The following is a 40,436-nucleotide window of genomic DNA, read 5'->3' on the forward strand; positions in this document are numbered from 1 at the left end:
CATGGACAGCGGTGCTTCTCAGCCCTGTCTCACGCGACAGCTTGTATAATATAGCACAGTGGAAGCGGAATTGTCAATATTGTTTTTAATATTTATTTAATTTAGACAATTCAGATAATTCCATCGCCGCAATAGTGCTATTCTTATGCACATCCACAATTTCCATATACATTAAGAGCGGAGCACCTTTCGATGATCCGCTCTGTTTTTCTATAGATTATACATTTATTTACCGGCAAATACCAACATTGCCCTCTTAATGTCTTCTTTCATTGCATCCATTGCTTTCAGACGCAGTGCGGAATAGAAGTATGGCTGACCATCTTTTACCGATGCGATATATTCTGCTGCTGCATTACCTGCTGCCTTGTCCATATAAGTAAAGTAGTTGATCTTGCGCACACCTGCTGCAATTGCCTGATGGTAATCTTCTTCACTTACCCCTGATCCACCGTGCATGACTACCGGGATGCCATCTGCCTTTGCACGTACATCTTTTACAATATCAAAATTCAGCTTCGGCTCGGTCAGATAGATACCGTGTGTAGTTCCGAATGAACAAGCCAGTGCCGCGATGCCTGTTTTTGCCACAAAGTCTTTTGCCATATCAGGATCTGTGTAGATCTTAGCGTCATCTTCTTCACCTGGTGTACCTGCACCGAATTCACGTTTACCCATGCTTCCGATCTCAGCTTCTACATCTGCGCCGTAAGATGCTGCAAGTTTTACAGCTTCGCAGGTAGTCTTAACATTTTCCTCGTATGGAGTTGTAGATCCATCATACATGACTGCTGTGAATCCCATTTCCAGAGATCTCTTCAGATAATCCAGATCCTCGCCGTGATCCAGCATTACGCATACCGGAACTTTTGCTTTCTTAGCATGCTCTACCATGATAGGTCCGATCACATCAAGTGGACACAGACTCTCGTGACACTGTGCATGCATTATAATAGTAGGAAGTTCTACTTCCTCTGCTGCTGCAATTGCTGCGCAAAGGCTTTCAAGGTTCGGTGTATCAAATGCACCAATCGCAATCTTCTTGTCTTCTGCTGCCTGCAGTACTTCTTTTAATGTTGCTAACATTGTACACTTCCTCCTTATTTATCGTGATCTTCCATTTTCAGTACAACTTTGTATGTATCCGGACGCATCGCACATGCCATAGCTTCATCAAAGTCATTGTAATCATACACAGCTTCAATTAATGGTGTCGGATCAAATACGCCCTTGTTCATAATCTGTACTGCCTGCCAAAATGTCTTAACAGAACCATTCTGTGCACCCGTAATATTAACCTGTGTAGAGTGGATTGCTCCAAGATTAACTTCTACCGGCTTGTTCGGGTGCAGAGATGAGAACATTACTACGGTACCACATTTCGCTGTGCATTCAATTGCCTGAAGTGCAAGTGCAGGAACTGCTGTTGTATCGAATACAACCTTCGCACCCATTCCGCCTGTCAGCTTCTTAACCTCTGCCACAGCGTCTGTGTTCATTGGATCGATAACATCATTTGCGCCAAGCTCAAGTGCTTTATCTCTTCTTTCTTTCATTGGCTCAGACAGGATAACTCTTGCTCCTCTGAGATGTGCCAGCATTACATGCAACATACCCATTGTACCGCCGCCGATCACGAGTACGTCATCACCAAATTCAACATTGCTCTTGTTGATAGAGTTCAATACACAGGCAATCGGCTCTGTCAGTGCCAGCTTCTCATATGACACATGATCTTCGCAGATGTACAGATCAGATGCCTTTGCAGTGATATACTGTGCAAATCCACCGAATCCGGAGATTCCATCCGGGTTCTGATATGCTGTTGTATGAGAGAAGTCCGGACATACATTTTCATATCCGTTCTTGCAGTAATAGCATTCATTGCAGTTATCAATAATATATGTTACGACTTTCTGACCAACATGGAAACGATCTTTATTTACCGCACTTCCCATTTCGCAGATTTCTCCGGCATACTCATGTCCACCGATACGTGGATAGCTGAAGTTACAATCTCCTTTAAAATCACGGACATCGTTTACACAGATTCCTGATGCATGAATCTTAACCAACACCTCATCTTCCTTCGGTACCGGAGTCGGGATCTCTGTCATTTTTACGTGTCCTGGTTCGCTCATTACAAGTGCTTTCATAATTACATGCTCCTTTCAGCAAATGCAAATTTTCTGATATTTAAAAACAATTTTTATCACAAAATTACTATAGCATATTCTCGTTTTCGTACTTACAATCCTTTTGCAGAATATTGCGCAATATTTCTGCACGTTTTTAATGCCAGGAACATAACGCTCCTGGCATTCCAATCAAATATTCTTAATCTATCATAGAAAATGTCTTTATTGCCTCTTTTACATTTTCTTTCATTGCTGCAAAGGCGGCTGCTCTGGCTGATGAATAGAATATCGGTTTACCTTTTTCTACCGACTCTACATACTCTTCTGTCGCAGTTCCACCCGCTTTGTCCATGTATGTGAAATAGTTGATCTTACGCACACCTGCTTTGATTGCTTTGTGGAAGTCTTCTTTGCTCACACCCGATCCGCCGTGCATGACTACCGGCACTCCTTCTGTCTTCTCACGCACGCCGCTTACAATATCAAAATTCAGCTTTGGTTTCGTCAGATAAATACCGTGTGTAGTTCCAAATGAGCATGCCAGTGCGTCAATACCTGTCTGCTTTACAAATTCTTTCGCCATATCCGGATCTGTATAAATCTTCTGGTTATCTTCTTCGCCGGGTTTACCACTTCCAAATTCACGCTTGCCCATACTTCCAAGCTCAGCTTCTACATTTGCGCCATATTTTTCAGCAAGTTCTACTGCCCTTTTTGTAGTTGCAAGATTCTCTTCATAAGGATGTACGGAACCGTCATACATTACCGAAGTGAATCCCATATCCAATGCGCGTTTCAGATAATCCAGATCCTCGCCATGATCCAGATGTACACATACCGGAACAGATGCCCTTGCTGCATGATCCAGCATAATTGGTCCGATAATATCTAATGGAATCAGTTCCTCATGCATCTGACAATGCTGAACAATAACCGGTCTTTCCAGTTCCTCTGCACTTTCAATTGCCGCACGCAGTGCTTCCAGATTCGGCGTATTAAATGCTCCGATTGCAATTCCCTGTTGTTCAGCAATCATCATTACATCATTCAATGTTACTAACATAAATTTACCCTCCTACAAATTCAAGAATTAATCCGTAATCTTAAGTACTACCTTGTATGTATCCGGACGCATCGCACATGCCATAGCCTGATCGAAATCATGATAATCATACACATCCTCAATGATCGGCGTCGGATCAAACACGCCTCTGTTCAACATCTTCACCGCCTGCCAGAATGTCTTAACTGTTCCGTTCTGTGCGCCTGTAATATTTTTCTGTGTAGAATGGATTGCGCCAAGATTAATCTCTACCGGTTTGTTCGGATGCAGGGACGAGAACATTACCATCGTTCCACATTTCGCTGTGCAGTCCAGTGCCTGTAATGCAATTGCAGGAATAGCTGTCGTGTTAAATACGATCTTTGCTCCAAGTCCGTCTGTCAACCTCTTCACTTCTTCTGCCACATCAACCTTGGTCGGATCGATGACCGCATTTGCTCCCAGTTCCAGTGCTTTCTTTCTACGCTCTTCCACCGGCTCTGACAGAATAACATTCGCGCCCTTCATATGCGCCAGCATGACATGAAGCATGCCCATAGTTCCGCCACCGATAACCAGCACATCATCACCAAACTCTACATTTGCATTATTAATAGAATTGATAACGCATGCAACCGGTTCTACCACTGCCAGTTTTTCAAATGGTACATTATCATCTGCGATATACAGATCTTCTGCTTTAGCAACAACAAACTGGCCAAAACCACAGAAGCCAGAGATGCCATCCGGATTCTTATATGTAATACTGTTCAATGAATCCGGGCACACATTTTCGAATCCATTTTTGCAGTAGTAACACTCCTTACAGTTATCAACTACATAAGTAACAACTCTCTGTCCCACATGGAAACGGTTCTTATTCACTTCCGAACCAATTTCATAGATCTCACCCGCAAACTCATGTCCACCGATACGCGGATAAGAATAATCACATTCTCCCTTAAAATCCCTCACATCATTAATGCAGATTCCGGCTGCACGAACACGTACCAACACCTCATCCGGTTTCATCTCCGGCATCGGTAATTCTGTCATTTTCACATTGCCTGGTTCGCTCATCACAAGTGCTTTCATAATTGCATACTCCTTTCAGAAATGTATAATACCAGGGTCAAAAGGTCTAAGTCCGCAGGTATCATAGTCAATATCATATTCTCACTATAGCACAGGCACTAGCGAAATGCGTATCAGTTAATTTCCGAAAATAGCGCAATAATCCTGCACGTTTTTTCGTTTGCAATGCATGCTACCGAAAGTTATCGAGATGATAGCTGTTTATCAGTTGGCCATGATTTTCTGAGTGCTGCATAGGAAATCAGAAAATTTGCAAGCCAACCGGCCGGCACAGCAAGCCAGACAAATGTGATGCCAAAACGAGGGGCAAAAATCAAAGCAACTGACAGACGGATTGCCAGATTTACCATATTTGCAATGAGAAATGGCCGCATGATTCCAAGTCCACGAAGAACGCCATCCGTTGCCATCTTAATCCCCATGAAGATGAAAAAATAGCCGAGCCATCTCATATAACCTCCGGATACCTCATATGCTAAAGTGGTTCCGTCTTTACCCAGGAATAATGAGGAAATTTGAGTATGCAGTGTCTCAATGACTATAAAAGCAAAAACTGCAAAACATAGATCCAACACCAGCGCAGCGTGATATCCTTTTTTGATGCGTTCTATTTTCTTTGCGCCAAAATTCTGGGATACATACGGCGAGACTGCATTTCCAATGGATACAAAGATCAGTGAAAAAACATTTTCTACCCGCATCGTTGCTGAATAACCAGCGAGTGCCTGTGTACCGAATGGATTTACAACTGCTTGTACGATCATCATACCAATTGACACTGTGGACTGTTGAAGAACTGATGGTACGGCTATTCGAAGCATAGAATGTAATTCCCGCCCATCAAACCAGGCAAAATGACTTTTATATCGGCGCATCCGACCAAAGAAAATCAAAAGCGAAAACACTGCGGAAATCCCTTGTGCAATGAGAGTTGCAAGGGCTGCACCAAACACACCCAGGCCAAGTCCGGCCACCATCCAAAGATCCATAAATATATTCAAAACAGAAGAGAATATCAAAAGACCCAGTGGGATTTTTGACTCTCCGATAGAGGTGAACATCGTCGAAAGGATATTGTACATAAACAGAAACGGAAAACCTACAAAATAAACACGAAGATACAGTACTGCTTCCTTCAGTATATCAGCAGGTGTCCGTAACAAACTCATCATCGAATGGGAAAAGCAAAATCCAAAGACGCCCAGAAGTATACTTAGAATCAGGAAACTAATCAATGATGTTGATACGATTGTTTTCATTTTGCTATAATCTCTGGATCCAAAATAACGGCTCACAAGTACACCGGCACCAACGCCGGCCCCCAACGCGATACAAATGAAGACATTCGTAAGTGCAGCACATGCACCAACTGCCGCAAGTGCAGAAGAGCCAACAAACTGACCAACGATTATTGAATCAGCCATATTATATACTTGTTGAAAAAAACTGCCTAAAATCATAGGCATTGCAAAAACAGTCAGTGCTTTAAGTGGCTCATCTGTGATTAAATATTCATCTTTTGACATTGTCTTATTCCTCCACAAATTCCAGCTTTTTATCCGGAAGCTCTTTTATGTAAAAAATTTGAGCAATGTAATCATAACACACAGATGAAAAAAGGTCACCACAAAGGTGACCTTTCAAACTTATTGATTTGATACTTTCATGAGTAATATGCCTAGATTAGAATCCTGTCAATCTGAAGAACATCAATTCATTTGCCGACTCGTCATTTCGCTTCTGTGTCAGCAGAATTAAAAGAGAACCGTCATCTAACAGCTGCATATCTTCCAGCCATGGATAACCGACACCAAATATGTCCTCTGTAGAAATTGCGCCTATATGCTCAGCGGCATTATTTAATCCGGTCAGTATCCACGGTTCAGCCGTCAGATTGCCGCCCTGATTCGAGATCTTCTGCGTATCGCTGTTCACCCAGAAACTGATTCCCCATTCTCCGGACGGATGCATATTCAGATCGCCCGTTACTGTTGTCTGAAGCGCTTTTTTCCCATCTTTTACGCCAATCACTTCTTGAATTCCCGGTGAAAGATATAACATCCCACTGCTGTCTGCAGACATATATTCACAATCATTCTCCAGTTCCATCGACGAAACGAATTCAAGTCCGCTTTCTGAATATTTATAAGTATCCAGTTTATTCCCCAGCAAATGAAATACCTGATCGCCCTGTTTTACAAACTGGTGTTCCATGATCTGCATAACGCCCTGTGCTTCTTTAAACGGAATATATTCCGGGACGATCGTATAAGAACCTACCATCTGCTCTGCCAATACAGGTTCAAGAGGTTCTCCCTCCCATGGCCATGGTGCGTCTTTATTTCCTTCATCCTCTAATTTCAGCACAATCCCTTCCAACAATTCTTTGGTAGCATCATCCGTTTCCTGTCCTTTTACTCTGACATCATAAGATGTACCAGACTCTTCATGACGATACATATACGTGTTCCTTCCGGAATTATTTTCCGGCATTACCGCATATTCTGCACTTCCACGAGCTCGATTTTGAAATTCAGTTCTTTACCGGCCATTTCATGGTTCATATCTAAAGTGATTGTAGCATCATCTTTCGCAACTACTTTAACCGGGAATGGCTGTCCCATTTCATTATAAAGGTATACCTGCTGCCCCAGTTCCAGATTCTCAGATCCGGCAAGCTGCTCGATTTCAAATGTCAGAACTGCACTTGGATCCGGCATGCCATATGCTTCTTCTGGCATCAAGTGTATATCGAGTATCTCTCCCACTTCCATATTCACAACTGCCGCATCAAAACCCCTGATCATCATACCCGCACCACAGATAAACTCAAGAGGTTCTCCCCGGTCATATGAAGAATCAAATTTAGAACCGTCATTAAATGTACCTGTGTAATGAACTTTACAGGTCTTTCCCGCATTTTTCCCTTCTAAAATAATCTGAGGAGCTCCGCATCCACCACTGCAGCCACCGCAGCCACCACTACAGCCGCACCCATCTTCATCGTGCCCATGATCGTGATGATCACAATTAACTCCTGCTGAAGTAAGTTCTCCCCTTATATATGCTTCTGCAACCACATCGGCATTTCCCTTCGTTCCGGACACTACTTCAATCCCAGCTTCTGAAAGTGCATGATTTGCGCCATCTCCGATCCCGCCACAAAGAACAACATCAACTCCCAATCCTGCAATAAAAGCTGCTAGTGCATCATGTCCGGCTCCATTCGCTGCAACCACTTCCATGTTAACTACTTTTCCAGCTTCTACTTCGTATACTTTAAACTGTTCTGTGTGCCCAAAATGCTGAAATACTTCTCCATTATCATATGTTACTGCAATTTTCATGTTTATTCCCTCCAACTATTACTGTTTGCATAATTATATTGTTTTTTGTATGTATTACTTTTCTTGTTGTCTCATGATTTCCATTAACATCGACAGCAGCTTATCAATCTGGATTGGCTTTGCGATATGACCATTCATTCCAGCTGCAATAGCATCTCTCTTATCTTCTTCAAATGCATTTGCTGTCATTGCAATGATCGGTATACATGCTTTATCTCTATCTGGCAGGTGTCTGATTGCCTGCGTTGCTTTATAACCGTCCATTTTAGGCATCTGGATATCCATGAGGATCATATCATATGTTCCTGCCGGCATTTCCATTATCCTGTTTACACACTGAATGCCATCCTCCACACGATCTATCTTCAAGCCAGCATACTCAAGTATCGCCTCTGCAATCTCAGCATTCAAATCATTGTCCTCTGCCAGAAGGATATTCCTGCCTTCAAGGATTTTACTTCCTGTTTCTGAGCTTTCAACGTGTTTTTTTACATAATAGCTTTCATCTGCTATCCTGTGCTTTAATGTAACGGTAAAGGTGCTGCCTTTTCCAAGTTCACTCTCTACATTTATTGTTCCTCCCAACAGATCAACATATTTCTTGACGATTGACATTCCAAGTCCGGTTCCTGCGATTTTGCTCTTTGTGGTGTTCTGCTCACGTGTAAATGCTTCGAAAATCTTTGTCAGATAATCCGGACTCATACCGATTCCAGTATCGCTGACTCTCATCCTCACCATCATGTATCCAGCCTCATCACAAGGTAATTCATCTACATTTACCATAACAGAACCATCGGCTGGAGTATATTTCATGGCATTGCTTAGGATGTTGACAAATATTTCTTTTACTTTTGTAGTATCTGTCAGTACATGCTCATGTTCTACATTCATCGCGTAATGAAGCGCAATATTCTTTTTCCTTGCTTTCTCATCAAACACAACAAGCAATGACTTCCAGACATCTTCAAGCTGGCAGTAATTCTCATCAAGCTCCATCCTTCCGCTCTCAATCTGGGCCATATCCAGTACATTATTTATGATTGACAGAAGAAGATCTCCAGACTGTTGCAGTTTTTCCAAATGTTCTAAAGTTTCAGGCATTTCTTTTCCATTTAGTTCATTCTCCATAAGCTGTGCATAGCCCAGAATTACATTCATAGGAGTACGGATGTCATGGGACATATTATTAAGGAAACAGGTCTTTGCGAGACTGGCATCCTCAGCTTCTTTCAGAGCAATCTCCAGCTTGTCATTAAGCTTTTGTGTATCATTTGCTGCAAGCTTTGCGGCAGCTTCCGCTTTCCTTGCCTTCCGTAAAAGTACGAGGATAATACCAATGATGCTGAGTACAAAGAATCCTGCCGTGACAAAAAAAGCAAGCATATTGTCTTTTACAAAGTCCAAAAATGTTACCTTATCTGCAGTACTGTCATAGATAGCAAGTGCACTTGTAAGCATGTCCGATGGCATGGCCTTTAAGGTTTTATTCAATATCGATAAAAGAGTTCCCTCTCCACCGCTTACTGCAAAGCATGCTTCCATTGTTTTTGTAAGTGGAACACTCTTGAAATCTCGATTGTTATCATATATCATCGCCTGACTGGTTCCCATAAGAAAACAGTCTGCTGTTTCATTCATGACCATATCTGCCGCATCAGCAAGCGAATCGTACTCTACCAGTTCCCATTGGGGATAACTGAAAGCAATATGCTGTTTTAAAGCTTCTTGTTCTTTTGGCACAGCTACTGTATACGACTCGTCCTCATTGAAATATTTCTCATCAGTTACTGCCATCAGACTGTAGGTCCAGGCTGTGTTTGTAAGTGTATATCCTTTCTTTTCTGCAAGATCAGGATTTCTGCCGGCATAAAAAATCATATCAATTTCATGTTCCTGCAGTGCCTGAAGCATTTCGCTATAATCATCATATTCCTGGATATTAAATTTCAGTGTCTGATCCCCCAGACAGTCTTTGGCATAGGAGACATATTCCGATAACATACCCGTAAGTTCTCCAGTTTCTTCGTCCATGGAAAAGATTGCCGAATCATTGTTCAAAAATCCTATCCGAATGTCACCATGTTCTTCCAGCCAGGATTTTTCTCCGCCTGTAAGACTCTGATTATAATCAAGCGTAAAATATTTCTTATACAGGTCTGCCTTAAAAAAAGGACTATCTTGTTCCAGCTGGCGCATAGCATAATCCAGTTCCGTCTTGATGTCACTGCGCTCCTTATTTATTGCAAAATATATGCCTGACTTACCAATGGTAGTAACAGATGATATTCCCTGTTCAGACCAGATAGATTCCTCCAGAGATACAAAACAGTCGATCTCATGATTCGCTAATTTCTTTTCGACATCCTCATTATTATCCACATTTACATGTTCTGTATGTATGCCATTCTTATTTTCCCATTCTGTCAGCATGATTTCAGGTTCTGTGCCCATGAGCACACCTACACGTTTCCCGTCCATAAACTTGAAATCAGACGTTCCAATATCTATATTTGACAAATCAGCATAAAGAATATATTTTTCCTCACCCATCGGTTCATCCGAAAAAAAACATCTTTTGAGCACGTTCATCAGTATAAGAGATGTCTCCCATGACATCAATCTCACCGTTTTCAAGCTTATCAAAGCAGTTGGACCAGTCACATTTCACGTACTCAAATTCCCATCCGGTATAGCCTGCCAAAGCCTGCATGAGTTCGTAACCATATCCTCGTCTTACACCGTTTTTATCGGCATAATTGAAGGTATCCTCAAATGAACCGACACGGATAATCTTCTGTTCCGTTGTCTGCGCTTCATCATTATTCTTTTCAGCAGCCAGGCAGTGTACTGACAACATCATCCATATTCCAAAAACTACCAATATACATACAAATAGTACGGCTGATTTTTTTCTGCTTTTGTCCATTTTTCTTTTCTCCACAAATTACCAGGTTACTACACGACACAAATCTAAAGAAAAAATGCACTGCCTTTTCAGACAATGCATCTTAAGCATTGCAGCTGGCTGTCATTTTACAGACCCTATAGCTTTGCGTCTCAGCCTTTCGACTGATTTGCCGATGAATCCTTTCTTTGTATCATATTATAGATATTTCATCATTGTTGGCACAAGAATGTTCATATCAACAGGTTTTGCAACATGAGCATTCATTCCAACAGAAAGAACCTTTTGTGTATCTTCTGCGAAAGCATTGGCAGTTATCGCAATAATTGGGATACTGGCTTTTTTCGTATCCTTCATCTTTCGGATGATCGATGTAGCGTCATATCCATTCATAACCGGCATCTGAATATCCATAAGAATCATCTTGTAATAATCAGCATCAGCCTTTTCAATCATATCAATGCATGCAACACCATCATTTGCAGTCTCAACAATACATCCTTCTTCCGTCAATAGTTCTCTTGCAATTTCCGTATTGATCTCATTATCTTCGACTAATAAGATCCGAACACCCTTCAAACAATTCTTATTACTCAAATTACTATTTTTCTTCACCATAGAGTCTTCTTTTGACGCTTTCCTGCAAGGAATAGTCACCGTAAATGTGGAACCCTTCCCCTGCTTACTTTTCACTTCTATTGTGCCATCCATGAGTTCTACAAGCTTTTTCGTAATGCCCATTCCGATGCCGCTGCCCTCAATATGACTGTATGTGGAGTTACGTTCTCTTTCAAAGTCTTCAAAAATGTGCTTTTGGAATTCTTCTGACATACCAATTCCATTATCGGTAATGGTGATGATCATATTACACCAATCTTCTTTTTCACAGGATTCCTGTACAACGTTACAGATAATCTTGCCTCCTGTATTTGTATACTTTACAGCATTACTTATAATGTTGAAACAGATCTCTGACAGGTGCGGTGCATCCATATATACATACGGATACTTGATTTGTTCTGTCAAAGCGAGCGTCTGATTTTTACTTTCTGTCTGTTGTTGGAACATAATGACACAATTTTCAACGCACTCATGGACATTTGAAACCGTGTATTCCATTTCAACCTTATTATTTTCAATTCTTGCAAGATCCAAAACATTACCAAGCATCGACAAAAGTTCTTTTCCGCATATTTGAATTTCTTCAAGATATTTGCCAAGTTTATCTGTTTCCTGCAAATGTCTGGACGCCAGTTCTGCATAACCAATGATCGCATTCATAGGAGTTCTGATATCATGAGACATATTATACAGAAATGATGATTTTGCTTTATTTGCACATTCTGCTTTTAATTTAGCTTCCCTCAATTCTTCCTCTTGCTTTAATTCCCGCATTTTTTCATCTGTCACATCTCGATTCGCAAACAGCACGGATGTAACATTTCCGTTTTTATCATAGCTCTGAGGAACAACCATGGAAAGAAACCATGAGCCATCCTTCTTTTTGAACTCAGAAGACATAGATTCTTTATTATGAAGACGTGCCGCCATGGTTTCTATATCAAAAAAATCTATATACTTCTGTACAAACGGCTCTGCTATAATATCTTCGATAATCTTGAACTGAGGATCCCAATCTGCGCTATTATCTTTAATATCCAAATCTCTCTTCCTGGATCTTTTGACAAGTTCGATCTTCTTTGTTTTTAAATTCAGCCTTGAGATATGATAATAGGCAGTGCCTAATGCCTGAAGCGCCTGCCGAGTTTTCTTCACCTGTTTTCCTAATGTGACAGGGAACTCTTCACCGTCCATCTGTTCCAGATCCGGTATTGACTGATGCAGATGCTGAACTAACCATTTCCCATTCGTCCACTTATAGATAATCGTAAATCTTGTTGCCATTTTAAAACAGCTTGAACCATCTTTAAACAGACCAGTAAAATCTACTGTTCCATGTGCAAGAACATGGTCATCATCAAGCCGTTCTTCTTCCTGATATAAATTTTGTACTTCAATTCTGATTTTGCCTCTTCGTTTTACATCAAATTCAAATGATTCTAAAAACTCATGCAGATTCCTGTAAATCTCGTGTTTTCCAGTTCCAATCAGACTGATATTTTCATCAAAGTAATTCTCTATACCAAAATCATTTACTGATTCGGCATTAATATATATTTTCAAAAGTTGCTCTGTGAGTTTTTTGAAATCATCCATACGGTTCCCTCATGCTTAAATGACTTTAAGTTTTTTGTTTTATCATATCATAGCACCATATTGTTCCACAATCATTTTTTCAAGACATATGTCCATGACCATATTTCCAAAGAAGAAAAATAATATATTTGATGGCTTGCTATCCCTGATACCTTATTCTTTCAACCAGCGTTTCCTTTTTCAGATTACTGCTTAAAACGAGGGAAAGCACAATCTGCAACAGACCGACCAAAAAAATCATAATAAAAATTGGTACGATTGGAACATGATAGATATTCATTCCAAATATTCCATTATGTTTTGCATAGAAAAAAAGTGCATAGCCGAGCGGCAGACCAATGATCAAAGCTACGCATATGGTACCAACCGTAAACATCAGTCCCTGTAACTGCAGGCATAAATTTAATTGTTTGTTTGTCATACCCACAGCCTGTAATATACCATATTCCTGCTTTTTTGTCGTAATATTCATGATCATGGTATTCGCCATATTCATAAACCCGATGAGTCCTACAATGGCCATAAACAGATAACAGCCAAGCTTCATCATGCTGCTTGCAAATTCGGCAGATTGTAACTGCGCATGATAAGTATCCATTTTTATATGCGAAGTATTAGAAATCAAAGTATTCAGACTTTGTTCTACAGATGCCGCATCTTTTTTATCACAGTCCACCCACAGATAGCCATAGGCTGTTCCTCTCGGATTCATGGAGCGATATACACCTTCCGGAATGACAAGATAAGTGTCCGCACTTACAAAAGATCCTGCAATCTTTCCCTGATAGGTATAGGTTCCACTTCCATTCTCAAAGTCAAATGCAATGGATTCACCCGGCGCATATCCATCTTGTTCCATCCACGTTGACCAGCCAAAGAAAATATCACCATTCTTTACCGCCTGATCATAGTCCATAGAGCCAATATCCCCTTCTTGGCGCATAAAATCAAAATCCTTTTTACTCACAATATCAGCCGGAAATCTTGTTCCGTTCAGATTTACAGAGACAATCTCTCTCGTCATGACATCTGTTACTCCCGGAATGCTTTTGATTTCTTCAATCAGCGAATCATTCAATGGATCATCCGTCAGAATCGTATCCAGATTATTCTCCGGATATCTTTCATCATACTCAGCAGAATAGTCAAGCTGCAGTTCAAATTGTCCATGATTAACGGAAAGACGTGCTTCATGCTCCGTGTCAATATTTCCCAGATAATTAGAGATAATCACAAACAATACACAAGAAAAACCCATTGTGAGGATAGTACCAATAGTTCTTTTGGGATTACCCGTTACATTTGCCATTGCCATAGAAAACACGGTGACATTTTTTCTGCCATTTCGTTTTCCTTTTTTTTGTGTTTCTGCATTTTCTAAATACCGTGTTGCTTCGATAGGTGAAATCCGTGAAACAATTTTCATTGGTTTACGCAGTGCCAAAGCAACGGTAAGAAATGATACGAAAATACAGAGAAGCATAACAGGCAGGGAAAACAGAGGCACCTGCTGATTTTGAACTCCCATAGAGCCAGTTCCGGTTGATACAAGGTTCCCCTGTTCTACCAGCCAGTTAAAACCGCATTTTGCAATCAGAAAGCCAAAAAGCAATCCAACTGGTATTGAAAAAAATGTCAAAAAAATGCCCTCTCTGAAGATCAGTTGTTTCATCTGCTTTTTTGTCGCTCCCAGAGCCTTGATTTTTCCATACTCCTGTATCTTGTTGGCAATACCGACCTGAAAAATATTATAAATGACCACAACAGAGAAAAGTACAATTGCAAGAATCAAAACCCCGCATACCGCAATCGTTTCATAACTCGGCTGCAAGACCCATTGCAAATAGAGATCATTGACTATAACGTTTTTTTCTTCGATCCCACAAGCTGCTGCAATCTGCTTTATAACCGAATCAATATTATTCATAGATACATTTGCAGAATCATTTAAAGTAAAATAAATATTATACTGTCTGTCATTCTCTGCGACGTGCTCATCATAAAACTCCTGTGACCCGAAAGCAACATAAGATGCCTCGATGGTATACTCATCCCGATCATATAGGATTCCGCTGACAACAAATTCTTCCGGCTTATATTCTGACTGCATCCCTGCGCGGTAATCCAGTGTAACCGTATCTCCGATCTTTACATCACCATACCCCATTGCACGAAAAAATGCTCTTCCTGCGGCAATTTCCTGCATTTTTTCCGGATACTTTCCTTCCTTCAACTCATATTCTTTATTATAAGGAAGCATTTTTCTTGCAGTCTCATCCATGCAGACAAACCCGCCTTTTTCATTGCCTTTTATGATACCTTCGGTGCATATAGTGCCTGTAGCATCTATTTCCGCACGGCGGTTTACTTCTTTTAACTGCGATCCGTCTGCTGCGACAAACAAACCATAATTGCTTCCATATGAGCCTGCCGCCTGACTTTTCTGTAAACGGATCATTCCATTTCCCACAGTACTGATAATCACAAGCAGCATCGTAGTCAGACAGATTGCCATCATGATCAGTATACTTCTTGTCTTGTTCTTTTTGTCATTGCTATATGCAATCCTGCTTATTGTCTTCATCTGAAATCCACCACCTGTCCATCCTCAATTACCAGAATACGATCAGCGACCTGTGCAATTTCGTCATCATGGGTAATCATTACAATTGTCTGTCCATATTTTTTTGCTGTCATCTTAAGCAGGGCGATTACCTCATCACTGGTCTTAGAATCAAGATTTCCTGTCGGCTCATCTGCAAATATAATTTCCGGACGATTCACCAGTGCTCTTGCAATTGCAACTCTCTGCTGCTGTCCTCCGGATAACTGATTTGGCAGATTATAAATCCGGTTTTCAATCCCCAGAGTTGCAATAATATCATTTACATACGCTTCATCCACTTTTCTTCCATCCAGCCCCAGTGGCAGTACAATATTTTCCCAGACATTAACAGATGAAACCAGATTAAATGCCTGAAAAACAAATCCGATTTTTCTTCTGCGGAAAACAGCAAGGGCATCTTCCTTCATCCTGTATAAATCTTTCCCTGCTAAAGTAACACTGCCTTTTGTCGGGGTGTCTAGCCCTCCAAGCATATGAAGTAATGTACTTTTACCGGAACCTGACTTTCCGACAATTGCGACAAATTCTCCCTGCTCAATCTGAATGTCCACCTGATTGACCGCTTTGACCTGATTCTCACCCGCGCCATAAAATTTACAAAGCTGCTTGGTTTCTAATATCACACTCATGTGTTGCCTCCTTTTTAATTCTGTAAAATGTACCTTTTCAACCCACATCCAAATTGTATCAGGACAATCTTTCATTTCACTTTCAAAAAACGAGCAGAAGTCTTACAGAATTGTAAGATTTCTGCCCACTTAAAATTTAACCAACATATGGTAATTGAATCACAAACGTGCTTCCTTTTTTCTTTTTGCCGGAGGTTACCATGATTGTACCTCCGTGTTTTTCGATAATTTCTCTCGATAGAAAAAGTCCGATTCCTGTACCACTCTTTTCCATGACCTTCCTGGAACTTCCTCTGTAAAATCGTTGAAAAACTTTGTGATACTCATTCTGCGGAATACCAATTCCTTGATCCTCAATTTCCATTCTTACAAGATCGTTTCTTTTTTGTAACCGGATAAATATTTTTGAACCATCCGGGCTGTACTTGATTGCATTATCCAGAACGTTGATCACAGCTTCACCAAGCCATCTTTTATCCTGCATAACCATGCATGTTTCCAGCTCTTTTGCATAGTCAAAAACGAATTCAATTTCTTTCTCATCCGCTTTTGGATAAGTACAGTTCACAGCAGATATGACAGTATCCATAAGCGGAAGTTTTTTCTTATTAATCTGAATCAGTCCAGTTTCCATCTTGGATATTTCAAGAAGCGACTGCAATAATGTCTCCAGTCCATCCAGAGCACTCCGACAACGGATACGAAACTCCTCCTGTTCTGTGGCACTTAAGTCATTCTGCATCAGCACACTAAAACATGTATCCAAAGCTGCAACCGGTGTCTTTAACTGGTGAGAGATATCAGAAACCATTTCTTTCGTACTCTCTTTTTCTTCCCGTGCTTCTTCCTTTAGCAGCTGAATATGATGTCCGATTGCTTCAAGCTGGTCATTCAATTTTTCCAGTTCTGCTGGATTTTCCGTTTTCAGTAAAGCATCAAATTTATTTTCACGGAATCTGATCAGAATTTCTTCCAACTGGTCTAAAATTTTCTGATGACACGCATCTTCTTTTTTCTTCCAATAAAGTAAAAAAGTCAAAAGAAGCACGCATATCACAGTGCTTACAGCACCGGTCACCATAACCTGATGCCGGAATTGCATATAAAATGCATTCCCTTTATTTCCCCAGTATCCATATTGCTCCAATAATCGCCTTCCCTGTTCGTTGGTTTCAATATCCTTATCCTTAAGCAATTCCGAAACAGCATCCAGCCCGGAAAATTCTTCCTTTGTAGCAATCTCTGTCATAAGATTCATTTTATATTTATAATCTTCATAAAACACATATGTGGTAAAGCAATTTAATATTGCAAACAATACTATGACAGGAAAAACCAAGGAGAGCGCTACTGTGATCTTCTTGCGATATCTCTTTGTCACTGCCTTACCTCCTGATTCCATATATACCCAAGACCTCTGATATTCTTTATATAGACCGGTGCAGCCGGATTGTCTTCAATTTTCTAACGGAGTCTTCTGATATTGACAGCGATTGTATTTTCATCCACAAAATCCCCTTCCAGATCAAACACATTTTCCAATATTTGTGTTTTCGAAAGAATCTTTTTCGGATTCTGAAGAAAAAAAGTCAGCATTTTCAACTCCGTTTTTGTCAGACTGATTTCACGACTCTTTATCAGGACTTTCATTTCTCCTGCGATAAATACGATATCTCCCGAAATCATCTTTCCGGCTTCCGTTTTCTCCTGTCTGCGGCGGAAATGTGCTTCTATTTTCAAAAGAAGTACCGAAAGACTAAACGGCTTTGTAATATAATCATCTGCCCCTGCTTCATATCCCATGACCTGATCCATCTCCTGATCTAGTGCTGTAAGACAAATAATGTATGTATTATAATTGCATCTCATCCACCTTACAAATTCCAGTCCATTCCCATCCGGAAGATTCACATCACAAATGGTAACATCCACATTATTATCACTTGCAATTCTTTTCGCTTTTTTCACTGATTCTGCTGAAAAAACCTCATATCCGGATTTTTTCAGTGAGAATGTAATTCCACGATTTAAATTTTCATCATCTTCAACCACGAGTATATCTGGCATAGCATATGCACCTCTCTTTATTCTATAATCAACATTTTCTTTCACAAATTATATCCAAAAACATACCTTGAGCAATAATTTGTACTATCCTCGTAACCATCTACAGATATCAACCACTTGCACTCCTTTGTAATCATAAGTTTCATGGTGTGTTCTTGCAATTATCATCTTAGGATATGCGTCTCTTATTGCAAGCAAAGGCGAATATTCTCTTTCAAATGTTTTTTCATCTGAAATATTATCGCTTACCTGAATATATATTTGAGCTTCACGTTTTTTAGCTACAAAATCCACTTCCTTTTTATAGAGTTTTCCCACATATACCTCATATCCTCTCCTACGCAACTCCAGATAAACAATATTTTCGTAAACTCTTCCAAAGTCCATGTTTCGTGTACCATTGATTGCATAACGAAATGATGTATCACAAAGATAATATTTACTATTATTTGCCAGATATTTTTTCCCTTTTAAATCATACCGTTTTGCCTCATAGAACAAAAATGCATTTTCTAAATAACCAATGTATTTTGACACCGTCTTTCTGGTTATCTCGCTCTGGTCATTTTTTAAAGTTTTGCTGATATTATTAGGCGAAAGTAAATTACCGATGTTATCCATCATGAATTCCGATATGTTGGTGAACTCTGATTTATTTCTTATCTTATACTTTTCAACCAAATCTCTGATAAGAATGGTTGAATACACATCTCTAACGTAATCATACTGTCTGTCCTCAGTCTTATATACATAAGATCCCGGCATACCACCGGTGCGTACATACTGATCAAATGCTTCATCATACCTGTCTGTAATACCATAATAAGTTAGATATTCCGCAAAAGAAAATGGATATACTTTTATTTCCATTGTTCTTCCGGTAAAAAGTGTTGCCAAATCTGAACTTAACAAAAATGCGTTTGAACCGGTAATATAAATATCATAAATTCCTTTTGTATAAATACTATTAATTGCAAGTTCAAACTGCGGGCACAACTGAACCTCATCAATCAGTAAAACATTAGTCATTCCCTCTTTGTACTGATCCAGGATATACTTATGCAATGCATGATATTCCAATAAATGATCAAACTCTAATTCCTGAAGGTTTATCATAACAATATTTACCGCTTCCTCTAATGACTTCAGGTAAGAGACAAACTCTTGCAGCAATACCGATTTGCCGCTTCGTCTGATGCCCGTAATTACTTTTATATCCGGTGTCCCATACAATTCAGTCAATTCATTTAAATACTCTTTTCTTACAATAAGCTGCATGCGACCATCTCCTATTCCCACTTTTTAAATAATTTTTATTTTTCGGTAATATATTTAATAAACTGATATTATCACACTCTATGCCTTCTGTCATTATTCTATTCCCACTTTTTTAAAATTATTCATTTTTTGGTATTAGTTTTTTAATTTTGATCCCCTACACATTTCCCACACTTAAAATCAGCTTTTTTGTAAACACTTTTCCAATAGAAAAAGCGGAAACTATTGCTTCCACCTTTACCATCAGACGTCGTTGTTGTAAAATTTGCAACAACTGAATTTCTGTTCAATTCTGATTGAACCTCTTGGTGTCAGGCACTATTAAGTTTCTGGAATTTACTTTTTCAAGTCAGCTTTTATTTCAAATACCCTAAAATTTTTTATTCGTATTTTTTGCCTACTCATTTCTTTTTTTGTTCTTACCGGATCATATAAATGCAATCTCCAATAATTCCGCTGCAACCTGATGATTCCTGATCCGCATTAAATTATCCCAAACATCCACTTTCCCAAGAAGATGCATACCACCATGCCACACGATTTCATCGTCAATAACAGCAAAGTATTTCGATAAATATTTCCATCGCAGTCCTTCCTTAACTATAAATATTTTATAAATTGATAATTTTTATTTTGCACCCGATTTCACAGCGACTTAATCAATTGATTTTTTTGCAACCAAAACACATTCCGAAAGCGGTTTACCTTTTACCAAGGTTACCCCTACAACACAAAAGCCTTTGTTACCGACATATTCTTTCAGTTCCTCTCTTTGCCACTTATGATAGGTCTTGAACCCGGCTTTTTCCATAAGCCATATCGGCAATTTGGGATAGCCCCTTTCATAAACAAAGGTAGGAGCAAACAAAATTCCGTCCTTTTTCAAAACTCTGTGAATTTCTTTTAATGCTTTCTCTGGCTGTGGCATAATATGTAAAGCATTTGCAATCACGACAACACTAAATTTTTCATCTTCATAAATCAAATTCGTTGCGTCCTGCACACAAAATCGGAGCTGTTCGCATTTGTGTTCGCCTTGATTGCGTTTTTCAGCTTCTTTTATCATATTTTCCGAGTAATCTGTTGCTTCCCACGAGCCGGATTTTCCTGCCATTAAAAAGGTAATCTGTCCCGTTCCGCAAGCCAATTCCAAGACAGACTTCTCACTGTCTATATACTGTTCTGACAGTTTGCAGATTTGCCCATAAGCGGTATCGTTTTTCGACATAAATGCAGTATATATTCTTGCCATTCTTTCCCAAAATCCTTTATTTGTGTTATCTGTCATAGAATTGTCCTCCGTTTCCCTGATTACTTTTCGCAAAGCGGACTCATATTACTCTAATCCATGTTCCTCATTTCCCTTTTGTTGCAGATAAAACATCGCTTTCTGCGTTTCAATCTCTGCTTTGTTGCATATCCTCATCAACTTTTAAACTTGTATTTTCCTTTTCCGTATCCGGATACCGGTTCAATAATATCCGCCTGCACTAAATTTGAAAGAAGTTTTGACGCACTCAAATTTTTTAAACCCAGCAATTCAGTAACTGCACTTCTTCCGAATACTTCATCATATCCAAATTTTTCAAACATTCTACGGATATGAACTGCTGTTTTAATAGCGAAATCTTTTCCCTTTTCTAAAAGCACACTTTCAATGTCTACTTTTGTCCATCTGTTGCAGCACCTCCTTTACTCGACAAAATGGAATTTGTTATTATCTTATATATCCTTTATTTATATTTAAAATTAGTATTGATACTATTATTGTTACAATTAAAGTTATACAACAACTTAACAAACTATAATTAAATACAAATATTGCAGATAGCCCATTTATTAAACAGTGAGTTAATATACAAGGAAATACACCTTTCGATACCTTTCTTATTGTTGCCAAAGCATAGCATAAGGTTAAACACATTATTCCAAAAAGAAAATAGTTCATATTTGCATTTGCTGTTCCTATTATAAAAAATATTGGTAAATGCCATAACCACCAAATAATAGAAGTAAAGATTGTTGCTATATGAAATCCAAATTTCTTTTCCAATTCAGGTTGTAAAATCATTCTCCATCCAACTTCTTCATTTCCACCACCAAATAACATCATTGGTAAAATTACTATAAGCATAAATATAGGAGCACCAAATTCAAATCCATTTATTGCACACCCCAAAACATAATAAATCAATACAAATAAAATTACTAAAACATAAGTCCAAATATTATGTTTTATATCAAATATCTTTTTTAACCATTCTTTTAAATTCTTAACTTTGTTATTTCTCTTTAGTGATATATAAGAGGCAATAGTTGGAGAGAATCCCCCAATAATGTGCATAATCCTTAAAAATATATTATTTATTGTCAAGATAAATATTTGACTAATTAAAGCACAACCACCCCAAAATATTAGCATTATAACAAATGTTATTATTAAAAATTCTTTCACTAATTTTTTATTCATAAATACTCCTATCATCTCTACAAATTGATAATTTACTTAATAATATGTGCTGTAATAATTGTATAACTATATGAATTGATAGTGATTTTGACATTTTCAATTTCGCAATACCAATTTTTTCCTTGTTTGTATATATGGCAATTTTCATCCAACACCTTATTTTTGCAATACTCAACAACATCTACTATATCTATTTTTAGATTTCTTTTAATTCTATCAACTCCCAGTTCAGTTGTATGAATTTTGTTAATATTATCGAGTAATACTTTTCTATCTTCCATTCTTCTTTTCCTCAAATTTCGATTGAACAAAATCGCTGCGCGATGGCCTGCCAAGGCTGTGGCGCAGTTTTATTTTTATTAAAAAAGCAGTGGAATTACTTTTCATAATCCGTTATTGTTAAGTTACCACACGAAACAACTGAACTAAGAAAGCTCCACTGCCTATAATAAGAATAACATTTTCCAGTCTCTTCCGCAATCGGAATTATGACGCTAATGCACCTCCGGATAAGTAGATGTAATTATTAACACTACTTATTCTGGAGGTTTTATTATGTATGCAAGATGATACATTCTATAACATGACAGATAACACTGAATACCAGGCCAATCTATTCGCTGCCGATCTTCTGATTGATGATGAGGAGATCGAAGATATGGTTCAGAACGAAGACCTGGATTATTTCGGACTCTGCAGTTCTCTGAATGCAACTCCGGAACTCATGAGCTTTAAACTATACAGCCTAACAAAACGAGGCCAGGCTTATCATATGCCAATGGAGATACAGAGTAATTTCCTGGCAAAATAAATACACAAAGATCCTGTTCTTTATAGCATAGTTTGAACAGGATCTTTTTATAATGCTTTATTTTCTATCTAAAATTTTATTAAACCGACTAAAGAACGTTGAAGTTGTTATTATCGCTGCCAAAATATCACTGATTGGCTCAGCCAAAAATACCGCAAATACTTTATTCTGGATAAAATGCGGCAAGATAAAAATCAACGGAATCAACAGAATCAATTTTCTTAAGCAGGCAAGTAATAAACTAACTTTTGCCTGGCCCAATGCCATGAAACTCTGCTGACAAGCAACTTGGAATCCAAGAGAAAAAATACCTGCCATGTAAATTCTTAACGCCCATGCCGTATACGTGATTAATTCTGTATTATTCGAAAAAATACCTGCAAACATCTTCGGAAATAGAAGCATAATCAACCAGAAGCATCCCGTAAAAATTGTACAAACTGTAAATTGAGTAAAAAATGCTTTTTTTACTCGATTTCTATTTCCTGCACCATAGTTATAGCTCATGATTGGCTGTCCACCCTGACAAATTCCCTGTAATGGTAATGTTGCAAGCTGGCTAACACTGGTAATAATTGTCATAGCCCCTACTGCGAGATCTCCGCCATATCTTGACAAACTGGAAGTAAAACTGATAGACAAAATACTTTCCGTAGATAACATGACAAATGTAGATATACCAAGAGCAAGGCATGGTAAGATGATTTCTTTTTTCAGTTTAAAGTTTTCTTTTTTAAGATGCAGAATCGTCTTCTTTCCTGACAAGAAACGAAGGATCCATATTGCCCCTACAGCCTGACTCAAAACAGTTGCGAGTGCAGCTCCCTTTACTCCAAGATGAAATACGAAGATAAAAATCGGATCAAGAATGATATTGATTACAGCACCAATCACTGTTGTCATCATGCTGATCTTTGCAAATCCCTGTGTCGTAATAAATGGATTCATTCCCATCACGATCAAAACAAAAATACTTCCAAGAATATAAATCCTTGCATAATCCACGCCATAAGGAAGTGTCTTATCGCTAGCACCAAACATCGTCAGTAACTGTGGCGCAAAAGTAAAGAATATCACCGTCAAAGCTGCGGCCATAAGCATGAGAATTGCAAAACAATTTCCAAGAATCTTTTCAGCTGTCTTATTATCTTTCTTTCCCATAGAAATCGCTGCACGCGGTGCACCTCCGGATCCTGCCAGCATGGCGAAGGCATTGATCAGCATGAGAATTGGCGTAAACAATCCAACACCTGTTAATGCTGCGGCACCGACACCTGGAATATGTCCGATATAAATACGGTCAACAATATTATATAAAAGGTTGATGATTTGAGCCACAACAGCAGGTATTGCAAGCTGGGCCAAAAGACGTGGTATTTTTTCTGTTTCCATAGCTTGTGCGTTTGACTTACTGTTCATATCTGTGTTCTCCTAAATATTATCTAGTCATCTCAATATAATCAAATTGCTTATGCAGTCTCTCCCCTAAGTGTTCTGGTATTCTTGATAATGTACAAAACAACTGATACAACCATCATTATAGCACACAAACCAATTAACAGATCTGACACCATTGGTGTAATGTGGAACCATATAATATGCACAGCCACAGTTCCATATAATAAAAAGGTTACTATTTTTCCATGCCAGTCTGCACCATGCACTTTTCCTGTTTTTCGTATCACAAGGCATCCACTAACCGCCATATAAAGTTCCTTAACTGCCATTATAACGATCAACGGGAGCATATGTGGAAAGCGAGTAAACAAGCAAATCAACATTGCTGCCTGTGTCAGCTTATCGGCAACCGGATCGAGAATCTTTCCTAGAGTGCTAATCATATGAAATCTTCTTGCAATATATCCATCAGCGAGATCCGTAAGACCGGATAGCAATAAGATTTCTCCTGCTAACAAAGGATTTTCCTTTACACAATAACTCCATATAATTACTGGAATCAGACAAAACCGAAAAAAAGAAAGCAAATTGGGTACTGTAATAATTCTATTCAAATTTTCTTTCTGACTTCCTTCACTCTGCATGTACGGTCACATCACTTTCCTTTTGTTTCGACATAAACCAATAAAATACAGCACAAAATGCCAATGCAAATACAACACCAAAAACATTCTGAATCACTCTAAGACTAACTGCTCCTTTTAATCCATAACTTTCCGCAGCAATTGCGAGAGCGCCAAAGGTATTAAATACAGCCTGCCAGCCGTATTGCGCTGAAAATCCTACACCAATTCCACCAAGAATTCCTATATAAGCATAGATGGATGATGGAAGCAGAAAATATAATACGGTGAAGCATATAACACCTACAATATTTCCGACAATCCTTTTACGGACTCTGTATTGCATGTCTTCCACAAACGGCAAAATTGCTGACATAGCCGCAATACCAGCCCACATTGCACGTGGCATATTGCAAAGTTCTGCAATGCAAAGGACAATTGGTACACATATAATCTGGCATAACTGCCATTTTGTTCTCGATGAAGTGATATCAAATTCCTGGATTAGATCTTTCAAATTTCTTTTAAAAGTTCTATTTTTATGATTTCGATAAAATACAAAACAGGTAAGAACTGCGCCTAAAATCATTCCGGCCAGTCGCATCTGATAGCTTGTTCCTGTAACATCATATCCATATAATAGCAGATAGCCAAGAACCAATGTAGATTGGTTAAACATGAATGGATTATGACATCCAAAAAATATCAACACTGCCAGTGCAGCAATATTTAACAGCATTCCCAGTACCGGTGAAAGCTGATTTGCAAAATGCGGACATACGGCCATTATTACAAAAAACATAGCCAAAAGCATCGTAGATTGTCCAGTGTGGATTCCCAAATCCGCATTTCGAAATACCATAAGACATAATAAAACTACCACACCAACAATACTGTTTTCATTTCCAAACAGGATGCTGAAAACAGTAACAAATAAAAAACAAAAAACCATTGTAACAGCTATCTTAATCAGATATACCAGTATATGATACATTTTTTCTTTCGTGGTTTCACTCTTTTTCAACAGGTTTTTCGATCCTGCCTGATTTAACTGTAATTCCTGATAAAATGTCATATAAATCCTCCCATCTTCTACTTTTATATTATATTCTCATTTGTCTGTATCGGAAGTTCTACAACAAATCTACATCCGCCATATTCCCGATTTTCTGCTTTAATCGTTCCTCCCGCACTATCTACAATCCGCTTTACAAGTGCAAGACCAAGACCGTTTCCTTCTGCCTTATGAGAACCATCTACCTGATAAAACTTGTCGAATATTCTAGCCTTTACATCCTCCTCGATTCCTGGTCCTTCATCCTCCACAATGAACTTCACAGAATTCTTTTCCTGTTTCAGAAACATCGTAATTGTTCCCTTTGCCGGACTAAACTTGATTGCATTATCTAAAAGATTCATCCAGATATGCATAAGAAGTCCTTCATTTCCAGTATATTTGACTTCCTCCAATTCTACCTGGAAGCCAATTTCTTTTTCTGTCCATTTTGATTCCAAAGAAAGAAATGCCTGACGAATCTGTTCGTCCAGTCGATATTTCGTTTTTTTCATTGGTATATTCTGATTCTCCAATTTAGACAACAACAAAATATTTCCAACCAACCCAGAAAGCCTCTTCGTGTTAAATAAGATTTTTTCTACATATCCCTCTTGCTCCTGCGATAATTCTTCTCCCTGAAGAAGCATTGTATAACCTTCAATGGCATTGATAGGGGTCTTAAACTCATGAGAAACATTAGATACGAAATCCATCTGCAGCACTTCTGTTGCACGAAGCTCTTTTGTCATCACGTTGAAACTTTGATAGGATTCACCAACCTCTGCTATACGACTGTTCGTTTCCAAATGCTGTTCAAAATCTCCTTGAGAAACTTCCTTCATTGCTTTACTGAGTCTGGTAATTGGCTCCAGTAACTTTGCATTAATAAAAGAAGTAATGAGCCCTGCGATCAGTGTATTAAAAATCAAAAGCCAGCCAAGCACAGGTATACTCCCCGGTAGCTTAAAGAAATGATTTAAAAATGCAAATAATAAAGCAGATATCACTGTTGAAAATACGAGAGACAGCCAGATTGCACCAGTCAGACAGGACCGAATCTTCAATCTTTTTTCTTTCTTCTGACTCATTATTTTTTCACCACCTTATATCCAATTCCACGCATGGTTACAATTTCGAAATTTGGATTATCTTTAAAACGCTCCCTAATTCTTCCTATATGCACCTCTATCGTATGTGGGTCTGCCTCTGTCTCATATCCCCAAACTTCATCCATTAACTGCTGTTTTGTAAATGTTCTTCCCGGCGAAGCTGCCAGCTTATATAAAAGCAGAAATTCTTTTTTCGGTAAAACAAGGCTTTCCTTATCCGTTGTAACGGTCATTGCATCATAATCAAACTCTGTTGAACCAATCACAATTTTATGTTCATTCAGGATCTGTGCACGACGGAGCAATGCGCCTACTCTTAAAACCATTTCATTCACATTTACCGGTTTTACCATATAATCATCACTTCCAGAAAGAAATCCCTGGCGCATGTCATCAAAGTTTCCTTTTGCAGTGATCATAAGTACCGGTATCTGGTATCCTGCTGAACGAAGTTCCGACACCAGCTCATAACCATCCATAACCGGCATCATGATATCGGAAATAATCAGATCAATATATTCCTTATCCAATACTTCTAATGCCTGAGCTCCATCCGGTGCACTTTTAACCTGATAACCATTCTTCTCGAGCACTTTCTGAAATAGCTGGCTTAATTCTTTATCATCTTCTACAATTAATATCTGAAACACGTTTTCCTTCCTCCCTGTTATCTATTAAAACAGATATCTTGCCCATCCAAGCAGATGCTGTACCAAAAACACATTTCTCTGACGTTTTTTTGTTAATTCAATCGGTTTTACATGATACGGATCATGATACGTGCCATCTTCTAATGCCTGTCGGGATACTTTTTCATATTCCATCATTCCTTCTTCCAACTGTTTATTGATTTCTTTGCTACGTATTACAAGCATCAATTCCGTATCCAGATACGTACTTCTCATATCCATGTTAAAGGAACCAATCACAGATAAATCATCATCGATCAGGATGCTTTTTCCATGGTAAGAATAACCGCCTTCATATTCCCAGATGTCAATTCCTGTATTTAAAATCTTATTTCTATTTTTTGCATAATCAGCAGACCCGAATGGATTGCCATTATTTGCAACCGAATTTGTCATGATTGAAAAATTTGGAACATTCTCTGCAATCTCCTCCCATGTATTGTACATCATATCATTACAGATAATATATGGTGTATGAATCTTTACACGATTCTTCGCACTTTTCATCAATTCTCCCAGCTGATACCAGACTACTGGTTCCTTGGAACCTGTGTGAATAGGATTTGATACTAATGCAATCTTTTCTGTCTCAAACGTTTCGTCTGTATAATTCGTATCGAAAATCATTCCCTTGTTTTCATTATAATATTGCTGATATCCTTCCTGCAGTTCTAATACTGCCTTCTTTACAGATTTTCTATTTGCAAGTTTCTTATCATTATGAAAATAGCCACTATCTTCTTGTTCCCATATCGTTTCAAAATAATCTAACAACTGGTTGACTGAATTTTCTTTCCTTGGCTCATCGCAAATAACCAACACATCTCTGTCATAGTTCTTGTGTCCTGGAAAATCGCCCAGAAAATAATTATATGTATTTCTTCCTCCAAGAATATAGTTCTTACCATCTGCAATCAAATATTTATCATGCATTCTTCCCATCATTTTCCATGGTTTCAACGGATTGGCCTTATTGTATAATTTGATTTCAACATTCTCATGGGAAGATAATCCATAAAAATACGGATTACCTTCCATATCAATCCAACTCTCCATTCCATCTACCAGCAAGCGAACATGTACACCTCTGTCTGCCGCATCACGAAGAGCTCCTAAGATCAATTTCCCACTTTCATCGGATTTGAATGCAAACGTAGAAAGAATAATTTCCTCTTTTGCATTCTTAATCAATCGCACTCTTTGTAAAAGAGCTTCCGAATTCTTTTCTATGATCACTGCCCGTTCTGGATTCTCACTGCATTCGTTCCACGACTCATTATGTATTTCTTTTATGGTTTTTTCGGACATTTCTGGCTGTTTTTTATATGCAATGCAGATTCCAAGTAATTCATAACAAGCCATAAACAGAAGAACTGCCAGTATAACAAGAAGAATTTTACATATTTCATGCTTTTTCATTGTATATCACCTGATTCCTTTTTTCCATGCTTATATAATACAATGTCAATCTCAACTCAACCTCAACAAAATTTATTTTTTTCAACTAAACGGAAATTCTGTACAAATCATTCGATATAACAAAACGACCTCTCAAAAACAGTCGACTTTTAAATTAACTGTTCTTTGAGAGATCGTTACATCAGATTCTTATAGCAATCCAGCAAATAATCTCATAAATAATTGTCCTAATCGTAAATACGCACTGCGTCCGGTACAATATTGTTCTGTCACATCACGACATTCACCCATGGTTTTTATCAAATCACTCTTTATATCTAAAACAGACTGACAATCTATCATAAAACATCCATTTTCAAAATGATGGTATAAACTTCGATAATCCAGATTAATTGTTCCACAAGTTGCCATACAGTCATCCACCACACTCATTTTTGCATGGCAGAAACCAGGAGTCCATTCATAAACACGCACACCATGTTTAACCAATCCATGATAAAAAGAACGAGTGATATTATAAATAAATTTTTTGTCTGGGATACCCGGTGTAATAATTCTGACATCCACTCCTCGCTTAGCAGCCAAACATAACGCATGTGTCATTTCGTCTGTTATAATCAGATATGGAGTCATGAACCAACAGTATTTTTCAGCTTTATTTATCATACTGATATAAACTTCTTCTCCAACCTGTTCATTATCCATAGGACTGTCTGCATAAGGCTGAATAAACCCCGTTTGCTGTGCCTTGTAATCATAATGAAAAATATATTTACCAAAATCAGGATCATTCGCATCTTTATCACTAACCGCATTCCACATTTCCAAAAATGTCACTGTGAGTGACTGAACAGCATCTCCTTCTAAACGAATACCTGTATCTTTCCATTGTCCATAAGGATGTGTATAATTAAAATATTCATTTGCGAGGTTGTATCCACCGGTAAATCCAACCTTCCCGTCAATAACCGTTATTTTTCTATGATCACGATTGTTCAAGAACAAATTTAAACCTGGTACAAACGGATTGAATACACGGCAATGAATTCCTACGCACTCCATTTTTTTCACAAAATCAGTATTAATAAATCCTATAGAACCCATATCATCATAAAATATGCGTACTTCCACTCCAACTTTTACTCGTTCTTCCAGAATCTTTTGGATCTTATGCCACGCCTCTGCATCTTCTATAGCATGATACTCCATAAAGATAAACTTCTGTGCCTTTGCGAGATCTTCAAGCTGGGTCTCTAATCCCTTTACTGCTTCATCGAAATACATCACATCCGTATTCTGATAGATTGGATACTGCGAATTTCTTTGTATATAACTTGCAATATTTCCTGCCTTCGGAATCGTTTCGTTTATTCTGTTTAAACACTCCTGATTATCGGAAAGCATTGGTAACAATTTGCTATCAATTTCTGCATATCGCTCACGCATTTTATGTGTGCCGCCATTCAAACCAATCAATAAATATAGGCCTACACCCATAATTGGGAAAATTAAAATTAATATAACCCAAGGCATTTTCATGGAAGATGTCTTATCTGATGCATACAATCCCAAAACTAAAATTCCACTTAAAATCCTTGTAAATAGATTTATAATTTCTGCATATTCATTTAAGCGTGTTACAATAGTAATAATAAAAACTACTTCTAGAAGAATGCAGATTATGGAAAAACACAATCGTTTTACTCCGTTTTTTGTTTTCGCTTTTCCTTCTAAAGTATCTTGTTTCATATATATTCCAACCTTTCTACTCGATCAAATTTCTGCTTAAATTTCGTGGAACATACCAATTTTGTCTTTTATTCTCTGCATTTCATTATCTGCTTCAATGACAACTCTTGCAGAATGAAGTAATTCTTCACTGATCTCTTCATATCCAGGCATTTCTTCAATGCCTTTTTTATAACGAAGCTGATGTTCCAACGTTGCCCAAAAATCCATCCCATTAGTTCGTATTTGAAGTTCTACACGCATAGGTGTTTTACCCTTAGCAAAAAATACAGGAATCTCAACAATCATGTGATAGCTTCGATAGCCATTTGGTTTGGGATTTTTTATATAATCCTTTACTTCAATAACTTTGATATCATCTTGTTGTGTGATCAAATCAGATATCATATAAATATCATCAATAAACGCACAAACTATTCGAACACCCGCTACATCATTTAGATATGTTTGTATATTCTCTGTTGTAAAATCATGTCCCATTTTCTGCAGTTTATTATAAATACTATTGGGTTTCTTAATTCTTGTCTTTATAAATGAAATAGGATTTCGATTGTTCTCAACTGAAAATTCATCATCTAAAACCTCAAGTTTGGTTCGAATTTCCCGGATAGCACAACGGTACATCATCATTAAATTATAAAACTTTGTAGCATTCTTTAAAAACTGCATTGATTCCGGATTATCCATCCAGAGTTTTTCTACCTCTTCCTTTGTCATGGTAATTTCCTTTCTACTTCTTATTTATAAATACTATTTATTTTGATAATTGATTTGTTCTCCTTGAATTACAGGATAACAGATCAAGTTATTACCATCCAAATCTTCCGCATACATATCTACCGCACTTATCTGATGATTTTCATAAGTATTGTAATAATAAATGCCTTTTGTAACATTACAACAAGATGTATATAATGTAATTTCATATTTTCCATCAGCCACCTCGCAACATCCACGTTGCTGATCCACGGATCCGAGAATGTGAAAGAACTGGCTAACACTCTCTTTCTCTGATTCACCTGAAATTGCATGTATCTTTGTAAAAGCAACACGCACAAATCAAGAGGAAGATGAGAGATCTCCCGGAAGACCTATTCCTCCCATACCTCTACTATATGCATCAAGAGCCAAATTTTCGCCAAAAGTGTTCTCTGGCTGTTTTGGGGACAAATGCATATAGTTGTTTAATTGAAACATCTGCTGTGGAAATGGCGGATTATTCGTAAGCACTCCTACCGGGTTATCGTAAATATGCAAACCATGTGACATAGATTCTACCGTAATTGATTCGTTTTCATCAGAAATTATCCAATGTAATTGCGCTAATGGCAATTGCTCACTAAAGGGAGTATTCACAATATTAATTCGATCAAGAAGCTCCCGAGCTTCTGCCAAAGAAGCACACTGGCTCAATATCCAAGGAATGAATTCAAACTGTGCAATATTTTCTACATCTGACTGAACCTCGGAATAAACAGCATTTCCGACAAAATTCAGTCCAGCAATCGCCACTCCTTTTTCATTCATCGCATCATAATACAACGGATAGTTTTCTGCAACATGAGCCATTCCAATCATTGCATAATGCTTTTTTTATCTCCAATATAACGAAAATGAAACGAATAATTACGTGGTGTAATTACAATCTGATCACCATAAGAGAATTCATAATCGAGGGTTCTTCCAAAGTAAAAATCTTTTGATTTATAAGTTGCTGCTGTACACATGATTGTTTATCCTCCTAAATATTTTGAAATATGTCAGTAAATTTTTGTCGAACAATAGTATAGCACAATTCTGTTATTTTGTTTCAAATTCACTAATAATCGAATTAAAAAAGAGTTTGAATGCCTTCAAAAGATTACACTCAAATACTTTGTAAAATCATATTATTCCGCCATCAGTCTTTCAAACCTATCCATAGCAAGGATGAACTTGCTTGCTCCCGACCATTCTTGCAACATCTCATCCAAAGTCTTATGCTTCACATATTTCTGCACATATACCCAGCAGGCAACACCACTGGCTTCTGATACAATGTCAGCTATAGTTTTACGCATGACCTCTTCAAATTCAGCAATTTCTTCTTTTTGAACAACATCATACAGTTTTGGTTCTTTATAATCTAATTTCACGCCATTTTCATGTACGTCTTTGATCAGATCCTTAACTTTTTCTCTTGAGTTCTCCAGTATTTTCATGTACTCCCAGATGAATGCTACCACATCGGATGATGTATCTTTTTTGATCAGCGGTAACTGAATAAAATCGTTTTTTTCGCTCATTTTCATATCCTCCTCAAGATAAAATAAAATCAATAATAGATTCTCTTGTCATGTCCAGTACAGTGTCTACAAACACTCCTGCAAACAGGATCAGATACAGAATAACACTCAGCACAAACAGGAATGCAACCTGTAACCAGTCATGATAACAATATGCAGTTGCTATAATCAACAAAGTGAATATAAATCCAAGGATCCCTCTGACAACCGCATAAGTCTGTACTGTCATCTTCACTGCCAGGCCGATCACAAAAAGGATCAGCCATACCGGCAGTAATAATATCTTTCCAGCAAGTTTTAAAATAAACATGTGCACCTCCTATCTTACCAGTCCTGGCATATCATGGTTCACTTCTGCCTGATAATACCCGTTCATCGTAGACGGTGCATTAAACAGAGCTGCCAGTAAATATTTCTTGATATTCTTCACTTTACTTGTATTCCCTCTCATACAGTGCAGGACATACTCTATATGTGAATAAGTCAGCATCAAAAACTTTTTCTTCACCAGTGAGGCCGGATACCAGTTGCTGGCAATCAATATTTTGTCGTTTTTACACATCACAGTTTCTACGATCAGGTTTACGATTTCATCAACCTGTCGCATATCGTCATGATGGGTTACTTCCAGTGACTCATAATCAACGGTCTCTTTGACCAGATTTTCAAAAGCCTGATATTCCTCAGTAGAATTATCGCCATCGGATCTATTCTCATCTGCAGATACGATTTGATTAGATTTATTATAATTCATTTCAGTATCACTAAGATTAGGTAAACAATCGATCAAAATATAATCATATCGGAATCGTATCGTATCGATGTATTCCTTCATGATCATTTCCCTGCTCATTACATTCCCCATCGTCACTTCCAAAGTTGACAATTCAATATTGGCTGGAAGCAGATCCACGTTTTCCTGATGATGCAGAATACCGTCTTTCTCTGATATTTCATCTTCATTAATCACTTTCGTCATGATGGTTGCCAAAGTAACTCCCAGTTCATCCGGCTCTACATATCCAAGACTTGCCGTCAGACTTCCCTGTGGATCTGCATCGATCAATAACACTTTTTTACCTTCTCTTGCCAGTCCAATCCCTAAATTAACGGTTGTGGTGGTCTTTCCGACTCCGCCTTTCTGGTTAGTAATGGATATCACTTTACACATATGTCGTTCCTCCTGTATTCTTTCATCAAAATTCTTCATCACGGAATGCTTCCAGATATTCATCAATAAGGTCCAGATTAACTAGCACAATTCGTTTGACATCGGGCATTTTTCTCCATTGGAACGAGCCTTAACGCTTGTCTGCCATTCGTGACCGCAAGCACCTTTCCACCATACTTTTTTATTTGAACCGAAAGTAATGTCATCAGGTGTAAGCGGTAAGTTCTTCTCCGACCACTCCGAAACAAGCTCCGGATGTACTTCTGTTAAACTGTTGTTCATAGCCTCACCCTCCTTGTGCTTAGAGTATATGAAGTTTTGGCTTTATCTTGTAGTTTGCGAATATCTGTATAAATAGAAAAAGCCCTTTGAGAAAAGGATTTCTCCTCTCTCAAAGGGCAAATTAAAAAGCTTGAATTTGTAATCACATTCCATACATATTGGCATTTTTTACAATTACTTTATCGCCTTTTTCTAATTGTTCCTTGGAAATTCCTCGTAACCCAAGTCCAACATGCTCTGTTTTATATCCACAACCATTTGCTTTTCGTTCTTTTGTATGTACATCGACAGTAGTAATTCTGGTTTCTAAGATATCTCCATTTGCTTTATAAATACACGCATTTTCCCCTTCTCTGCACATCCCTATTAATATGTTTCCTGTGGCAACTGTTCCAACCCCCATAATTGTAAATGCATCATCAACAATCAATTCAAAATCTTCTTTTAAACATGATGGAACATCTAATCTGTTCATATACTCTTTTTCTCGCTCTTTTTTGCTTTTACCAAATAATCCCATAGTGTTTCTCCTTTATAACTCCCGATTGAGATTTCACCTGTTTTAAGAGATTTAATAACTGTTATATTTTGTTATTAAATTCTCTGTAAATCCTTGAAAACACTGGATTTGTCGCAGATGAGCTTTCCCTTATTGCTTCCCTTGTGTTATATCTTCCCATATAAGTTTACGAACTCTGATAAGGGAAAATACAAGGGCAAGAAAAATCTATAAAACAGTATAACACAAAATAAAACTGACATGGTGAACTGATTGAAATGCTTCTGATTTTTGTAACTGATGATTGATTGATCGATAAGGAGATAAGATACGATGAGAACAATATTTGCAGAATACAATCCACAGTGTAACAGTATTGATGTTTATACCAGTGCAGGCTATATGCTTCGCATTGACTGTTGGGAAGCAGAAAAGAATTTAAGAACCACACCCGGATCAGATTGTGCTTTAACATCGCTTGTGTGTTACCTCTTGGTGTCAGGCACTATTAAGTTTTTTACTCGCACCTTTTTCAAGGTTACTTTATCCACTCGCTTAGCACCCTGTATTACTACAACGCACCGAGTTTAACTACACGGCTCACCGGCGATTACCGTGACCGGACTTACCCCGGCAAGTGTAGTCCAGCTTTGCTGGACACACGTAAAAGAAAAGAGGTGTCGCAAATTGCTAACACCTCAAAATTCCTTTGCTTGCACTAAAATTATGAACTCCAATGGTTTGCTATTTTCTCTATTCTTATCTTTTCTTATACAATACAAGTTCCGGATTTTTACCATCTTCTTCATAAGTACAAATAAGAATAAAATCCATATCTGCAACAACGCCGAAACATCTATCGCCGCCGTATTCACATTCAAGCTGATTGCCCAGATATGTCTTTGCCTCATTCAAAAACTTAGCCGCTTGCCCATTCGGAAGCCGGTACTCAAGATTCACATACTTTCCCACAAGGGCATTCAGTTTTTCCACCTTTGGCATTCCGTCAACATTCAATTCGTTAATTTCATTGATTAACTTTTTCTTGAATTCTTCAAACTGACCGTTATCACTAAGCTCATCATATTTCTTCCAGTAATCCAAAGTAGGAAGCAGCTCTTTCATATAAGAACGGGCTTGTTCCTCCGTGAAATTCCCGCTTACCATATTCTTAACACAAACTTCAATCAAATCGTCCATATCATTGTAAGTATATGTTCCATCGGCATAACACCACTTACAATAGTCCTCGTTGAAAGAACCATCGTGATTGTGTCCAATAATATCATCATCTTCAAGCGGCATTCCGCAGCATTGACAAATAAGCTTTCTCGGTGAGCCTAAAAGTGTATTTATGGAAACATCGAATACTTTTGACAGCAATTTCAATGTTTCCGTATTCGGAACTGTTTCTCCGTTTTCCCAACGTGAAACTGCCTGACGACTTACAAAAACTTTTTCTGCAAGCTCATCCTGCGACATTCCCTTTTGAGTACGAAGTTCAAGTATAACCTGTTTTGTATCCATTATGCAGTACCTCCCTTACACCTTTATTATAGTCTCACGCATTATCTCAAACAAGCAACTCGCAGTTGCTGTGATTTTTCGATTTAAAAAAAGCTCCGAGGGAATGAACTTCTCACTATTAATAACTATCCTGAATTATTCACGGAACAGTATCTGAAGTAATAACTGTGCCATGAATCTAAAAATTGGTCCATGTAGCCATAACATCACTCAATTAACCCGTCAAAAGGGTATAAAATCCCTGTGGCGGAGTTCAGAGGGCAATTGTTAAGCTATCAAGGTTCGTTAATAGTTGCTATTCCAGCTGTGCACATACCTCTTGGTGTTAGGCACTATTAAGTTTCTATGGTAGAAGATGTTGAGGTTATCCGGACAATTGTGGATGAAATTCAAACGAAAAAATAAGATGATGAAAAATCTATGGAAACCACATTTGTGTGGCACCATTAAGTTCCTACTAATTATTTTAACACACAGTGGATATCAGGCACAAATAGAAAGCTCGTTGTATTTCTTCCTGCCACGCTCATCAAGAAAGAACGCCCAAAACCGTTTCCCGCTGTATAGTTTCGGGGCGATTTTAGGCGTTTTCTTTCGATATGAGTGGCTTTGTTTTGACGGCGGTATCCTTTACCGTCCGTCATTCAAAAACCACTGTTTGTCGCTTCCGGGTAACAAAAAAGCGCCGTATTGCTACGACGCTTTTGTCTTGCCCGGAAGATGGAGCAAGGGAACGCTATTCAATTATCTGTTGTGCTTTTTCTTTCTGCTTACAGCTGTTGTTCCAATAACTGCACCGCCACTGACGAACAGCAGGGCAAACCACAAAGCAAGATTACTTGTGTCGCCGGTCCGTGGACCTTTATCGGATGCTCCTGCTTTGGTACTGGCTGGCTTTTTCTCAAGAGCTGCAATGGCATCTTCGATATCCTTTGCCATCTTATCCACTTCGGATTGCTCAGTAATGTTCTTGCCGCGCACGACAGCCTTGACAGCGGCTTCCACACCAGAGAAATCCTTGTAGTCATTCTTGTTCAGGGCATTTGCTTTGGCAATGGCTGCATCAACCTTAGTGTAGTCAGCACCCTTGTATTGCAGGGCAGCAATGGCATCTTCAATAGCCTTCGCCATTGCGTCAACTTCGCTCTGTTCAGTGATGTTCTTGTCACGGACAACAGCTTTGACGGCAGCTTCCACGGCGGTGAAGTCCTTGTAGTTGTCCTTGTTCAGGGCATTTGCCTTGGCAATGGCTTCGTCGACCTTAGTGTAGTCAGCAGGTAAATAAGTCATTGCAACCGTCTGCGTATGCGTTGCCGCATCGGCAGTGATCGTTATATTGCCGGTGTATGCTTTGCAGTTATCGGCTGTTACTTCAACAGGGTAAGTTCCTGCTTCCAAACTGACAGAGCCGGTAACCTCCTGACCATTCACTTTAACAACAACATTGGTCAGACCGTCTGGCGTTACAACGAAAGAAACCGGATAGACAGCCTTTGTGATAAAATGAACATTTTTATAAAGTGCAAAGTACTGAGTACCGCTGGAAAGTAGGTCAATTTCTGTTCCTTCCGAGTCTACAGCTTTTGCATAGTTCAGGTGATAGCCATCGGCAATCACAGGCACACATTCATCGAAAATTGCAGGGATATTATTCTCATTCGTATTCTTTGCATCAATCTCTGCTTCTTCTACGGTAAAAGTACCGTTACCGCCCATCGGGAATTTACCGTCAGTGGTTACTTTGGCTCCTCCTTTGATCAGAATATTGCCTTTTGCCCATATTGCACCGTCCGCAGTAGAGGTACAGTTTACCTCGCCTCCGTTAACCGTCAGATCGCCTGCAGCATACAGACCGGGATAATAGCTTGTTGCTTTAACTTTAGATGCAGCAAGTTCAATATCGCCGCCGTTTCCTTCGTTATCTTTCCTGATAAATGCTCCGTTGCGTCCGTCCTGAGTCGCCTTAAGCGTAACATCGGCGCCGTTTACAATCTTCAGCCTATGGGCATCGATTCCGGCATACAAGCCGGTGGAATCCACTTTTGCCCCGTCAATTTCGACCGATCTTCCGGCTATGCCCAATCCGCCTTCAGCGCTTATTGTGACCTTTGCTTTATCGGAAATCTTGACGTCAGCCCCTGTGCTAATTCCATCGTAGTTTTCCCCGATAACGTTGATTACCAGTGTTCCGTCGCCGGTAATCTCGACAGAATTGCTGTAATTGAGGTATATTCCCACTCCTCCGTAGGGATCGGTTCGGGTAATGCTATTTGTCCCGGTCAACCGTATCTTCAACGTACTGGGGATAGTCGTTTTAATACCGTAGTCTGACATGGTGTCGTTGTCAAGGGTAGCATTGTTCAAAGACAAGGTGTGAGTGGTCGGGTCATAGCTTACTGTTCCGCTGCAAAGATTATCCTTATTCTCAGACGTGACCTGTACGCCGTCTACCCAGATGTCGTAGACTGTGGGTTCCGCTGCCAGTGCTGTGGCAGGCAGGAGTCCAGCTACCATTACAATGCTGAATAGGATTGCAAATAGTTTTTTCTTCATAACAGTTCCTCCATTTTTTAATTGTCCGCTATTTACTTCCTCCGACAGCGGACACGCCGGAGATGACAGAAGATTTAACCGGAAAAGATTGATTTGCCGGTCGTGGTTAGGACTTCAATATCAAACCACCATCCTTCCGACAAACGCAAAAAGCCGAAGCCAAGGCATAATGCGCCCTGTCTCCGGCAACTGGTTCGTTATAAATTGTATGAAATAAGACTTGACACGCTGAAAAAACAGCGCTATGCTCCTGCTGAGCCGAGCCGGCAATAATTGTCGCATTTCCGTTTTCCATAGTCAAGTCCTCCTTCCATAATTTCTAAGACAAAAAGGATACAAATCCCCCTACCCCATAAATATACAGAAATATTATAGCAGATTTTTTCAGAAATCTCAAGCAGTTTTCAGAATATTACTCTCATCTTTTTCTCAAAGCATTGCCTTCTTCCATTATTCACGGAACTTTATGACTTCTTGAATACTACCCGAAAAAGAAAAGCCGCCGTCTGTGACAGCGACTTTTCTTACTTAGTATTAACAGTATATAAGCTCACTCGAAACGATTTCCATAGCAGCGCTACGGATGTTGTTCATCCTCTGCACCCACAGCATTTAATTTCCGCTTTGAGGGCTTCCGTTACGCCCTCTTTTTTCGAAAAGCTGCTTTACCAGCCGAGAAAACATTGCTTCTGCCTGCTCGTTGAGGTCTGCAAGGTAAGCCTTGCCAAGCAAAATGCTTATGGGAAGTCACTAAGGAACAGACTGCTTATCTGTATCATAGGATTCTAACCTCTGCCGGGTACTCCGCCAGCTCCGTAGAGAAGTATCATTATCATTCTGACTGTCATCGCCATATCAGGGGCAACCTGATACTCATAGCCGGAGTTCTCGCTATTCTGAAATACAGAAATCACGGCGTACCTGCTAAAGTGGCTATCATCAGAAATAAAGTCTTAGTGAATGACTTATTCAATTTTCAAGTGAAAAGGCTTCCGGTTTTGCTATCCGTAATGAACCCCTTCACTCATTTGGACAAAGGTGTATGAAATGCACACCCAAAATCGCTACTTTTGAAAAAATTTCTTGAAAAAATTTTTTCTGAACGAAAAAAAGCCGCCTATTTTCCTCAAAATTGAGGTCAATAGACGGCGGGTAGAAATATTCACAATTTTGGTGTATAATATGAAATCCAGAGAAAAACAAATCGAAAGTTGGAGGATACACGCATGAAAATTGTAATCATTAATGGAAGTGCCAGAAAAGGAAATACGCTGGCAGCAATCAATGCATTTATAAAAGGAGCGTCAGAAAAGAATAAAATTGAAATCATTGAACCCGACAAACTCAACATTGCACCATGCAAGGGATGTGGTGTCTGTCAATGCTCCAAGGGATGCGTCGATAAGGATGATACAAATTCTACAATTGATAAAATTGCTGCCGCAGA

General features: G+C 38.7%; 37 protein-coding genes, 3 pseudogenes and 1 riboswitch. Of the genes and pseudogenes, 3 read left to right on the forward strand and 37 right to left on the reverse strand.

Annotated features, from left to right (window positions below):
* Window positions 1-225: 225 nt before the first annotated feature.
* The 19 genes and pseudogenes from DWZ93_RS13600 to DWZ93_RS13690 all read right to left on the reverse strand — a co-directional run bounded on the left by DWZ93_RS13600 (window position 226) and on the right by DWZ93_RS13690 (window position 22,098).
* Window positions 226-1,086: a class II fructose-bisphosphate aldolase gene (locus DWZ93_RS13600; RefSeq protein WP_118453270.1), complete on the reverse strand. Its 861-nt coding sequence runs from the start codon at window positions 1,084-1,086 to the stop codon at window positions 226-228.
* Window positions 1,087-1,100: 14 nt separating this feature from the next.
* On the reverse strand, window positions 1,101-2,156 hold the full coding sequence (locus DWZ93_RS13605) for a zinc-dependent alcohol dehydrogenase (RefSeq protein ID WP_118384469.1): 1,056 nt from the start codon (window positions 2,154-2,156) through the stop codon (window positions 1,101-1,103).
* Window positions 2,157-2,337: 181 nt separating this feature from the next.
* The gene (locus tag DWZ93_RS13610) at window positions 2,338-3,201 is read right to left on the reverse strand and encodes a class II fructose-bisphosphate aldolase (RefSeq protein WP_118453271.1); all 864 of its coding nucleotides are present in this window, start codon (window positions 3,199-3,201) and stop codon (window positions 2,338-2,340) included.
* Window positions 3,202-3,228: 27 nt separating this feature from the next.
* Window positions 3,229-4,275 carry a zinc-dependent alcohol dehydrogenase gene (locus tag DWZ93_RS13615; protein WP_118453272.1) on the reverse strand — a complete coding sequence of 349 codons (1,047 nt, stop codon included), beginning with the start codon at window positions 4,273-4,275 and terminating at the stop codon, window positions 3,229-3,231.
* A gap of 182 nt (window positions 4,276-4,457) precedes the next feature.
* The gene (locus DWZ93_RS13620) at window positions 4,458-5,801 is read right to left on the reverse strand and encodes an MATE family efflux transporter (protein WP_118453273.1); all 1,344 of its coding nucleotides are present in this window, start codon (window positions 5,799-5,801) and stop codon (window positions 4,458-4,460) included.
* A 157-nt stretch (window positions 5,802-5,958) separates the two neighbouring features.
* On the reverse strand, window positions 5,959-6,735 hold the full coding sequence (locus DWZ93_RS13625) for a hypothetical protein (protein WP_199665972.1): 777 nt from the start codon (window positions 6,733-6,735) through the stop codon (window positions 5,959-5,961).
* A gap of 32 nt (window positions 6,736-6,767) precedes the next feature.
* Window positions 6,768-7,622, reverse strand: coding sequence for an FKBP-type peptidyl-prolyl cis-trans isomerase (locus DWZ93_RS13630; RefSeq protein ID WP_118453274.1), 855 nt, complete (start codon window positions 7,620-7,622; stop codon window positions 6,768-6,770).
* A 54-nt stretch (window positions 7,623-7,676) separates the two neighbouring features.
* Window positions 7,677-10,175, reverse strand: a complete 2,499-nt coding sequence (locus tag DWZ93_RS13635; protein WP_243061303.1) for an ATP-binding protein — start codon at window positions 10,173-10,175, stop codon at window positions 7,677-7,679.
* Between the two features lie 4 nt (window positions 10,176-10,179).
* The gene (locus DWZ93_RS15060; protein ID WP_243061304.1) at window positions 10,180-10,551 is read right to left on the reverse strand and encodes a transporter substrate-binding domain-containing protein; all 372 of its coding nucleotides are present in this window, start codon (window positions 10,549-10,551) and stop codon (window positions 10,180-10,182) included.
* Between the two features lie 87 nt (window positions 10,552-10,638).
* A riboswitch (cyclic di-GMP riboswitch) is annotated at window positions 10,639-10,714 on the reverse strand.
* Window positions 10,715-10,728: 14 nt separating this feature from the next.
* The gene (locus DWZ93_RS13640) at window positions 10,729-12,747 is read right to left on the reverse strand and encodes an ATP-binding protein (RefSeq protein WP_118453275.1); all 2,019 of its coding nucleotides are present in this window, start codon (window positions 12,745-12,747) and stop codon (window positions 10,729-10,731) included.
* Window positions 12,748-12,886: 139 nt separating this feature from the next.
* Window positions 12,887-15,331: an ABC transporter permease gene (locus DWZ93_RS13645; RefSeq protein ID WP_118453276.1), complete on the reverse strand. Its 2,445-nt coding sequence runs from the start codon at window positions 15,329-15,331 to the stop codon at window positions 12,887-12,889.
* Window positions 15,328-16,002, reverse strand: a complete 675-nt coding sequence (locus DWZ93_RS13650; protein WP_006426335.1) for an ABC transporter ATP-binding protein — start codon at window positions 16,000-16,002, stop codon at window positions 15,328-15,330. The genes DWZ93_RS13645 and DWZ93_RS13650 overlap by 4 nt, the downstream gene beginning before the upstream one ends.
* Window positions 16,003-16,138: 136 nt before the next feature.
* Window positions 16,139-17,404, reverse strand: coding sequence for a sensor histidine kinase (locus tag DWZ93_RS13655; RefSeq protein ID WP_118453277.1), 1,266 nt, complete (start codon window positions 17,402-17,404; stop codon window positions 16,139-16,141).
* Window positions 17,380-18,069, reverse strand: a pseudogene (locus DWZ93_RS13660) (response regulator transcription factor). The gene DWZ93_RS13655 and the pseudogene DWZ93_RS13660 overlap by 25 nt, the downstream one beginning before the upstream one ends.
* An 84-nt stretch (window positions 18,070-18,153) precedes the next feature.
* The gene (locus DWZ93_RS13665; RefSeq protein WP_118453278.1) at window positions 18,154-19,347 is read right to left on the reverse strand and encodes an ATP-binding protein; all 1,194 of its coding nucleotides are present in this window, start codon (window positions 19,345-19,347) and stop codon (window positions 18,154-18,156) included.
* 655 nt (window positions 19,348-20,002) lie between these two features.
* Complete coding sequence (locus DWZ93_RS13675) at window positions 20,003-20,635, reverse strand: class I SAM-dependent methyltransferase (RefSeq protein WP_118453279.1); 633 nt, start codon at window positions 20,633-20,635, stop codon at window positions 20,003-20,005.
* A 137-nt stretch (window positions 20,636-20,772) separates the two neighbouring features.
* The gene (locus DWZ93_RS13680) at window positions 20,773-20,997 is read right to left on the reverse strand and encodes a hypothetical protein (protein WP_243061305.1); all 225 of its coding nucleotides are present in this window, start codon (window positions 20,995-20,997) and stop codon (window positions 20,773-20,775) included.
* A gap of 67 nt (window positions 20,998-21,064) precedes the next feature.
* Window positions 21,065-21,817 carry a type II CAAX endopeptidase family protein gene (locus tag DWZ93_RS13685; RefSeq protein WP_158574327.1) on the reverse strand — a complete coding sequence of 251 codons (753 nt, stop codon included), beginning with the start codon at window positions 21,815-21,817 and terminating at the stop codon, window positions 21,065-21,067.
* A 32-nt stretch (window positions 21,818-21,849) separates the two neighbouring features.
* Complete coding sequence (locus DWZ93_RS13690) at window positions 21,850-22,098, reverse strand: DUF3781 domain-containing protein (protein WP_118384496.1); 249 nt, start codon at window positions 22,096-22,098, stop codon at window positions 21,850-21,852.
* Window positions 22,099-22,358: 260 nt separating this feature from the next.
* Here DWZ93_RS13690 and DWZ93_RS13695 point away from each other — a divergent pair, with 260 nt between their 5' ends.
* Entirely contained in the window at window positions 22,359-22,628 is a 270-nt protein-coding gene (locus tag DWZ93_RS13695; protein ID WP_330421793.1) for an ImmA/IrrE family metallo-endopeptidase, read from the forward strand.
* A 57-nt stretch (window positions 22,629-22,685) separates the two neighbouring features.
* Here DWZ93_RS13695 and DWZ93_RS13700 read toward each other — a convergent pair whose 3' ends face one another.
* The 14 genes and pseudogenes from DWZ93_RS13700 to DWZ93_RS13765 form a co-directional block, all read right to left on the reverse strand.
* On the reverse strand, window positions 22,686-24,047 hold the full coding sequence (locus tag DWZ93_RS13700) for an MATE family efflux transporter (RefSeq protein ID WP_118384497.1): 1,362 nt from the start codon (window positions 24,045-24,047) through the stop codon (window positions 22,686-22,688).
* Window positions 24,048-24,097: 50 nt separating this feature from the next.
* Window positions 24,098-24,670 (reverse strand): CDP-alcohol phosphatidyltransferase family protein, encoded by a 573-nt coding sequence (locus tag DWZ93_RS13705; protein ID WP_118384498.1) that lies wholly within the window; start codon window positions 24,668-24,670, stop codon window positions 24,098-24,100.
* Window positions 24,660-25,724, reverse strand: coding sequence for an FUSC family protein (locus tag DWZ93_RS13710; RefSeq protein ID WP_118453281.1), 1,065 nt, complete (start codon window positions 25,722-25,724; stop codon window positions 24,660-24,662). Before DWZ93_RS13710 ends, DWZ93_RS13705 begins: the two co-directional genes overlap by 11 nt.
* A 23-nt stretch (window positions 25,725-25,747) precedes the next feature.
* Window positions 25,748-26,794, reverse strand: coding sequence for a HAMP domain-containing sensor histidine kinase (locus tag DWZ93_RS13715; protein ID WP_118384499.1), 1,047 nt, complete (start codon window positions 26,792-26,794; stop codon window positions 25,748-25,750).
* Window positions 26,794-27,465, reverse strand: coding sequence for a response regulator transcription factor (locus DWZ93_RS13720; protein WP_117602944.1), 672 nt, complete (start codon window positions 27,463-27,465; stop codon window positions 26,794-26,796). The genes DWZ93_RS13715 and DWZ93_RS13720 overlap by 1 nt, the downstream gene beginning before the upstream one ends.
* Window positions 27,466-27,489: 24 nt before the next feature.
* On the reverse strand, window positions 27,490-28,923 hold the full coding sequence (locus tag DWZ93_RS13725; RefSeq protein WP_118453282.1) for a phospholipase D family protein: 1,434 nt from the start codon (window positions 28,921-28,923) through the stop codon (window positions 27,490-27,492).
* Window positions 28,924-29,112: 189 nt separating this feature from the next.
* Window positions 29,113-30,672 carry a cardiolipin synthase gene (gene cls, locus DWZ93_RS13730; RefSeq protein ID WP_118384501.1) on the reverse strand — a complete coding sequence of 520 codons (1,560 nt, stop codon included), beginning with the start codon at window positions 30,670-30,672 and terminating at the stop codon, window positions 29,113-29,115.
* Between the two features lie 36 nt (window positions 30,673-30,708).
* Window positions 30,709-31,389 carry a GTP pyrophosphokinase gene (locus DWZ93_RS13735; protein ID WP_118453283.1) on the reverse strand — a complete coding sequence of 227 codons (681 nt, stop codon included), beginning with the start codon at window positions 31,387-31,389 and terminating at the stop codon, window positions 30,709-30,711.
* A 33-nt stretch (window positions 31,390-31,422) separates the two neighbouring features.
* A pseudogene (bsh, locus tag DWZ93_RS13740) lies at window positions 31,423-32,399 on the reverse strand (choloylglycine hydrolase).
* Between the two features lie 162 nt (window positions 32,400-32,561).
* Window positions 32,562-32,963, reverse strand: a complete 402-nt coding sequence (locus tag DWZ93_RS13745) for a hypothetical protein (RefSeq protein WP_118453287.1) — start codon at window positions 32,961-32,963, stop codon at window positions 32,562-32,564.
* 7 nt (window positions 32,964-32,970) lie between these two features.
* The gene (locus DWZ93_RS13750) at window positions 32,971-33,267 is read right to left on the reverse strand and encodes a hypothetical protein (protein ID WP_118384502.1); all 297 of its coding nucleotides are present in this window, start codon (window positions 33,265-33,267) and stop codon (window positions 32,971-32,973) included.
* Between the two features lie 9 nt (window positions 33,268-33,276).
* Window positions 33,277-34,128, reverse strand: coding sequence for an AAA family ATPase (locus DWZ93_RS13755; RefSeq protein ID WP_118453284.1), 852 nt, complete (start codon window positions 34,126-34,128; stop codon window positions 33,277-33,279).
* Window positions 34,129-34,209: 81 nt separating this feature from the next.
* The gene (locus tag DWZ93_RS13760) at window positions 34,210-34,410 is read right to left on the reverse strand and encodes a zinc-ribbon domain-containing protein (protein ID WP_243007151.1); all 201 of its coding nucleotides are present in this window, start codon (window positions 34,408-34,410) and stop codon (window positions 34,210-34,212) included.
* A gap of 142 nt (window positions 34,411-34,552) precedes the next feature.
* Entirely contained in the window at window positions 34,553-34,930 is a 378-nt protein-coding gene (locus tag DWZ93_RS13765) for a hypothetical protein (protein ID WP_118453285.1), read from the reverse strand.
* Window positions 34,931-35,242: 312 nt separating this feature from the next.
* Between DWZ93_RS13765 and DWZ93_RS15335 the strand changes: the two are divergent.
* Window positions 35,243-35,389, forward strand: a pseudogene (locus DWZ93_RS15335) (DUF6061 family protein); the annotation flags it as partial.
* Window positions 35,390-35,668: 279 nt separating this feature from the next.
* On the opposite strand, the gene DWZ93_RS13775 reads toward DWZ93_RS15335, so the two are convergent.
* The 4 genes from DWZ93_RS13775 to DWZ93_RS15340 form a co-directional block, all read right to left on the reverse strand.
* Window positions 35,669-36,436 carry a zinc ribbon domain-containing protein gene (locus DWZ93_RS13775; RefSeq protein WP_118384504.1) on the reverse strand — a complete coding sequence of 256 codons (768 nt, stop codon included), beginning with the start codon at window positions 36,434-36,436 and terminating at the stop codon, window positions 35,669-35,671.
* Between the two features lie 744 nt (window positions 36,437-37,180).
* Window positions 37,181-38,989 carry a hypothetical protein gene (locus tag DWZ93_RS13780; protein ID WP_118453286.1) on the reverse strand — a complete coding sequence of 603 codons (1,809 nt, stop codon included), beginning with the start codon at window positions 38,987-38,989 and terminating at the stop codon, window positions 37,181-37,183.
* Between the two features lie 106 nt (window positions 38,990-39,095).
* A complete protein-coding gene (locus tag DWZ93_RS13785; RefSeq protein ID WP_118384506.1) occupies window positions 39,096-39,284 on the reverse strand; it encodes a hypothetical protein in 189 nt (62 codons plus the stop codon).
* 239 nt (window positions 39,285-39,523) lie between these two features.
* Window positions 39,524-39,601 carry a TnpV protein gene (locus DWZ93_RS15340; protein WP_317258981.1) on the reverse strand — a complete coding sequence of 26 codons (78 nt, stop codon included), beginning with the start codon at window positions 39,599-39,601 and terminating at the stop codon, window positions 39,524-39,526.
* A gap of 614 nt (window positions 39,602-40,215) precedes the next feature.
* Between DWZ93_RS15340 and DWZ93_RS13795 the strand changes: the two genes are divergently transcribed.
* On the forward strand, window positions 40,216-40,436 hold a 221-nt coding region (locus DWZ93_RS13795), incomplete at its 3' end, for a flavodoxin family protein (RefSeq protein ID WP_147364678.1).

This window comes from Dorea sp. AF36-15AT, from assembly GCF_003477705.1.
GTDB lineage: Bacteria > Bacillota > Clostridia > Lachnospirales > Lachnospiraceae > Claveliimonas > Claveliimonas ammoniilytica.

Coding starts and splice junctions, on each gene's coding strand:
- DWZ93_RS15340 (WP_317258981.1), bottom strand. CDS start 39,601: ATGCTGTGGGTGCAGAGGATGAACAACATCCGTAGCGCTGCTATGGAA.
- DWZ93_RS13665 (WP_118453278.1), bottom strand. CDS start 19,347: ATGCAGCTTATTGTAAGAAAAGAGTATTTAAATGAATTGACTGAATTG.
- DWZ93_RS13610 (WP_118453271.1), bottom strand. CDS start 3,201: ATGTTAGTAACATTGAATGATGTAATGATGATTGCTGAACAACAGGGA.
- DWZ93_RS13650 (WP_006426335.1), bottom strand. CDS start 16,002: ATGAGTGTGATATTAGAAACCAAGCAGCTTTGTAAATTTTATGGCGCG.
- DWZ93_RS13605 (WP_118384469.1), bottom strand. CDS start 2,156: ATGAAAGCACTTGTAATGAGCGAACCAGGACACGTAAAAATGACAGAG.
- DWZ93_RS13685 (WP_158574327.1), bottom strand. CDS start 21,817: ATGAATAAAAAATTAGTGAAAGAATTTTTAATAATAACATTTGTTATA.
- DWZ93_RS13690 (WP_118384496.1), bottom strand. CDS start 22,098: ATGGAAGATAGAAAAGTATTACTCGATAATATTAACAAAATTCATACA.
- DWZ93_RS13600 (WP_118453270.1), bottom strand. CDS start 1,086: ATGTTAGCAACATTAAAAGAAGTACTGCAGGCAGCAGAAGACAAGAAG.
- DWZ93_RS13675 (WP_118453279.1), bottom strand. CDS start 20,635: ATGACAGATAACACAAATAAAGGATTTTGGGAAAGAATGGCAAGAATA.
- DWZ93_RS13705 (WP_118384498.1), bottom strand. CDS start 24,670: ATGCAGAGTGAAGGAAGTCAGAAAGAAAATTTGAATAGAATTATTACA.
- DWZ93_RS13755 (WP_118453284.1), bottom strand. CDS start 34,128: ATGTGTAAAGTGATATCCATTACTAACCAGAAAGGCGGAGTCGGAAAG.
- DWZ93_RS13645 (WP_118453276.1), bottom strand. CDS start 15,331: ATGAAGACAATAAGCAGGATTGCATATAGCAATGACAAAAAGAACAAG.
- DWZ93_RS13615 (WP_118453272.1), bottom strand. CDS start 4,275: ATGAAAGCACTTGTGATGAGCGAACCAGGCAATGTGAAAATGACAGAA.
- DWZ93_RS13620 (WP_118453273.1), bottom strand. CDS start 5,801: ATGTCAAAAGATGAATATTTAATCACAGATGAGCCACTTAAAGCACTG.
- cls (WP_118384501.1), bottom strand. CDS start 30,672: ATGAAACAAGATACTTTAGAAGGAAAAGCGAAAACAAAAAACGGAGTA.
- DWZ93_RS13625 (WP_199665972.1), bottom strand. CDS start 6,735: ATGTATCGTCATGAAGAGTCTGGTACATCTTATGATGTCAGAGTAAAA.
- DWZ93_RS13630 (WP_118453274.1), bottom strand. CDS start 7,622: ATGAAAATTGCAGTAACATATGATAATGGAGAAGTATTTCAGCATTTT.
- DWZ93_RS13735 (WP_118453283.1), bottom strand. CDS start 31,389: ATGACAAAGGAAGAGGTAGAAAAACTCTGGATGGATAATCCGGAATCA.
- DWZ93_RS13785 (WP_118384506.1), bottom strand. CDS start 39,284: ATGGAAAACGGAAATGCGACAATTATTGCCGGCTCGGCTCAGCAGGAG.
- DWZ93_RS13710 (WP_118453281.1), bottom strand. CDS start 25,724: ATGACATTTTATCAGGAATTACAGTTAAATCAGGCAGGATCGAAAAAC.
- DWZ93_RS13700 (WP_118384497.1), bottom strand. CDS start 24,047: ATGAACAGTAAGTCAAACGCACAAGCTATGGAAACAGAAAAAATACCA.
- DWZ93_RS13745 (WP_118453287.1), bottom strand. CDS start 32,963: ATGAAAATGAGCGAAAAAAACGATTTTATTCAGTTACCGCTGATCAAA.
- DWZ93_RS13655 (WP_118453277.1), bottom strand. CDS start 17,404: ATGGAATCAGGAGGTAAGGCAGTGACAAAGAGATATCGCAAGAAGATC.
- DWZ93_RS13760 (WP_243007151.1), bottom strand. CDS start 34,410: ATGAACAACAGTTTAACAGAAGTACATCCGGAGCTTGTTTCGGAGTGG.
- DWZ93_RS13775 (WP_118384504.1), bottom strand. CDS start 36,436: ATGGATACAAAACAGGTTATACTTGAACTTCGTACTCAAAAGGGAATG.
- DWZ93_RS13715 (WP_118384499.1), bottom strand. CDS start 26,794: ATGAGTCAGAAGAAAGAAAAAAGATTGAAGATTCGGTCCTGTCTGACT.
- DWZ93_RS13750 (WP_118384502.1), bottom strand. CDS start 33,267: ATGTTTATTTTAAAACTTGCTGGAAAGATATTATTACTGCCGGTATGG.
- DWZ93_RS13780 (WP_118453286.1), bottom strand. CDS start 38,989: ATGAAGAAAAAACTATTTGCAATCCTATTCAGCATTGTAATGGTAGCT.
- DWZ93_RS13725 (WP_118453282.1), bottom strand. CDS start 28,923: ATGAAAAAGCATGAAATATGTAAAATTCTTCTTGTTATACTGGCAGTT.
- DWZ93_RS15060 (WP_243061304.1), bottom strand. CDS start 10,551: ATGGACAAAAGCAGAAAAAAATCAGCCGTACTATTTGTATGTATATTG.
- DWZ93_RS13765 (WP_118453285.1), bottom strand. CDS start 34,930: ATGGGATTATTTGGTAAAAGCAAAAAAGAGCGAGAAAAAGAGTATATG.
- DWZ93_RS13640 (WP_118453275.1), bottom strand. CDS start 12,747: ATGGATGATTTCAAAAAACTCACAGAGCAACTTTTGAAAATATATATT.
- DWZ93_RS13635 (WP_243061303.1), bottom strand. CDS start 10,175: ATGGGTGAGGAAAAATATATTCTTTATGCTGATTTGTCAAATATAGAT.